The following is a 53,450-nucleotide window of genomic DNA, read 5'->3' as shown; positions in this document are numbered from 1 at the left end:
TTGATCACGCCACGCTCGACACGGCCGGTCACAACTGTACCACGACCGGAAATCGAGAACACGTCCTCGACCGGCATCAGGAACGGCTGGTCAACAGCACGTGCAGGTGTCGGGATGTACTCGTCAACAGCCGCCATCAGTTTCTTGATCGCTTCTTCGCCGATTTCAGGATCGGTGCCGTTCATCGCTGCCAGCGCGGAGCCCTGAATGATCGGAATATCGTCGCCAGGGTATTCGTAGCTGGACAGCAGCTCGCGGATTTCCATTTCAACCAGTTCGAGCAGTTCTGCATCGTCAACCTGGTCTATTTTGTTCATGAAAACAACCATGTACGGGATGCCAACCTGACGGCCGAGCAGGATGTGCTCGCGTGTCTGGGGCATTGGGCCGTCTGCTGCGTTCACAACCAGGATCGCGCCGTCCATCTGCGCCGCACCGGTGATCATGTTCTTCACATANTGATCGCTTCTTCGCCGATTTCAGGATCGGTGCCGTTCATCGCTGCCAGCGCGGAGCCCTGAATGATCGGAATATCGTCGCCAGGGTATTCGTAGCTGGACAGCAGCTCGCGGATTTCCATTTCAACCAGTTCGAGCAGTTCTGCATCGTCAACCTGGTCTACTTTGTTCATGAAAACAACCATGTACGGGATGCCAACCTGACGGCCGAGCAGGATGTGCTCGCGTGTCTGCGGCATTGGGCCGTCTGCTGCGTTCACAACCAGGATCGCGCCGTCCATCTGCGCCGCACCGGTGATCATGTTCTTCACATAGTCCGCGTGGCCGGGGCAATCGACGTGCGCATAGTGACGCGACTCTGTTTCATACTCGACGTGCGCTGTGGAGATCGTGATACCACGGGCTTTTTCTTCTGGCGCACCATCAATCTGGTCATACGCTTTGAAGTCACCGAAATACTTGGTGATTGCTGCGGTCAGTGTCGTCTTACCGTGGTCAACGTGGCCAATTGTGCCGATGTTGACGTGCGGTTTATTACGTTCAAACTTTTCCTTTGCCATGGTGGGCGCCCTTCCAAAAGTCACGAGGCCCGAAGCGGACCTGTATTGCATATGGCGCGCGGCATATTTGGTCTGGCCGGTAAAATCAAGCTGCTCTTGTCACCGCTTCGCAGTTTCGCCGGCCAGAAGGCAAACCAGCCGCCGTTAACGTCCGATGCCAGCCTTGCCGCTGGCATCGCCAGCCTTCACAGTGGCGGCACCGTTGTTAAACCAACCCTCTTCCCCGTTCTTTTTGACAAGAAAGGTTTCGATTTGCTTTACCGCGTTCTGGCTGAGGTTTTTGAACTGCTCTTCGGCGGTTTTTGTATAGCCGGAACCAACGACCGGACCCTGATCAAGTGATTCTACTACCGTGATCTGGTGTGCTTTGGGTGTCAGCTTCTTGTTCTTTGCATCATCCCAGACGGTGATGCGGATAATCATCGCAGATTTCGGGGCCGCAACCACCGGCACGCCGGGAGGGGCTAGGAAATAACTCTCGATGGAAATGCCGAAGTGATAGAGGCGGTCGCCATCGTAACGGTCAAACCGCTCCGACACGGCATCCTGCAACATCTTCGTCATCAGGTCTTTGTCCAGCGCGCGACCAAGGGGAACCTTCTGCACCTTCGGCGCAACGACGATGTTGTGTTTAAGATTGAAATCACCCAGCGGCACGGCAGCCTTGTCCAGATCGGCAGCTCCGTTACAGGCGGCGAGGACACCTGCCACCAACATTGCGCATACCATCCGTATCATCGTGATCCGAGCCATCAATCAACCTCCCTTGGTTCATGCCCCGATACCGCAAGCGCATCCGTGGTGCAATGTGCCCTGTCCGATCCCTTCAATCGCAAACCGCCTGAAGTGACGCCCAATCCTCATCCGTCAGGATATCGCGGTAGCTACGATCCGGCTGCGCTGCGGCACGGGAGCGCTCTATCCGGCTGGTCAGGGTCGGGTGGCTGACAAAGTGGGAAACGATGCCATCCGTATCACCGTACTCGGCGCGCAGGCGATCAAACATATCACCCAATGCGGCGGGCGACACGCCGGCATCTTCCAGCGCGGCATAGGCAAATTCGTCGGCGCCGCTCTCAGCCCCTTGGGCATAGTTCGCGCTGATCAGTTGTTCGGTCAGAAACAACACCGCCGCACCGCCGGCAAAATCCCCCAGCAACAGGCCGAGGATACCGATAGGCCCCGCCGAGCGCAGGGCGTGGCGCGTCGGGTCACGGTTTTCCACGTGCCCGACTTCATGCGCCAGCACCGCGGCGATCTCGTTCGGGCTGAGTGCAGCATCTATCATGCCGCGAAAAAACACCACGTACCCCCCCGGAAGGGCGAAAGCGTTAACCATTTCATGGTCTAGCACAAAAACCTTGATCGCGGCGTCGGTTTCCCGTTCTACGCCCAGTGACACCAGCATTTTTTCGAGCGCAGCCAGACCTTGCGCGCCTTCGCAAACAGGCAGCGGCGGCAATCCGGTGCCGGCAAGCGCCTGCCGGATCTGCCCGAACGTCACCTCGCCCAGCGCACGCTCTCCTGCGGGGGGCACAAAGGTGGCAAGACGGTCGGCAAGCAGCGGCACCAGCACGCCGATTTGTACGGCCACTGCCGCAACCGCCGCGAATGCCCACGCAGCCAAGCGCCCCCGCCCCTTCGGCGGCGCGCGACGTGTCAGATGCGGCATATGCCGCAGTACCAGTGTATCGGCCAGATGCAACCGCGCCAGCGGATCACCCGTCCACCTCAGGATCACGCCTTGCTGCCCGGCCGTATCATCAAGCTGGCGAATTTCATCCAGCGGCCAGCGCACACCGGCCGCAACACTGTCCGGCAGGCCTATTTCCAGCACACCCGCCGCCGTATCAACCATCAGCGTCACGCTGCGCGGCACAGGCGCGTCACCGTCGAAATACCCACTATCGCGGCCATCAAAAATTCGCCCGTCCGGCGCATCTTGCATCGTTCCAACGGGAAGATCGGGTGGCTGGGTCATATCGCCGCCCCCAGATCGAGCGCTTCGGCAAAGCCTTCGGCCTCGGCAAACTCATCCCGCGCGCGCTGGCTGATCTGCGACAGGCCAGCCACATTATTCAGGCTGAGTGTGATGGCCATATGGCGCATCAGCGGGAAGGTTACAAAAACGTGGTGCAGAACGCTCCAGAACAGAAAAACCGACAGATAAAGCGCGGCAATAATCGCAATCGAAAGCCACTGGGGTAAATCGCCCAACGGATCGGCAGTGCCGATCTGCGCCTCGATCATCGCGTCAAACCCGAGCAGGGCCGCGGCAACGCCGAGAACTCCAAGAATTCCGAACAGGAGGATCGTATAGGCAATTGTCGTGCCCAGCACATAAATCACCGAAATCCGCAGACCATTCAGCCGGGAACGCATCTGCACCCCTTGTGCGTGCTTATGATCCGCAAGAATACGCTTGCTGACAAAGCGATAGTGAACGGCACCGTAAACCATCGCAATCATTGCAGGAATAAAGAGAAACAGACGCAATGGGCGCTCCCACGTGAAGGGAATGATGCCAACATCGGCTGCCAGGCCGATACCATTGAGGATTTCATCAAATTCAGCATCACCATCGGGCAGCAAGGGATCGATCCAGATAAGCCAAACCACCAGCCCCCCCGCGAACATCATCGCAACCGCGAAGGGTATCGCCGCGCGGTACAACATTACCCAGCGTCCGCCCTGCTTCAGCCTGCCGGAGCCAAACAACGTCCGGTCGGTTTTGTATTTCTCCAGATAGAATGTCATGCGCGGCCACAGCAGACCAAGCGAGCAGATTGTCACAAGCCAATGCGTCAGCGCACGCCACGCATAGCCCCACGCGCCTTTCTCAAGGCCAAACCGAACACCGCGCCAGCGCGTGCGTGCGAGAACGTAGCGCCGCGCGCGGTATTGGGCATAAAACCAGATCGGGATCACGCCGACAACACTGGCCGAATAGCCCAGAACCGAACTTTGGAAGAGTGAAAAGCTGGCAAACATCAGCAGCAGGTTCACGATACCGATATAAAAGGTCAGAATCACCACCGCGATAAAAAACCCGAGCAGTTTTTCCCAAGGATCACCCACATACTCCAGCGGGTGACCTCCGGGGCGGATGGCAGACCAGTACCACCGCCGCAGGCGCGTTTTCATCCAGAAACGGTAAAAACCGAGGGTCAGCACGGTCCAGAATCCGGATTTCAGTGCAAGCCAGAACAGCGCCGAGCGGTTTCCGACAAACCAGACATCCATGCCCTGTTCGGGCACAGGCGGCGGCGCAATCGGATCAGGTAAACTTGTTATCACGCGGGAAGCCACGGGGCGCCATGCGGCCAGCGCTCGCGCGTTTGCCAGTCCATTCATCCAGCGCGGTTTCGGTGCGCGTGCGCCCTGCGGGGTCAAGCCAGCTTAGCCCGTCTGCGCGGTTGAATGTGATGGCATCGGACATACCGCCATCCTTGTATTTCTGCATCCGCACGCCTTTTCCGCGGCCCATCTCCGGCAATTCGTCCAGATCAAACACCAGCACTTTGCGGTTTTCGCCCACCGCCGCCACGCTATCGCCACTCACGGGCTTGCAGATCATGGCCTGCACATCCCCACGCACGTTCAGCACCTGTTTGCCCGAACGCGTCTGCGCCACCACTTCGGCCTCGGGCACGATAAATCCGTCACCGGCAGAGGATGCGACCAGCAATTTGCCATCAGGCCTATGGATAAACAGCTCGACGATCTGCGCCTCGTTGGGCAGATCAACGATCAGGCGCAGCGGTTCGCCCATGCCCCGCCCACCGGGCAGGTTGGCTGCCGAAACAGTGTAGAAACGCCCGTTGCTTGCAAAAACCAGCAACCGGTCTGTCGTTTCCGCATGGAAAACAAAGCGCGATGCGTCGCCATCCTTGAATTTCAATTCGCGGTTCAGATCGATGTGACCCGTCATCGCCCTGATCCAGCCCATTTCCGAGCAGACAACCGTGATCGGTTCACGATCGATCATCGCTTCCAGCGGTACGTCCTCTATTTCGCCTGCTTCGGCGAATGTTGTCCGCCGCGCGCCGCCTTCGTACATTTTGCCAAACTGCTTTTTCGTTTCGCGCAACTGGTCGGCAATAGTGCTCCATTGCAGGGCTTCGTTTTCCAGCAAATCCTCAAGACCTGCGCGTTCTTCCATCAGTTCCGATTGCTCGCGCAGCAGCTCCAGCTCCTCAAGGCGGCGCAAGCTGCGCAGGCGCATATTCAGGATCGCTTCAGCCTGCACTTCGGACAGCTCACCATCACCGGCGGCGGGCGATACATAGTCCTTTTCGTCCATCGCGCGCACGTGGGTCTTGCCCCAATCCTCGCGCATCAACGCTTCCTTGGGGGCGTCATCATAGCGGATGATGTCAATCACACGGTCAAGGTTCAGGAAAGCGACGATAAAGCCTTCCAAGACCTCCAGACGGTGGTCGATCTTTTCCAGACGGTGGCGCGACCGGCGCTCAAGCACTTCGCGACGGTGATCAAGGAACGCGCGCAGCACTTCCTTCATCGAGCAGACCTTTGGTGTCACACCATCAATCAGCACGTTCATGTTCAACGAAAACCGCACTTCGAGGTCCGAAGCCCGAAACATCATGCCCATCAACACTTCGGGATCGACGTTTTTACTGCGCGGTTCCAGCACCATCCGGACATCTTCAGCGCTTTCATCGCGCACATCGGCGAGCACCGGAATCTTCTTCGTCTGTATCGCCTCGGCGATCTTTTCGATCAGCTTCGATTTTTGCACCTGATAGGGAATTTCGGTGACAACAATCTGCCACTGCCCGCGCCCGAGGTCTTCGACATGCCACCGCGCGCGCAAGCGGAAGCCACCCTTGCCGGTACGGTAGGCGTTTGCAATATTCTCCGGCGGCTCGACGATCACCCCACCTGTGGGGAAATCGGGGCCGGGAACGAAATTAAGCAGCGTATCATCCCGCGCATCTGGCGTTTTGATCAGATGGATACAGGCATCACACAGCTCCGCGATGTTATGGGGCGGAATGTTGGTTGCCATACCGACGGCAATCCCGCTGGACCCGTTGGCCAACAGATTGGGAAACTGCGCAGGCAAAACCGATGGCTCCGTCAGGCGACCGTCATAGTTATCGCGAAAATCGACAACATTTTCTGAAAGCCCTTCCAGCATCGCCTCGGCAACGGCTGTCATGCGCGCCTCGGTATAGCGGCTGGCGGCAGGGTTATCGCCGTCGATATTGCCAAAGTTGCCCTGCCCGTCAACCAACGGATAGCGGACGTTGAAATCCTGCGCGAGACGCGCCATGGCGTCGTAAATCGCAGCGTCGCCGTGCGGGTGAAAATCACCCATCGTGTCGCCGCTGATCTTGGCCGATTTCAAAAACCCACCAGTCGAGTTCAGCCGCAGCCGGTTCATCGCATAGAGAATCCGGCGGTGGACAGGCTTCAGCCCGTCACGCGCATCTGGCAGAGCGCGGTGCATGATCGTGCTCAGCGCGTAGGTCAGGTAACGATCCCCGAGCGCGCGGCGCAGGGGTTCTGACGTTTCTTCGAAACGGGGGGGCACGGGTGGTTTGGTTTTCGACATGGCTGCTGTGTAGCGGCGCGCCCTCATGGCGACAAGCGCCTGCTTACGCAAAATGCACAGCAGCATTGATAACCGTGTTTTTCCGGTGACGACAAAATATTCTTAATTTTTCCCCTCAAAAAAAATCCCGATCAGTGATATTGGAACCTTCGGGGGAAGCCATTGGTTTGGTTTCTAGGAAATCTGCTGGGGCGTAACCATGAAAACATTTATTCTTTTGACATTCGGCTTTCTGGCCTTCGCATTTTATGAGCTGAGCGGCGGCGCGGATTTCGAACCTGCAAGCAAACGCATGGCACAGGCGGAGCCGCAGGCGATTGAGCCCGAGGCGACAGAAACTGTCGTAGTAGCCGCTGCAAACCCCCAGCCCGATAATACAGCGTCAATTACCAAGATCGACAGTAACCCCAGCGTGACCCGTGTTTCCTTGAATCTAACAAACGTGAACGATGCGATTGCCGAAGCCACCGAGCCCACAGTTACCGACAGCACAGAAACTCCGCAGATTATTTTGCCAAGTCTGATTGCCAACACAAACGCATCTGACGCGGCCGAGACAGAGCGCGATATCCGCACGGTTTCCGGTAGCCGCGTAAATGTGCGCGGTGGTCCGTCCACCGATTATGGTATCGTCAGCAAACTGACACGTGGTGAGGCTGTCCAGATTCTGGAAGACAACGGCGACGGTTGGGTTCGCATGAAACCAGTGGATGGCGGCGAAACAGGCTGGATGGCCGATTTCCTGCTCACTTCGGGCTGATCGCAGCAAGGGCGATTGCAATACTTTGAAAAACGGCGCATTTCAGACTTCGTTCATTTGCGAGGCCTGTTATGTCTAAGAAGCGTACCATTCTGATCACCGGCTGCTCTTCGGGCATCGGGTATGCGGCGGCCCGCGGCTTGCGTGATCGCGGCTGGCATGTTTATGCCGCCTGCCGACAGGAACTTGATTGCGCGCGTTTGCGGGACGAAGGATTTGACAGTCCGCGCGTTGATTACACCGATCCCGACAGCATCATCACAGCGCTTGCGGATGTTCTGGAAGATACCGGCGGCACGCTGGACGCCGTGTTCAACAATGGCGCCCACGCGACCCCCGGCGCCGTAGAAGACCTGCCTACCGAAGCGCTACGCGAGATTTTCGAGGCAAATTTCTTTGGTTGGCACACCCTTACGCGCGCGGTCATACCCGTGATGCGCGCCCAGGGACACGGGCGCATTGTTCAATGCTCGTCGGTTCTGGGTCTGGTCGCGCTGCCGTGGCGCGGAGCCTATATCGCCACAAAATACGCACTCGAGGGGCTTACGGATACACTGCGCCTTGAGATGCGCGGCACAGGCGTCCATCCCATCCTGATAGAACCCGGTCCGGTGACGTCTAAAATCCGCAGCAATTCGATCCCGCATTTCGAGCGGTGGATAGATTGGGAAAACTCGGCCCGTGCAGAGCAATATGAAACCAAGCTCGCGCAACGTCTCTATGTTGATAACGGCCCAGACAAATTCGAACTGCCCCCAGAAGCAGTCATGAAAAAGCTGGTCCGCGCGCTGGACTCGCGCAATCCAAAGCCGCGGTATTATGTCACAACCCCTACCCATCTGGCGGGATTTATGCGCCGTATTTTACCAGCACGCACGCTGGACCGCATCCTGAGCCGCTAAGAAGGGTTGCAGAGCCGACAACGCCAGCTACATCGCAAACCAGTACCAAAAGGAACACCCTATGGCCGATCCGTTTTTCATCCTCATCGTCATTGCGATCATCGCGGTGGTCATTGTCCTGATGCTGGGGCTGGGCGGGTTTGCTGGCGGTGGGAAATTCAATAAGGCCAATTCAAACAAACTGATGCGATACCGCATTATCGCGCAATTTATCGCGGTGGTGCTGATTGTAATCTATGTCTATTTCTTCAGAGGATAAGTGAAATGGTTGTTCTGAACAAAATCTACACGCGCACCGGCGACAAGGGTGATACCGCCTTGGGCAATGGCGCGCGGGTGGCGAAGCATGATGTGCGCGTAGAGGCATACGGCACTTCGGATGAACTTAACTGTTTTGTCGGTGTCGCGCGCCTGCACGCAAAGGACGAAACAGACACCGCCCTGTCACGCATCCAGAATGATCTGTTTGATCTTGGCGCTGATCTGTGTCGCCCCGACATGGAAAAAGACGCGGACGCTGAATACCCTCCCTTGCGAATCGCTGGCACACAGGTGGACCGCCTAGAATCAGAGATTGACCTGATGAACGCCGCGCTTGAACCGCTGCGCAGTTTCATCCTGCCGGGGGGATCGGAACTGGCTGCACATCTACACGTTTGCCGCACTGTCGCACGACGGGCAGAGCGCCTCGCCACAGAGCTCGCAACGCAGCAATCCATAAACGAAGCAGCTGTACGTTACCTCAATCGTCTAAGTGACTGGTTCTTCGTTGCCGCGCGAATCGCTAATAACAGCGGCAAGGATGATGTGCTGTGGGTTCCTGGTGCAAACAGATGAAACCATCCACCAGACCACGGCTTACCCTCACCGACGGCACCGAGGCGCAACAAAATTGCGCGCGGTGCGGTGAAATCGAAATAACGTGACGTACCTCTTTGCATTATGCGGCGATTTTACGCTGTTTTGCTGTGGCATGCTTCGTTAAACATGAAACTGATTTATTGACTTGCCCACACGGGGCTGAGTCGCAACCCAAGGAGATAATCGCTCATGAAGGTGCTTGTACCTGTCAAACGCGTGATCGACTATAACGTAAAAGTGCGCGTAAAAGCGGACGGTTCCGGTGTCGATCTTGCCAACGTCAAAATGTCCATGAACCCGTTCGACGAAATCGCTGTCGAACAGGCTATCCGTCTGAAAGAGGCCGGTCAGGCGGAAGAGATCGTCGCTGTATCCATCGGCGTCAAGCAGGCGCAGGAAACGCTGCGCACCGCGCTTGCCATGGGCGCAGACCGCGCGATTCTTGTGATTGCATCGGAAGACGTACATCATGACATCGAGCCGCTGACAGTTGCCAAAATCCTCAAAGGGATCATCGACGAAGAGCAGCCCGGTCTGGTGCTGTGCGGTAAACAGGCGATCGATAACGACATGAACGCAACCGGCCAGATGCTGTCAGCGCTGATGGGCTGGTCACAGGCTACATTCGCCTCCGAATTGTCCATTGATGGCGACAAAGCAGTGGTCACACGCGAAGTTGACGGCGGCTTGCAGACGATCAAGGTCAACATGCCAACTGTTGTAACAGTTGATTTGCGCCTGAACGAGCCGCGCTATGCGTCGCTGCCCAACATCATGAAAGCAAAGAAAAAGCCGCTGGATGAAAAGACACCTGCCGACTACGGTGTCGAAGTATCCAACCGCCTTGAAATCGTAAAAACGGTAGAGCCTGCCGCGCGCGCCGCAGGGATCAAGGTCGGGTCGGTTGACGAGCTTGTGGCGAAACTCAAAGAAGCGGGGGCCGTGTAATGGCTGTTCTACTCCTTGCAGAAGTAAACAATGGCGAACTGGCGATGGATGCCACGGCAAAGGCCGTGACAGCCGCCAAGCAACTGGGTGATGTGGTTGTGCTGGCCGCAGGTGGTTCTGCCGCCGCAGCGGGCGAAGCGGCATCCAAGATTGACGGTGTTTCCAAGGTTCTTGTGGCCGAGGATGACTCGCTGGGTCACCGCATGGCAGAAACCACTGCCGCGCTTATCGTGTCGCTGGCGGGTGACTATGATCACATCGTAGCCCCCTCAACCACCGATGCGAAAAACGTCATGGCGCGCGTTGCGGGCCTGTTGGACGTGATGATCATCTCTGACGCGACCGCCGTGGTTGACGCGGACACATTCGAGCGTCCGATCTATGCTGGTAACGCCATGCAGACCGTCAAATCTTCTGACGCGAAAAAGGTTATCACTTTCCGCACGTCAACGTTCGATGCGGCTGGCGAGGGCGGCTCGGCGGGTGTCGAAACGGTTTCCGCCGCAGACAACCCCGGCCTGTCCGAGTGGGTTGAAGACAAAGTCGCCGAAAGCGATCGTCCCGAGCTCACATCGGCTGGCGTTGTCGTTTCCGGTGGTCGCGGTGTTGGGTCTGAAGAGCAGTTCAAACTGATCGAGGATCTGGCTGACAAGCTGGGCGCTGCTGTTGGTGCGTCGCGCGCCGCCGTGGACTCAGGCTATGCACCAAACGACTGGCAGGTGGGCCAGACGGGCAAGGTGGTTGCACCTGATCTGTATGTCGCGGTCGGTATTTCTGGTGCGATCCAGCACCTTGCCGGTATGAAAGACAGCAAGATCATCGTTGCGATCAACAAAGATGAAGAAGCGCCGATCTTTCAAGTTGCCGATTACGGGCTTGTCGCGGACCTTTTCGAAGCTGTACCGGAACTGATCGAAAAGCTCTAAGCGTTTCAGGTCGTACGAAATTCAAAAGGCCCACCTGTTTGGTGGGCCTTTTGCGTTAGTGCCACTCTACATCAACCGGTCAAGAACCGGACTGAGCGTTTCAGCTGTGTCGCTATGGAACTCCGGCCCGGGCAGCTGTTTAGCTGCATCTTCTTCAAGCAAATTATACACCATGCCTTGCATGTGCCCGCTGCCTGATCCTGCATTGTCCGGCATTTCAACGCAGGCAGAGAAGACCGGTCCTAGGGCATCAATCATATTGTCGGTGACCGGAGCGATACCGCCGCAACGCAAGTTGCCGCTGCGATCCGCGCCCAGCCTTAGCAACACCACAGGTCCGCCCAGTTTTTTCAAAAGTTGCCTCATTCTGCGAATCCATCCGCGCTGCAACATACGCCGCACAAGCAAAAAACGGTCTGCGTCTATGCGCTGTAGGTGGCTCACTAGATGCTGCGTAAAATGGAACTGCGTAAAATCCACTTCGGGATACAACTGTTTCAGCTGCCTGGACGCGCGCAAGAACCTGTCATTGCGACGTGGATGCACCGCGTAAAATAGATTGCTGGCATTAACGGCCCCCAAAACCTCGACCACAGTCACACGCGCGCCTTGCGCAATTTCATGCACGACTGCCTCCTGTTCATAAACCTCGACGCCGGCATTCACCTGGCCGAGATTTACCGAAGTCACACCCGTCAAATGTTCAACCTTCAGCGGATAGGGTTGTTCGATAAATTTGCCGAATGTCTGCGTACCCCCCAGGAAGGCCACATAGGGTGCCCCCAGATCACGCCTTGGTCCTCTGAATACAAGTTTCGACGCGCCATAATGGCACGGCAGATAGTCAAGGGCCCCCGCCCCCAGTACATCATAGGTCATTGAACCCACCTTTTTTCTCACCCGCTACGTTTATGATCGGCTGGTTCTTACGATTCGCTTAAAGGGTGCCTTTGTATCAGATTTTCAGCAGTCGCAGCCCTTGCAGGGGGGCATCACTCCGCCGTAAGCTTGCGCCAAACAACAAAGGACTACAGCCATGCATATCCAGACAATCGGCATCGTTGGCGCGGGACAGATGGGCAATGGCATTGCGCATGTGATGTCACTGGCAGGGTATGACGTGATGCTCAACGACATCAGCGAAGACGCCCTGAGCAAAGCCATGGACCTGATGCGCGGGAATATGTCCCGTCAGGTGGGACGCGGCAAGATTACAGAAGCTGATATGGACGCAGCACTTGCCCGTATCAAAACCACGGTAACCCTCAGTGATCTTGGCCCATCCGATCTGATCATCGAGGCGGCGACCGAACGCGAGACGGTCAAGCAAGCGATTTTCGAAGATTTGCTGCCGCACCTCAAGCCGGAGACAATTCTGACATCAAACACCTCGTCAATATCCATCACCCGTCTGGCGAGCCGCACAGACCGGCCCGAACGGTTTATGGGTTTCCACTTTATGAACCCTGTGCCCGTGATGCAGCTGGTCGAATTGATCAGGGGTATCGCCACCAACGAAGAAACATTCGCGGCCTGCAAAGAAGTTGTGGACCGTCTGGAAAAAACAGCCGCATCTGCCGAAGATTTTCCCGCATTTATCGTGAACCGTATCCTGATGCCGATGATTAACGAGGCGGTTTATACGCTGTACGAAGGTGTCGGCAGTGTTCAATCAATCGACAGCTCCCTCAAGCTGGGCGCAAATCACCCGATGGGGCCGCTGGAACTAGCTGATTTTATCGGCCTTGATACCTGTCTGGCAATTATGAACGTCCTGCATGACGGGCTGGCGGATACCAAATATCGCCCCTGCCCCCTGCTTACCAAATATGTCGAAGCAGGCTGGCTGGGACGCAAAAGCCAGCGCGGATTTTACGACTACCGAGGTGACGTTCCTGTTCCCACACGCTAGCTTTTAGTCCTTCAAGGCCAATGTATGGGCGCGCAGCCACTCCATAAAGCTGCGAGGATCATCCACGCGGGCGTCAATCTCGGATTGCGGGATTGGCGCACCGACAATGGGCTTTTGGGGTTTGTTGCAACTATGCGCGATTTCGTGCAGCAGCAAACCCTGCCGCAACATCGGAGAAAGCTGGTTCGCGATCTGGTAGGCGCGGCTGTTCTGACCCGGAAATTTCATCGGAACAACCTGCGCGCCGGAACGGCGGATCATCTTGGCGGTGAATACATTCCACTCTGCCTCTACTGCCGGGCCCCACCACGTCTGCGAGGCGGCAACAACGCCCGATGGAAACAGCGCAACAACGCCACCTTCCTTGAGGTGCTTCATCGCCTTTGCGCGCATCTCGACACCCTTGCGCTGCGCGTCCGGGTCATGGGGAAACGGCACCGGAATCATGTAACTTCCAGCGACTTCGTCAATCGAGGTCAGCAAAGACCGTGTCAGGATACGGTAATCGGGGCGCACACGGCCAATAAGGTCGGCAAATATCATGCCATCAACCATTCCGTGCGGATGATTGGCCACCACTATTACCGGCCCCTCCTTGGGGATCAGATCAAGCTGCGCCGGCGGAGTCATCAGATCTATGCCCATCGTATCCAGCGCCTGACGCCAGAAAGCTTGCCCGCTGGGCGCGCCGCGCTTTTCAAACTTCTGGATCATCCGAAGAATCTTTAGCTTGCCGGTGAGCAATTCCATTACCGAAATGAACCGCGCCTTCCACGGATCATCGAATGTAGACGCATACGAAAGGCTTCGACGGTCGTATTTTTGAAAGCTTACCTGCTCTTTGCCCGCGCTTGCGGCACGATGCGAACCAACAGATTGGGTTTCTTCTGCCACTTGGGCAACCTCACTTAACCTTGGGGATTGGTAGGCGCGCTACATACCCTCGCCAAATTTGTCTGCGACCAGCGCGGTTAATGCGGCGGCCAGTGCCTCCTCGTCCGCACCGGACGTTTCGACGTCAATAAAGCTTCCCTTTGCCGCTGCCAACATCAAAAGCCCCATAATGCTGTCGCCAGACGCGCTCATCCCGTCCTTACTTACTTCGGCAGAGGCGTCGAACCCTTCGACAACCTCGACAAATTTGGCGGAGGCGCGCGCGTGCAGGCCTTTTTCATTTACAATCTCAAGGGTGATGTTGGTCATTTGATAGCCTTGCTATTCTGTGCTGACGTTCTGGGCGTCGATGTATTTTCTACCGGCTTCCACGGCTGTGCGAACTGCCTCGGCTACGGGTTTGTGACGGTTTTTTGCAAGTTTGATCAACATGGGCAAGTTCACCCCGTAAACAATCCTGCGCCCCGCGGGCCTACATGCCATCAAGCTGAGATTTGACGGCGATGCGCCATAAAGATCGGTAACGACAACAACACCCTGTCCTTTGTCAACGGCATCGGCAGCATCACAAATTTCCGCCTGCTTTGCCGTGCGATCATGTTCCGCAGGGATCTCGATTGCACGGACGCCCTGTTGCGCGCCAATGATATGCTCCATCGCGGCAAGATATTCCCGCGCCAGTCCACCATGTGCAACAATCACAACACCAATCACGTCTTTTGCATCCCTTCCTGCTGGCGCGCGTTTATTTCCCGATGCCTGATCGACACCTGCCAGCCTTCATCGGCAAGCTGTGACGCGTGGCTTTCCGCAAGGGTTACCGATCTGTGCTGTCCGCCGGTACAACCGAACGCGATGGAAAAGTGGCTCTTACCCTCTTCCCGACACGCTGGCAAAATCAACCTGCTCATGTCCAGCACCTTTTGCGAAAACTCGTCGTACCGCGGATCGGTTGCGACATGTGCAGCCACGCGCGGATCAGTTCCGTTGAGGGCGCGCAACGAAGGCTCCCAATACGGGTTTTTCAGGAACCGGCAATCATACACCATATCAACCGATCGCGGCAGACCCCGCTTGTAAGAGAACGACTGTACCGCAACCGACAAGTGGCGTTTACCTCCGGGCGCGAACCAGTGTTCAACTTCCGCACGCAATTCATGCACATTCAGCGTCGACGTATCGATCAACATGTCAGCCCGCACACGCAACGGCATGAGAAGCTCTTGCTCAGCCCCTATTCCCTCGGCAGGTCTGTTAGCAGGTGCCATCGGGTGACGGCGCCGTGTCTCGGAAAAGCGGTGCAACAATACTTCGGTGCTGCAATCCAGAAAAAGAAGTTCAGCCAGAACACCGGGCTTCAGCGCCAATCTGCCCAGAAAATCAATGACGGTATTTGTCGAGAAGTCCCGATTTCGGGCATCAATCCCCAGCGCCAGCGGGCGTGACTGATCCGGGTCGTCAAGCAATACCGGCATCAGCCGCAGCGGCAGGTTATCTATCACCTCGTACCCAGCATCCTCCAGCACATTCAATGTCGTCGAACGCCCCGCACCGGAGGGACCGGTAACAACCACAATACGACGGAGATTTTGATCAGGAGGGGTCATCATTTCTCATTTCAGCTACCCTTCAGATAGGCATAGATCGCGGCAGGAAAATAGGGTGCGTCAACCTTGTGCAGGCAAGGCAGCGTTATGTCCAGCACTGTCATGCTATGCCGCAGGGGCAAGCGCTCGCGCTCGAGCCGGTCCATGTCTATCGCAAGCGCCACAGGTGCCGTTTCCAGATAGGGAACAGTTATGATACCAACGCCGCGCGCTTCGATCATGCCGGCGATTGTGTTTGGCGGAGCCGCGAACAATGTGTTTGCATCACAGGTGATATGTGTCCGGTCATCCGCCACCAGAACAGCGCCCAACGGAATCAATTGCAGCGCCAATGCCGATTTGCCGCTTCCAGATGGTCCGGTGATCAGAATCCCTTTGCCTGCGATAGCAACGCAGGTGGCATGCAAAGTCGCGCTGCGCTTGCTCATAGGTTAGATTGGCAGACCGACGACAAACCGTGCGCCAAGCGGATCGGAGGTGATATCTGCTTCTGTCGGACGGATATTCTCCGCCCAAATCACACCGCCATGCGCCTCAACGATCTGTTTGGAAATCGCAAGCCCGAGGCCGGAGTTATTGCCAAAATGCTCTTCGGGACGTTCGGAGTAGAAGCGTTTAAAAATCTTTGACAACGCCTGATCGGGAATACCCGGACCGGTATCTTCGACGACAATCAAGACGCGATTTTCCCGCTTGCGCGCCCAAACCCGTATCGCATCACCGTCTTCGCAAAAAGAGATAGCATTGGTGATCAAGTTTACAAAAACCTGCGCCAGACGGGCTTCTAGCCCCTGCACGATAATGGGATCTTTCGGAAGGTCGATAATAAAATCGATACCGCGGTTTTTCGCGTCTTCACCCAGATACTGACCCAGATTGCCCAGCATCTTCATCAGGTTAAACGGCTCTTCCTCTTCCTTGACAAGTTCGCTGTCCAAACGGGACGCATTTGAAATATCGCTGACCAGACGGTCGAGACGGCGTACATCATGGTCGATCACATCCAGCAGCTTTTCACGCTGGTCGTCACGTTTTACCATCCGCAATGTGCCCACTGCGGAGCGGAGCGACGCAAGCGGGTTCTTGATTTCATGCGCCACATCGGCGGCAAATTGTTCGTTTCCATCAATACGGTTGTAAAGCGCCGAGATCATGCCGCGCAAAGCACCGGACAAGCGACCAATTTCATCCGGTCGCGCTGTAAGATCGGGAATACGGATACGGCCCGGGTTCATCTTGCGCGCATCCTTGTCCCGGCCCAGTTCGGCCGCGGCGGCAAGATCGGCCAACGGGTTGGCGATTGTAGATGCTAGGACAAGGCTGAGCCCGATGGAAACAAGGGTTGCGATAATAAACATCTGCAACACACGCTCGCGTTCTCCACGGACAAGACGGTCAATTTCGCCACTGGCACTGGCAATCGCCACCACGCCGACTGCGACGCCGTCCTGTTCGATAGGTGTCGCGACAGCAACCAGCGTTGCACCTGCTTCGTCGCGGTCTTCCTTGATCTGTGCGCCGTCTGTCAGCGTCGCGGCAACAACTGGCCCTAGCCTGTCTTCTATCGATAGAATGGGGCCGTCTGAGCGGAAGGGCGACGAGACCGCCCCCCAAAGCCAGTTCAAACCATCTGTCAGGATTGTTTTCGTCTCGGTGCCGTCAGATCGACCTTGAGCCAATGCATCACTGGCACCTTCGAAGCTGGAAATCAGCGCGCCATCGGTGTCAAAAACAAACACCTGAATACCGCTGCGCAGATCGAGACCCGCCAGCGTTTTTTCTATATCCACACCTTCGCCGACAGAAAGGTCAACAGTGTCCCCTTCGGGCAACTGCGCCTCGACAACATCGGCAATCAGTTCCGCTTCGGAGACAAGTGATGCCGCGCGCTGCACCGCAAGGCTTTCGCGGGATGAATTGAGGTAGAGAATACCCGCAACCAGCACGTTCAACGCGATCAGGTTAAACGTGATGATTTTGCGGGTCAGCGGCGATGCGCGCAGCGAGAAGAGGCCGCGCCGTTCACGACGGGCCCTGATTTCATTTGGCGCAGCACTGTCCGGCGCAACCCAATCGTCACCCAGAACAACATCACCATCGCGTTTTGCGGGTGTCAGGTCGCGCACGAAATCCCTCTCAACAATCGCCATTTAGCGGATTACTCTTCGTTATATCTATAACCGATCCCGTAGAGTGTCTCAATCGCGGAGAATTCGTCGTCTGCCGAGCGCATCTTCTTGCGCAAGCGCTTGATGTGGCTGTCGATGGTCCGGTCGTCCACATACACCTGATCGTCATACGCGACATCCATAAGCTGGTCGCGCGACTTAACAAAGCCGGGGCGCTGGGCCAAAGCCTGCAACAGCAGGAATTCTGTGACGGTCAAGGAAACGTCCTTGCCCTTCCAGCTAACCGCATGGCGCAGCGGGTCCATCCGCAGATCACCGCGTTCCATCACCTTGGTTTCTTCGGTATCGCCCACCTCGTCAGTCGCAACCGCATCCTGACGGCGCAACAATGCGCGAATACGCTCGACCAACAGGCGCTGGGAAAACGGCTTTTTCACATAGTCATCCGCGCCCATGCGCAACCCGAGGACTTCGTCAATCTCGTCGTCTTTGGACGTCAGAAAAATAACAGGCATCGCGGTTTTCTGACGAAGGCGCTGCAGCAGGTCCATCCCGTCCATCCGCGGCATTTTGATATCCAGAACAGCCATATCGGGCATTCGCTTGTTAAAAGCGTCCAATGCGGCCTGACCATCATTATATGTTTCCACCTCGAAACCTTCGGCTTCGAGAGTCATCGACACTGACGTCAGGATATTCCTGTCGTCATCTACCAATGCAATTTTTGACATTGCCTGCTTCCTTGTGCTGCTCAATATTGTTTTATTTTTTCAAGCATTGATCACTCCTTTTGCTGTCGAATCAATCCCAAACTGCGAATCATGCACTCCCCTAGCCACATTTAGGCCATAATTTGTTTCGGAATGGCTAAATTGCCTCACATTCAATCGGTTCAGCTGATATTTCTTGCCGGCGAGCCGGTCCGCGCTGACGGCAAAACAAGCGGGAACGCGCCATTCCGGCACCGGCTACAGCATTTGGCAATCTGGTGGCGCTAACTATGCAAACGCGCCTGTTCAACGCGTAAATCATCGTGCTAAGAGGCCGTTATTCCTCAGACGCCCGTGCGCATTTGGTCCGGGCATTTCCCAATACGCTGCGCAAAGCGCGCAGTTTCCAAAGGAGACATTGCATGCAAACCGGACGGGTCAACCCGAACTTCAGCCTCGACGATCAAGGGATCAAAGGGCTGGGCAATGTGTATTACAACCAGATGGAGCCTGCCCTGATCGAAGCTGCGCTGAAGCGGGACGAAGGTGCATTGGGCAAAGGCGGCGCATTCCTCGTTACCACCGGAAAATTCACAGGCCGCTCTCCGAAAGACAAGCACGTCGTGATGAGCGACAGTGTGAAAGACACGATCTGGTGGGAAAACAACGCCGAAATGTCGGAAGCCGGATTTGACGCACTGTACACAGATATGCTGTCCCACATGAAAGGCGGCGATTATTTTGTGCAGGATCTTGTTGGCGGCGCCGACCCCAAGCACGCGATAAACGTGCGCTTCGTAACCGAGCTTGCGTGGCATGGATTGTTCATCCGCAACATGATGCGCCGCCCCGACCGTGACCAGCTGAACGATTATGTGGCGGACTTTACCGTTGTTAACTGCCCCAGCTTCAAGGCAGACCCGAAAAAGCACGACTGTCGCTCTGACACCGTGATTGCAATGAACTTCGATCGCAAGCTGATCCTGATCGGCGGTACAGAGTATGCAGGCGAAAACAAGAAATCCGTATTCTCGCTGCTGAACTATCTGCTGCCAGAGAAAGGCGTGATGCCGATGCACTGCTCGGCCAACCATGCAGTTGGAAATCCGGTTGATACCGCGATTTTCTTTGGCCTGTCCGGCACCGGCAAAACCACCCTGTCAGCCGATCCCGAGCGGACGCTGATCGGCGATGACGAGCATGGCTGGTCAGACACCGGCACCTTCAACTTTGAAGGTGGGTGCTATGCCAAGACAATCAACCTCAGCCCCGAGGCGGAGCCGGAAATCTATGCCACAACAGAGAAGTTTGGCACGGTCATCGAGAACATGGTTTATGACGAGGAAACAAAAGACCTCGATTTTGACGATGACAGCCTGACAGCCAACATGCGCTGCGCCTATCCGCTGCACTACATCGCAAATGCGTCGAAAAAGGCAGTTGGCGGCCACCCCAAAAACATCATCATGCTGACCTGTGATGCGTTCGGTACGCTACCCCCTATTGCACGCCTGACACCTGCTCAGGCGATGTACCACTTCCTGTCGGGCTTCACCTCAAAGGTAGCAGGCACCGAGCGGGGCGTGACCGAACCGGAACCGACGTTCTCAACTTGCTTTGGCGCACCGTTCATGCCGCGCCGCCCCGAAGTTTACGGCAACCTGCTGCGCGAAAAGATCGCACAGCATGGCGCGACCTGTTGGTTGGTTAACACCGGCTGGACAGGCGGCGCTTACGGAACGGGATCCCGTATGCCGATCCGCGCAACCCGCGCCTTGCTAACCGCAGCACTTGACGGGTCACTGGTGACAGGCAAATTCCGCACCGATGAAAACTTCGGTTTTGAAGTGCCTGTATCGGTTGAAGGCGTCGCGGACATCCTGCTGGATCCACGCCGGACATGGGACAACCCAGAATCATACGACCGTCAGGTGAGCAAGCTGGTTGCGATGTTTGCAGAAAACTTCGAACAATACCTGCCCCACATCGACGATGATGTGAAAGCAGTCGTTATCGGATGATCCGAATTGGATAAAAAAACAGGGAAGGCCGGTGCAGAAAATGCAGCGGCCTTTTTCTTTGTCTATGCCGCCAATGCGACCAGATCGTTCAACGGCAGTTCCAGAACATAATGCATATCTTCACGATCCATAAAGACCATGAAACCTTCTACTGGTGCATCACGCCCGTCAAAGAACCACCGCAAGGCGCCTGGTTGCGAATTCATCCAGCCAAGGCGCTGAGGGAAACCTTTGCAGGCGACCGGTTTTGCCATCAGCCCGATCATGTGATCGGGATTCCAGTGTTGAAGCGCCTGACAAAATGCGTACCGGCCCAATACACAAGAAAACCCCTGCCCGCGCAGCGAATCATCACCCGGCTTGATCCAGAATTCACCGTTATAGCAAACGCTGCCAAACATCCGCTTCGATTTCGGACTGGCGCGATACCTTGACCGCGCGAGGTCAAGGTTGGGGGCAGCGGGTGGAAAATCTCTGAAGTTATGGGTGAAGTACTCGGCGATGCTCTGGTTTTTCATCTCAAGCATCCGCAAAGCCTGCGTATGAACAATTTCACCATCGGCGTTCCGGCCGATCACCCAAAGAGCGTTCTGCGGTGTCAGTTTGTGAACATCGGGGTCAAACGGCGCGCCCAGCGTTTGATCCGGTCGCGCATATTTCAAGATTTCCCGATAGGCTTCAAAGTCGTACCCGACCTCCAATTGAACGCCATATTGATGAAAAATCTCGGTACTGTTGGCAACAAATCTGTCGCCGGATTGGAGGGTTACCATTGTCATCGGGAATCGCCTTTTGCTGCCGCTACCCCATCAGTGTAGCGAATTACGCAACAAACTCCCCAAATTTTTCTGCTAGTTTATAAAATCAATCCTCGCCTCTTCTGGCATGTTGTCCAAAATTGTCGAATCTACATCGCTAATGCGCACCTCACAGGCGCGATCCACCACCGACATAATGGCGGGTGATCCGTCCGGCAGGCTGACACCCATCAGCAGACGGTCAAAAGCGGCAAATCTCAGCGGGCCGTCTTCGCCGCCCATCGGCAGCTTTGTCAGCACCTGATCCAGCCTGACGCCACGCCCCGTAGAAATGTCCTGAAAAGGCGCATCCGCAAGGCTGGCCAGCACGTCACCCCCCGGAAATTTGTTCAGATTTCGCCCAACACTGCTGCGCGCTTGCGCCCAACCGAACCAGTTTGAATAAAAGGAACTTTCGCCCACTTCGACACAAATCCAGCCCTCGGCATTTTCCCGGTACGCCACGATATAAGGGCGAATCGTCGCCATATGGCCGCTTTCCAACATCGCCTCCGACAGGGTCCACGCTTTCAACGCGGCGCGCAAAAGTTCGGAGCGGCAGGACCAGATCGTACTTAGAGGTTGCTGTTGTTGATGATAAACCCAACCGTTTTCACCCTCGAACGAAAACCTGAGCATTCCGGCGACGTATTCAAACTGTCCCTGATACCAGATTACACCTTGGTTCAGAAGCGCCTGCGCAGGGGCAAGCGCGCGCATCCCCTTCTCAGTCAACACATAGCGGCGTTGCTCTACTTCGAACAGCTTGACGCCCATCGCCTCTTCGAGCTGGGCAATGTGGCGACGCACGGTCTGGCGTGTACTTCCCAATTCGGCGACAGCGACGCTTAGGTTCAGGGTGCGCGCCAACGCGGTGAATGAGCGCATCATTTCGTGTAGAAGTGCCGGCGAATGCCGCTGCAACTCTGCTTGTGTAGGGGTACTTGATAAATCGTTCATAAAGGACGAATGTACATAAATCACCCATTAAGGCAACAATTATCATCCATTAAGGTTAAATCCCTATCACCACATGAGTTCATGGATTTGACAAAAAAGTCTAAATCTATCCAGTTGATTGAATGGAAAAATTCTCGGAAGAATGTAACAGTTACAATTTAAGGTTTAGTGATGGCTCATCCAGTTGATGTACACGTAGGGCGCAAGCTCAAGCAGATCCGCACATTACGGCGGTTTTCCCAGACAGACGTCGCCCACAGGCTCGACCTCTCTTTTCAACAAATACAGAAATACGAAATCGGCTCGAACCGCATTGCAGCGAGCCGCTTGTTTGATCTGGCTCAGATGTTTGACGTATCTCCAGCGTATTTTTTCGAAGGCCTTCAAGATTCGGGTCAGACTCCTACTCCTCGCGACTCGGGTCTCGAGATCGCCAATGCGCTCGCTTCTATTCAGGACGAAACCGTTAAAAAGAGGATCGTGAGCTTTATTGAGGATATCTCGGGTACAGCCGTTGCGCCAAAACGGAGGATGGTCAGGTAAACCACGCCCGCCTGATCAGATTCAGCCCCGCCAGAAAAAGCACAAACAATGTGGCGCGGCGAAATGCTGACTGATCAATCCGGTCCATTACCAACATACCAATGCGCATGCCCAGATACGCGGCCGGCACCATAGCGATCGAAAATCCGATTGTCTCCGCCCGCAGCACACCTGAAACAAGATGCGCGACGAGCAGTGCAACCGCCCCCAGTCCGTAAATCACCCCCTGCACCCGCATCTGGTCCTGCTTTGGTGTGTCTAACGCGGTAAGGTAGGCTACGGTCGGTGGGCCCCAAATCCCCGAAACGCCGCCCAACCCGCCAGCAATCACGCCCGCAACAAATTCAGCCGGCTTACTCTGCCCTGCAAGCCTGACCTTATATCCGGCCAGTTGCAGAATCGCAAAGAAGGTGACCGGCACACCGATAACCGTCATCATTGCCTGCTCGGGAAAAACGCGGACAAATTGCGCACTTATCATTAGGGCCAGTCCACCGACCATCAAAAACAGTTTGAATTTGATCGTCGAGACGACGGCGGCTTCAACGCCCTGTCGCAATGCCTGATGTCCGTTTGCCACCAACGTCGGCACGATCAATCCGGCAAGTGCCAGTTCGGGGGCCATAAATGTGGTCAAACCTGATATAAAGACCAGAGGCATGGCGAATCCCACCACGCCTTTGACAAAGCCTGCGATAATCGCAATCAATGCAGCAAGCCCAAGTTCATAGGGGGATAAAAGTGGGAAAACCGTTTCCATGCCCCTACATAACAAACAGTTGATCCGGTGCATCGAAATTCGAATGCCGACGATATAAATTCTTGGTGCGAAATTTTCGACCAAATTGCCGCAGCGAAACGTATTTTTATTGTGCTGCATCTGCGAAATGATTATGCCAAGGGCTAAGAAAAAAGGATACTGATAGATGGCACACGATGGACAGTTGAATGTGGAGGCACCGATCCTCCTTGACGATTTACTTGCCTTAACGGCCGCAGCTGTTGCGCCTGTTGATGCAATTCTGGCACGCGCCACCGATACTGTCCGCGCGATGGTCAGCGACGGCGACCGTGTCTCGAACGATCTGGTCGAACAGCAACAGACCGCGGCACATGGCCTTGCGTGGCTGGCCACCTATGCGCAGGCGTTGCGTCAGATGCAGTCATGGGCCGAACGGATGCAATCCGAAGGCAAATTCGGCGAAACCGAAGCCTTGATTCACCAGATCGCTTTTGGTGAATACCTCTGGCAGATTTACGGTGGCATCCAGATGAATCAGGGTGAAGTCGTCCGTTTGCAAGACCTAGGTCTAAGCCAGGATGACCAGCGCGGCCTTATGGACCCTGCAATCATGGCACTGACCCAAGGCGGCAATACCCAAGCGGCGCGCACCCGCCTTGTTGAATTGATGCAGGAACACTCCGCCAATGTCACGGTCGGCGCTACCGGCCTTGATGAAGAGTTGGAAATGATTCGCGAGCAGTTCCGCCGCTACGCTGTCGAAAAGGTAGAGCCGTTTGCCCACGAGTGGCACCTCAAGGACGAGCTGATCCCGCTGGAGATCATTAACGAGCTCGCCGAAATGGGTGTGTTCGGCCTTACAATTCCCGAGGAATATGGCGGTCTGGGGCTGTCCAAAGCCTCCATGTGTGTCGTCTCGGAAGAGCTTTCGCGTGGTTATATCGGTGTCGGCTCACTCGGCACCCGCTCGGAAATCGCTGCCGAATTGATTATCGCTGGTGGTACCGATGCGCAGAAAGAAAAGTGGCTGCCGCAGATTGCCTCTGCTGAGACGCTGCCCACCGCTGTGTTTACAGAGCCTAACACCGGCTCCGATCTGGGCAGCCTGCGCACCCGGGCCGTAAAGGAAGGCGAGACATACAAGGTCACTGGCAACAAAACATGGATCACCCACGCCGCCCGCACTCATGTCATGACGCTGCTGGCACGCACAGACTCCGCGACAGACAACTACAAAGGTCTGTCCATGTTTCTGGCCGAAAAGACCCCCGGCACCGATGAAAATCCCTTCCCGACCGACGGCATGACCGGCGGCGAGATCGAAGTGCTCGGCTATCGTGGCATGAAGGAATACGAGCTGGCTTTTGACGGCTTCGAAGTCAAAGCCGAAAACCTGCTTGGCGGCGAAGAAGGCAAGGGCTTCAAGCAATTGATGGAAACATTCGAAAGCGCGCGCATCCAGACAGCCGCCCGTGCTATAGGTGTCGCTCAGTCTGCACTGGATATTTCCATGCAATACGCGCAAGAGCGCAAACAGTTCGGCAAAGCCCTGATCAACTTTCCCCGTGTCTCCAGCAAGCTGGCGATGATGGCGGTCGAGATCATGATTGCCCGTCAGCTCACGTATTTCTCTGCTTTCGAAAAGGATCAGGGCCGCCGCTGCGACGTTGAGGCAGGCATGGCAAAGTTGCTGGGCGCACGTGTGGCATGGGCCGCAGCGGACAACGGCTTGCAAATTCACGGCGGCAACGGTTTCGCACTTGAATACAAGATCAGCCGCGTGCTTTGTGATGCCCGCATCCTCAACATCTTTGAAGGCGCGGCAGAAATTCAGGCACAGGTCATCGCCCGCCGCCTTTTGGGCTAAACCCCGCCGATCCTCACGGGGGCGCGCACTTGCGGCGCGCCCCCGCTGCGCATACCTGTGCGCCTATGAACAGCACCAGACTTTCCCCCGAAAAATGGATCGACGCAGGTTTCACTGCGCTCTGTGCCCAGGGCCCTCAGGCATTGGCAGCAGAACCTTTGGCGCGCCAGCTTGGCACGACCAAAGGCTCGTTCTACTGGCACTTCAAAGATGTGCCTGCTTACCACACTGCCTTGCTGCGTCATTGGCATTCAAAAGCACTTGCCGACGTCGTCGCGCGGTTGGGCGAAGAAGGCCCTGCCGATATCCGCTTGCGTAATTTCGGTCATGGCATCCTTGCAGATCAGACCGAAGCGGCCTTGCGCGTTTGGGCCCTCAACAACAGCATGGTTGCGGCCAGTATGGCCGAAGTGGATGCGGAACGGTCACAGTATCTGAACCATCTGTTGCGTCAGTTTGGCCTGCGCAACCCGGCATTCGGGCAGGCCATCCTTGGTGCTTTGATCGGCTTGCCGCACTTACAAATCGAAACTGATACCCCCGATGCTTTTGATGCGTTGGTCGATACAATTGTAGCACTGGCATGAAGACATTTCTCTTTGCAGTTGTCCTGCTGACCGCCCTTTCCGCCTGCAAAGGCGACGAGACAGTTCGCGCTTATGGCGGTGCTGATCACGTTTGGACACTCAAAGAACTCGGCGGCGCCACCTTTCCGGCCAAGGCAACACTAACATTTCCCAAAGCCGGCGAAATCGCAGGCGAAGGTCCGTGCAACCGCTATTTCGGCGCGCTCAAGACCCCCTACCCATGGTTTGACGCAGGCCCCATTGGCAGCACTCGGGTAGCATGCCCCGAAATGACGGCAGAAACGGCATTTCTCGCTGCGTTAGAATCCGCGACACTCTCTGAGGTTGCAGGCGATACGCTGGTTTTATCCAACACCGAAGGTCTGGTTATGGTCTTCAAATCGAGCGATTGAACGCATCGATAAAGCGTGCCCGCGCTTCCGGTAACGGCTTTGATGCCGCATCGCCAGCAAGCCGGGTGTGCAGAAAATATCCTGTTGTCTTGAGGCCTTGTGCAATTTCGGCATCACCGGCGGGTCCAACCCCGCGCAACACATCCGGCAATGGCAATAGCCTGTCCGCCCACTCCCCCGCGCCTTCGCGCGAAACAGCGCGCCCGGATTTGGGAGAGACATAGATTAGCCCTTCAGTGGCGCCGGTCACCGCACAGGCACCCAAATCCAAACCATACCCCAATTCTTCCAGCAGGCTTAACTCCCACTTCAGATAGGCCAATGGCCAGATATCATCCTGCCCCAACAGATCCAACAAAGTCTCGGTGCGCCTGTAAAGCGGAAGATGCGCCTCCCGCTCGGGCAGGCAAAAGCGGATCAATCCGGTCACGGCATTCAGCCCTGCCAGCGTCAGCCGTCCCCCCATGGCAATAGCCGCACGGCTGCGCACAGGCTCCACTGTGAAAGCGCCGATGTGATCTTCCAGCCGCGCGCGCCATGACAGATCCAACTGCGCACCCGGTTGCAAGATCGGCGAAATTTTACGGCTGGTGCCGCCGCGTACAATACCGGCATGGCGTCCCCGACTGGGCGTAAACACCTCGATAATCGCGGAGGTTTCCCCGTGGCGGCGCGAACTCAGTAATATGCCCTGATCGCGCCACTCCATCAGGCTAGCCCTTCGTGATCCAGCAGATGCCGGCCCGCTCGGTCTTCTACCTCGATCACCCAAAGGTCGGGATCAAAGGAAAGCTGCCGCGCCACCGCCTCATCAACCTCCGTCTCCGCGCCCGATGTCAATTCCGCCCAAACCCGCTCCCCGCTCGCCAGATCGAACGATCGTTGGTAAACCACCGCGTTTCCGTCCAGCGTCGCAAGCTTCACCAGTACCGCGCCCCCCGTGTCGTCCCCGTGCGCAACCACAAACGCAGAGATATCAAACACCCTTAGTCGCGCGAGATAGGCATCAACCCAGAACCGTGCAGTTAGACGGGACACAACGCCCCCGACATCATTAGTCCTGCAAACTCGATCCGGCGCCGGCCACATGCGGCCCCGCCGGTCATTGGTTGCCGTCCTTGAACTCCAGCCCCATCTCGGAATAGCGCTCGGATTCTTCCAGCCAGTTGGGCCGTACTTTTACTTGCAAAAACAGATGTATCTTGCGTCCCAGAAACTCTTCCATCTCTTCACGCGCCGCTTTGCCCACCGCTTTGATCGTCTCGCCCTTGTGACCGAGCACAATTCCCTTGTGCCCGTCTCGCACAACGTAAATCAACTGATCTATCCGCGCAGAGCCGTCTTTGCGCTCTTCCCACTTTTCGGTCTCAACTGTCATCTGGTAGGGCAATTCCTGATGCAGGCGCAGGGTCAGCTTCTCGCGGGTCATCTCTGCCGCAATCATCCGCATCGGCAGATCGGCAATCTGGTCCTCTGGGTACAGCCAGGGCCCTTCCGGCACCTGACCGGCAAGCCATGTGCGCAAAACGTCCACGCCGTGCCCCCGCTCCGCCGAGATCATAAATGTCTCGACGAAGGGATAAGCGTTGTTCAGCTTCTCGCTCAAGCCCAGGAGTACGGGCGCTTCCACCCGGTCGATCTTGTTGATTGCCAAAGCAACGCGCGCGCCTTCGCCGATCTCGTTCAACCGTTCGAGAATACGCTGCACCCCCTCTGTCAGGCCACGCTGCGCCTCGACGAGTAGCACCACAACATCCGCATCAGCAGCACCGCCCCACGCGGCGGCGACCATCGCCCGGTCCAGCCTGCGGCGCGGCTCGAACAGACCAGGAGTATCGACAAACACGATCTGGCTCTGCCCCTCCATGGCCACACCGCGTATGCGCGCCCGTGTTGTTTGCACTTTATGTGTCACGATCGAGACTTTGGCCCCGACCATCCGGTTCAGCAGCGTTGACTTGCCTGCGTTCGGCTCTCCGATCAGGGCGACAAACCCCGCACGCGTCGAAGCCGTATCTGCAGCGCTTGTCGGTTCGGTGTTCATGTCTCTTGCTCCAGTTGAGCCAGCAGCATCGCTGCGGCATCTTGTTCAGCGGCGCGTTTCGCACTGCCAGTCGCATGGGCCGTCTGGCCCGTGGACAAACGCGCAGCGATTGTAAACACCGGCGCGTGGTCCGGTCCGCTGCGCTTGGTCAGCACGTATTCAGGCGGCTCCAGCCCCCGCGCCTGCGCCCATTCCTGCAACGACGTTTTTGCATCCCGTGCATCGTCTTTAACAGAGGTTGTCCGCGCACCCCAGAGCCGCAAGATCAGTGCGCGCGCCGCATCAAAGCCGCCATCAATATACACAGCGGCAATCACCGCTTCCATGGCATCGCCCAGCAGCGCCTGCTTGCGCCGCCCGCCTGATAACATCTCCGAACGTCCAAGCCGCAGCACAGCACCGATATCGATTTCACGCGCTACATCGGCACAGGCTTCCTTGCGCACCAGCGCATTGAAACGCGGCGCCAACTGCCCCTCCGATGCTTTGGTGTCCAGCTGCAAAAGCGCCTCGGCCATAACCAGCCCCAGCACGCGGTCTCCCAAAAACTCCAGCCGCTGGTTATCATCGCGGTTGGGCGTCGACATGGAGGCATGAGTAACCGCCTCGTTCAGCAGTTTAGGCGTCTGGAATTTATACCCGAGACGCTCTTCAAATGCTCTGAGTTCGGAAGACAGTTTCACTTGATCCCTTTGAAAAAGCGGTCGCCGCGCCACGTCCAGAAAAACAACATGGACCGACCACCCGAACTGAAAACAATCCGGTCCGCGCGCCCGATCAGGTTTTCGTAAGGGACAAACCCCACCCCACCCGCTGCCTGAGCCAGACGGCTATCGGCGGAGTTATCGCGGTTGTCACCCATAAAGAAATAATGCCCCTCGGGCACAGAATAGACACCCGTACGATCTGATGCCTGCGGCCCGATGTTCAGCACCGCATAGCTTGCGCCATTTGGCATGGTTTCGATACTGCGCTCTTTTATGCAAATCCCGCCCTGACCAACGGCACCATTGGCACAGCGGGGGCGCAATCCTTGCGGTCCCTGAAGCTCCATCAGTTCTTCGAATTGCCCGTCGGGGGTTTGCTCGATCGATTCACCGTTGATCTGCACAATCCCGTCGGTGATCTGCAACTTGTCACCGGGCAGGCCGATCAGGCGCTTGATATAGTCGCGACCCGTTATCGGGTGGCGAAAAACCACAACATCACCGCGTTCGGGTGTGCCGCCGAACAAGCGTTTGTTATCGCCGTCAAACACGCCGCAAAGCTTTTTCGCATCCAGATTGATGCCGACACTCGGCAGGATGATGCTGGGACAGGAGGCGTAGGAGTAGCCATACGCCATCTTGTTCACGAAAAGGAAATCACCGATCAGCAGGGTCTGCTTCATTGAGCCGGAAGGGATCCAGAACGGTTGAAAAAACAGCGTGCGAAACACGCCAGCAATCAGCAGGGCATAGACAACCGTCTTGATTGTCTCGACGATGGCACCGCCCTTTTTTTCCGTCTTGGCCATGCGGCGCTCCTGTTGATTTAATCTTCGGGTTACATGCGCAGGGCGGCGCGCAGTGTCAAGGTGCGCGCACGCTCCTAGACTATAGGCCGCGCTTCTATCACCACAAATGCCTGCGCCCAGGGATGATCATCGGTCAGGGTGACGTGGATGATCGCTTCGTGGCCTTCCGGTGTCATGGCCGCCAGCCGCTCTGCTGCCCAGCCGGTAACTGCCATTACGGGTTGCCCTGTCTTTAGGTTGCTGACCGCCATATCACGCCAGCTGATACCCATCCGCAATCCTGTTCCCAACGCCTTTGAACATGCTTCTTTTGCCGCCCAGCGTTTTGCATAAGTGCCAGCCACATCTCTGCGACGCTCAGCCTTTGCTTGCTCGATCTCGGTGAATACCCGATTGCGAAAGCGGTCACCAAAGCGGTCCAACGTGCCTTGAATGCGTTCAATATTCGCCAGATCTGTGCCGATGCCCAAAATCATTCGGTCACCTGATCGAACGCTGTGGCAGCCACGTTACAGCAGACACTCAAACGCCCCGCGCTTCGTCCATCAGGCGGCGCATTTCATGGATTGCAGGTTCCAGCCCCAGAAATATCGCCTCGCCAATCAGAAAATGACCAATATTCAACTCGACCACTTCGGGAAAGGCGGCGACGGGTGAAACGGTATCATAGGTCAGCCCATGACCAACGTGAATTTCCAGCCCCAGCGCATGGCCGAAACTTGCCATCTCGCGCAGCTTGGCCAATTCGGCCTCTGCCTGTTCGAATCGACCCTCATGGTAGGCGTCGCAATACGCGCCCGAGTGCAATTCGACCACTTGCGCCCCGATCCGGTGCGCGGCTTCAAGCTGGCGCTGTTCTGCGGCGATGAAAATCGAAACGCGGCATCCCGCTTCGCGCAGCGGCGCGATAAAATGCGCCAGACGGTTTTCTTCGCGCGCAACCTCAAGCCCACCTTCGGTTGTCCGCTCTTCGCGTTTTTCGGGCACAATACAAACCGCATGCGGTTTGTGGCGCAGCGCAATCGATTGCATCTCGGCTGTTGCTGCCATTTCGAAATTCAGCGGTACGCTCAGCATTTCCATCAGCCCCTCGATATCGGCATCTGAAATATGGCGACGATCCTCACGCAGGTGTGCCGTGATCCCGTCCGCGCCCGCATCCTGCGCTATACGTGCTGCGCGCAACGGATCAGGCGTGTCGCCTCCACGCGCATTGCGCACTGTCGCAACATGATCGATATTCACACCCAAACGCAGCTTAGCCATTTGCCTTTTCCTTCTTGTCCTTCGCAGCCAGCTTTTTTTCTTCTGCTTTCGCAGCCGTCTTGGCTTTGAGCGCTTCAAACTTGGCCTTAATCGCACCTTTGCGCCGTCTCTGGTAGGCGTGCAGCACAGGCACAGCCAGATAGTAACTGATCGTCGCAAAGAAGATACCGGGCAAAATACCCCCGATCAGATAGGGATAGAATACATCCCGCGAAAAGATCGCAAGACCGGACCAGTCCATCTGGTCGGCAGTAAAAATCGAAACAAAGTTGTGCCACAAATCGCTTCCCGCATCCGAAAACTTGCGGCTAAGCGCGCGTAACTCGCCCTCTTCCAGTTCGGTGCCCAAAATCCAGTGACCAGATTTCAATGAGGCAAGCGCGATGAACACAAACGTCAGCGGGTTGCCCACAAACGTCGCCATCAGCGAGGCAAGAATGTTACCTTTCATCAGCTTCGCAATCAGCATGGCTGCAAAAAAGTGCATTCCGAACAGCGGCGAAAACGTGACGAAAACGCCTGCCCAAATCCCCCGTGCAATCCGTTCGGGGCTGTCAGGCAAGCGGCGCATCCGGTGTTTCACGTAATGAAATGCGCGCGCCCAACCGCCGCGCGGCCACAACATTTCCGTCACCGAACGAAACAAAGGTTTGGGATCACGCCGTTTGAAAATCACAGCACTTTCTCCACCACATCGCTGATGTCTGCTTCGACATCCCGGAAACGGCTGATCGCGGCCACGTTATTTTCCGCCTCAAGCGTCAGCATCAACGAATGCAACTGCATCACATCCCGCAATTCGGCGTTTATAAGAACCCTGAAATAGTCCGGCTTTCGTTCGACAAACCGCAGATCTGCGATATTAGCACCGGCTTCTCCGATAAGACTGCAAATACGGCCCAGAACCCCTTTGTCGTTTGCGACCGTGATATCAATAGTCACACCGTATACAGCAGGGTGACTGCCATCGTGCCAGCGCAGGTCTAGCCAGCGCTCGGGCTGATCTTCGTAGGCGCTGAGACGGTCACAATCGATTGCATGCAGCGTGACGCCCCGGCCGCGAAACGTAATTCCGACAATACGTTCGCCGGGCAATGGCTCGCAGCAAGGGGCGCGGTCAAACGACTGCCCTAGCTCCAGACCGATCACCGCGCGCTTCTGGTCAACTTCATCGCCGGTGACTTTGGCAAGCCCTGGATAAACCGCGCTCACCACTTCGCGACCTGTTATCTCGGCGCTGCCCAGCTGTTCCAACAGATCATCAACATCACCGACGCGCATGGCGCGTGCGGCTGTTGCCAGAACCTTGTCGGTGGCTTTCTTGCCCACATGCTCGAATGCCGAACGCGCGAGCTCGCGGCCCAATTTTACAAACCGCGCGCGATCCACGCTTCGCAGCGCTCTGCGAATGGCCGTCTTGGCTTTACCTGTGGTTGCGATGTCCAGCCATGTCGCCTGCGGCGTCTGGCCTTCTGCCGTGATGATTTCAACCGACTGGCCATTTTTCACCCGCGTCCAAAGGGGAGCGCGAATTCCGTCCACCTTCGCCCCCACACAGGCGGACCCGATACGAGTGTGGATTGCATAGGCAAAATCAATCGGAGTCGCACCGCGGGGCAGCTTGATGACTTCGCCCTTGGGCGTGAAGCAGAACACCTTGTCGGCGTACATTTCCAGCTTTACTGCTTCGAGAAAGTTCTGGTGATCATCTTCACCATCAAATTGCTCGGTCAGTTGAGAGACCCATTTTACTGGATCAACCGCAAACGGGTTTTTTGACCGCACGCCGTCACGGTAGGACCAATGCGCCGCAACTCCGGTTTCGGCCACGTCATGCATCTGGCGCGTTCGTATCTGCACTTCTACCCGCTTGCCGTCGCGGCCCGACACAGTTGTATGGATAGATCGGTAACCGTTGATTTTCGGCTGGCTGATATAGTCCTTGAACCGCCCCGGAACGGCGCGCCAGCGACGGTGGATCACGCCCAGCGCGCGATAACAGTCTTCCTCGCTGTCGGTGATAATGCGGAAACCGAAAATATCAGACAACCGCGAGAAAGACTGCTCCTTCTCTTCCATTTTGCGCCAGATGGAATAGGGTTTTTTGGCACGCCCCAGAATCTCGGCGTTCAGACCTGCGGCGGCGAGTTCCTTGCGCATGTCGGCGGTGATCCGCTCCACAACGTCGCCGGTTTCTTTTTGTAGCCGGATAAAGCGGCGGATGATCGACTGGCGCGCCTCGGGATTGAGCACCCGAAAGGCCAGATCCTCCAGCTCTTCGCGCATCCACTGCATCCCCATACGCCCTGCCAGTGGCGCATAGATATCCATGGTTTCACGGGCTTTTTGCACCTGCTTGTCAGGACGCATGGCCTTGATCGTGCGCATATTATGCAAACGGTCCGACAGCTTGACCAGAATAACACGCAGGTCTTTGGACATCGCCATAAACAGCTTGCGGAAATTTTCGGCCTGTTTGGTCTCCGAGGAATTCAGCTGCAAATTGGTGAGCTTGGTCACACCATCCACCAACTCCGCCACGTCCTTGCCAAACAGTTCCAACACCTCGCCATATGACGCAGGTGTGTCCTCTATGGTGTCGTGCAGCAATGCGGTGATAATTGTGGCATCATCGAGCTGCTGCTCTGCCAGAATGGCAGCCACAGCAACAGGATGGGTGAAATAGGGCTCACCCGAATGACGGGTCTGCCCCTCGTGCATCCGCTCTCCATAGGAGTAGGCGGCGCGAATAAGCGCTTCGTTTGTTTTGGGGTTAAACCCGCGGACCAATGTAACAAGATCATCGGCAGTCGTTGTCATTATCTGCCTCGGTCTTCTGACAAGAAGATCATTCCTGCCCAGTGTTACCCCTGCCCTTGCGCCGCCATCAGTTGCCGCAAAAGCATTTCTTCGGACATGCTGTCTTCTTCCGGCTTGTCCTGCTCGGCGCCCATAAGAATCGCCATCGCGTCTTCTTCGGGTTCGTCCACTTCGATCTGGTGCTGGTTGCTTTCGATCAGACGCTCCCGCAGATCATCCGCATTCTGCGTTTCGTCCGCAATCTCACGCAGGGAAACAACGGGGTTCTTGTCATTGTCACGGTCAACAGTAACAGGTGATCCCGCAGAGATTTCGCGTGCGCGATGCGCCGCAAGCATGACCAGTTCAAACCGGTTCGGGACTTTATCAACACAATCTTCGACGGTTACGCGGGCCATTGGACGCTCCAAGTAAATTTTCAGCTAGAAAGAGCTACGTATGCGTGTTCTGCGCAATTTACAAGCAGGTATTATTGTGCCACGATCTCTGCGCGCTGCTGTGCAGGCAACGCGTCATGCATCTGCTGAACGGTCATTCCGGTGACCGGATGCTGCCATTGCGGCGCAACATCCAGCAGCGGAACCAGCACAAATGCCCGCTCTGCCAGACGCGGATGCGGCAGGATCAATTGAGTTGGCGCCGTGGTTTTTTGAACCTCCAGCGGCAATTGTCGCCAGTATTGATGGGTTTGTGCGTCCGGCAACACCTGTGCATCCACCGCTATCAAATCCAGATCAACTGTGCGCGCGCCCCAGCGGACTGCGCGCGCGCGCCCCATTTCAGCTTCGACCGCGTGCAGATGTGCGAGCACCTCATCGGCATCGAACGCAGTTTCCGCCATCACAGCAGCGTTCACAAAATCCGGACCGGCCCCCGCAGGAAAGGCAGGCGTTGTGAAATTGCGGCTCCGTTTGCGAATCACAAATCCACGCGCCTCAAGCTTTGCGAGCGCTCTATCCAGCACGATTGACGGGACGTCATCCTCAAAATCGAGATTTGATCCCAACGCGATCAGGCATGTATAGAAGGCGATGGGCGGAACTACGCTTTTTTTCCCCATGACCAGACCTTGTGACATTTGCCAATATACCTAAATAGAGGGTTGAAACGGTCTGGACCATCAGAACCGGAATTTGAATGTAAATTTCTTACGCTGCAAGCAGCGGGTATTTCAAGGAAACAAGATGTTTTATAAGGACGAGCGCCTAGCGCTGTTTATCGACGGATCGAATTTATACGCAGCCGCAAAGACTCTGGGCTTTGATATTGATTACAAACTTCTCCGGTCCGAGTTTATGCGCCGAGGCAAGCTGCTGCGCGCGTTTTATTATACCGCGCTTCTGGAGAACGATGAATACTCTCCCATTCGCCCCTTGGTAGACTGGCTTAACTACAACGGCTTTTCCATGGTGACCAAACCCGCCAAGGAATACACCGACAGCATGGGCCGCCGTAAGGTGAAGGGGAACATGGACATCGAACTGGCCGTGGATGCGATGGAACTAGCACCACGGGTAGATCACATTGTCATCTTCTCTGGTGACGGTGATTTCCGCCCCTTGGTGGAATCGCTCCAGCGGCAAGGCGTGCGCGTGTCTGTCGTCTCCACAATTCGCAGCCAGCCGCCGATGATTTCCGACGATCTGCGCAGGCAGGCCGACAATTTCATCGAACTGGACGATCTGCGCGATGTGATCGGCCGCCCGGCACGTGAACCCGCGACAGCACACGATTAAGCCCGCTGAGGCAAAAGGGGACTGGACCAGACTGCAATGCAAACGTACCTCTGTACACAGACACGGAGACATTGATGAGCAAGCCCCCCCTCACCCTATATCTTGCGGCGCCCCGCGGCTTTTGCGCAGGCGTAGACCGCGCGATCAAGATCGTTGAAATGGCGATCACCAAATGGGGTGCGCCCGTGTATGTCCGCCATGAAATCGTCCACAACAAGTTCGTTGTGGACGGATTGCGTGAAAAAGGGGCCGTGTTCGTAGAAGAACTTTCGGAGTGCCCCGACGACCGGCCAGTCATCTTCTCGGCGCACGGGGTTCCGAAATCTGTGCCCAGCGCGGCACAAGCCCGCAACATGGTCTATGTTGATGCCACCTGCCCTCTTGTCAGCAAGGTTCACATCGAGGCCCAGCGCCACGCCGATGCAGGCCTGCAAATGATCATGATCGGCCACGAAGGCCACCCCGAAACTGTCGGCACAATGGGGCAACTCCCCGAGGGGGAGGTATTGCTGGTCGAAACCCCTGACGATGTGGCTCACGTCGAGGTGCGCGACCCCGCCAAGCTGGCCTATGTGACACAAACCACACTTAGCATCGACGACACCGCCGATATTGTCACAGCCTTGAAGGCGCGGTTCCCCGACATTGTCGGCCCCCATAAGGAAGATATCTGCTACGCCACCACAAACCGCCAAGAAGCGGTCAAGGCCATGGCCCCGAAATGCGACGCCATGCTTGTGGTCGGCGCGCCCAACTCGTCGAACTCGAAACGTCTGGTGGAGGTCGGCTCCCGCGCAGGTTGCGCCTATGCGCAACTGGTACAACGCGCCGACGATATCGACTGGCGCGCGCTGGAGGGCATCACAAGCATCGGCATTACCGCAGGCGCATCCGCCCCCGAAGTTCTGATCAACGAGGTCATCGACGCCTTCAGAGCCCGTTACGACGTGAAAGAAGAACTTATCGAAACGGCAGTCGAGAGCGTCGAATTCAAAGTACCGCGGGTGTTGCGCGAGGCGGGCTGAAACTCTGCTCCGGCGGACAAAGTTGGGCGTCTAATGACCACTCAAATCCCAAAGCGTTGAATCCTGCGAAATTGATAAAGGTCTGCTTACGGCTCCTACGAAAACCAACGCTGTCATCGCGGCCGGGCCCGTTCGCAATGCGTGTACCTTCACCCCTGAATTTCAAAGCAATTAATCAGCAGGACCATTCCAGTCCTTCAGCGAAGAATTTCTCAAGCGACGGCCACATGAACCGCCGAACCGATTGCGGAGCGTGCGGTGCACCGGCAAGATCAGATCGCCTGCCGGTACGGATTTAGAAGACTGACGTATGGATTGTGCGCGTCAGGGTTTGATGTAGGTGTAACCCTGCATTTGCAGGTGTGAAAGTTCCGCTACACCGCTGGGCACAATGTCCTCCTCAAAAACGTCGAAAAGGTCATTTTCATAAGAAATCTTACGGCCCTTCAATGTGTTGTTGCAGACGTGAAAGTCCGCGTTCTGCCCTTTAAGTTCCAGAACCTGACCTTGGAGAAGTTCGTTTGTTTTTGCTTGCGACAGAAGCCCCAGACCATTTCCGTGCAAAACAATTTTGATATCCATGTTGTCGGCACCAACAGCATTGATATGGTTTTGGATATTGCGCATCGCGCCACGGTATTTTTTGTCATCTGGACCGCCATCATAGTTAATATGATAGACGACCTTCTGCTTTCCATAGCGTTCTTCGGCCTGCGCATCCGTCGCTTGCGCAAAAAATGCGATCACAACAAGTGCAGCTGTCAGGCACAAGGATAATAGATATTTCATTTGGCTCTCCCTAATGCCCGTTCCTTTTTGAACGGGTATAAGAAGTCTGACAGGGAAAGTGATCCCGCACACCTCAGCAGAACCCTAAGATTCCAGTAAAACAGTACTAGGGTTTACCCTAGGTTGCCAACGCAACTAGCTGGCTTGAAGTGCGTGCACCAAACTTGCGCAACAGATTTGCGCGATGAAATTCGACGGTCTTTGGGCTTATCCCAAGATCAATTGCAATTTCTTTTGTCGAATATCCTTTTGCAATAAACGCCAGTATTTCCTGCTCACGCTGGGTCAGATTGGCGGCTTCATCCGCCATACCGTCGTCCACTTTATCCAACTCTTTTGCTCCATGATTGGCGCGCCACCACCAAAGCAAAGCACCTGCTGATAACAAAACCAGCAACCCAACCCACACCGCTTTCGCAAACAAGGTGGACTGTCGCAAACTGGTCTGTTCCAAGCGCGCTTGGAAGGTTTCAGTCAAATCCTGCACACCGTGATACGGAAGGGGCGCAGACCACAAGTCAATCATTCCGTACTTGGCAGCAAGCGGGCTATTTCCGCTTTGCAGCAGTCCGACGGCGACATGGGTTTTGAGGTTCGAGTCAGTCGCGGCCAAAGCCGCAAATGGCCACTCTGGATAGAGAATTGTGCTGACCGTGTCCGGATGATCATAGATCCCGTTGGTGTTCAGAAATCTTATTTCATCTTTATCAATACGCCCTTCGTACAACATGTCTTCCATCAAGCCGCTTCGGACGATGCCAACGTCTGTTTCCTTTGCCAAAACTTGAGCAACGACCTGATCCATTGGAAAACCAACAAATGTCAGGCTGGATGTGTCGGAAAACAGATCTATCCCGCTACGATCAAACTCGTACCAAGCGGCTTGAAACCCCCCAAAAGCATTTGCACCGATTGCTGTAACGGACCTACCCGCGACATCGCTCAATGATTGGATGCCGCTGTCTCTGCGGGTAATGATAGCACTGCCGAATTCGGTGGAGTGCCGCCCGTCAGATTTTTCCTGTGATCGCGACGCAAGCACACTCAAGCGGTGTTCTCGGTTGAGCGTCACAAAGTGGCCAGGGTTTGTCACGACAAAATCCAGCTGGCCTGACTTGATCTGCTCCGTCGCCGAAGAAAGCGTCATAGGAACAATCTGAAAGGACCATCCGGGAATTACGGCCATCAAATATTCACTGAGAGGCATCCATTTCTGCTTTAGTTCGGCTGAACCACGATATGCCAAAACACCTATCGTCGCCTCGTTTGTGATTGTCTCTGCCCTGCCGATACCCGATGTAATGCAGCAGGCGCATAAACCAAACGTCAAAAAAATTCGCATTCTATCCTCCCCTTTTAGGCTACTTCGGGACGAGCGGTTTGCGCAAGAAACTACGCGCAACTGTCCTGTCTGCTCGCAAGAACGCATTAACATACGCCAGAAAGTTCACCGCATTGACTGGCAACAGCAGCCATTGGCTCAGTTGCAGAAAAGACTCACTTCGTTTCGTATAGCAGCCGTTGAGCTTGGCGACACAATCTCCGTCTCTCCAACCATTCCACCCTTCACAACTGACATCACTCTGGCGTAGCCTCAAGCATTCCAAATCAAAGGTCCGTCCGATGATCTCACTCCAGTTTTTGCTCACTGCCCTTGTCGTCGTCATCGTCCCCGGCACTGGCGTGATCTACACTCTTGCGCTCGGCCTTGGTCAGGGGCGCAGCGCCGCACTTTGGGCAGCATTCGGATGTACCTTCGGAATTCTCCCGCACCTCGCGGCTGCAACACTTGGGCTGTCGGCAGTACTGCACACCTCGGCACTGCTGTTTACTGCCGTTAAATGGGCTGGCGTTGCCTACCTGCTCTACCTCGCATGGCAAGCCCTGAAAGACGGCGGCGCGCTGAGTGTAAATGCGACAGCCAGCCGTGAAAGTGGCTGGCAGATTGCGCGGCGCGCTTATCAATATCCTCAATCCCAAGCTTTCGATCTTCTTCCTCGCCCTTCTGCCGCCTTTCCTGTCCGGCAACCCCGCCACAGCAACAATCGAAATGGCGCTGCTGGGGGTCGTTTTCATGGCCATGACATTCGCCGTTTTTGTAGTTTACGGCATGTTCGCCGCAAACGCGCGGCGCTGGCTGCTGGGGTCAGAGCGGATGATGACATGGCTCAGCCGCGCGTTTGCGGCGATATTTGTGGCCCTCGCAGGGCGGCTGGCTTTTGAACGTGCGTAAGGATTGAACAATGTTCCAGATTCCCCGCGCCCCACTCGCCCTCGGCTTGGCCGGCTTGCTACCGTTTCTCGTCGGTGCATTTTTCTCAACGCTTCCGGATTCAGGTGGTGACTCCCCGCTTGTCACCGCCGGAGACGGTATCAAGATGCTGGTCCTTTACGGCACGGTCATTCTATCCTTCATGTCCGGCGTTCTTTGGGGTTTCGCAACCAAAGCCAACGGGGCAAAAGCAACAACCGGCTATGTTCTTTCGGTGCTGCCCGCCCTGTGGGCCTTCCTCGCCAGAGGCACCACGGACTCCGGCACACTTCTTTTTCTGGCGATCGGATTCGCGGGCCTGCTGATGCTAGATTATTTCTTCCATCGCGAAGCCCTGACACCCTCTTGGTGGATGCGGTTACGCATCCTGCTTACCACCATTGTTGTGGCTTGTCTGGCTGTCGGAGCATTGGCGTGAGTGATGAGCAGACGATAAAAGTTTATAACGCGCAGGCAGACGCCTACGACACCATGATGCGCGACTACGCTGCCAACGATCCGCTGATCCACGAATTTATCGCCACCTGCCCTGCCAACGGCTTTGTCCTTGATCTCGGCTGTGGCCCTGGGGGTTATGCCGTTCTGATGGCGCAGGCGGGTCTGAAAATTGATGCGCTGGATGCGTCGGCGGAAATAATCTCGCGCATCCCCGACCTCGCGGACATCTATCCGCGCAAAGGCCGCTTTGACGACATCACCGGCGAAAACATCTATGACGGGATCTGGGCCAGCTTTAGCTTGCTCCACGCCCCGCGCAAGGATATGCCGCGCCATCTGGCAGCCTTACGACGCGCACTGAAACCCGACGGCAACCTGTTTATCGGAATGAAAATGGGCGTTGGCAACGAACGAGACGATCTGGGCCGTTATTATGAATACTATTCCAAGCCCGAACTGGAGACACTTTTGAAAAACGCTTGTTTCACCCCTACCCAGCACTGGACCGGACAGGCAAAAGGGCTGGATGAAACCTACCACGGCTGGATTGTGGTCTGCGCTAATGCCTGAACTTTTTGCATACACAGACGGGGCCTGTTCGGGCAATCCTGGTCCGGGCGGCTGGGGTGCCTTGATGCAGGCAATGGACGGTGGCAAAGTTGTCAAAGAGCGTGAACTTAAAGGCGGTGAAGCCAACACGACCAACAACCGCATGGAACTACTCGCCGCCATACACGCACTTGAAGCGCTTGAGCGGGACACCGAAATCACTGTGGTAACCGACAGCAACTATGTCAAAAACGGCATCACCGGCTGGATTTTCGGCTGGAAGAAGAACGGCTGGAAAAATGCCGCGAAGAAACCTGTGAAAAATGCGGAACTCTGGCAACGTCTTGATGCGGCAAACGCCCGCCACCGCGTCACGTGGAAATGGGTCAAAGGCCACGCAGGTCATCCGGAAAACGAGCGCGCAGACGCATTGGCCCGTGCCGGCATGGCTCCGTACAAGTCCAAATGAACCTTGTAGATTACCTTGATTATGCTTCCGTAATTGTATTTGCAATCACCGGCGCACTGGTGGCCAGCCGCGCTCAGCTTGATCTGGTCGGATTTGTCTTTATCGGCTGCCTCACTGCTGTGGGCGGCGGCACCATCCGCGATCTTCTGCTGCACCAAGACCCTATCTTCTGGGTCGAAGACCCCACCTATCTGGCCGCCGCAACCACAGCGGCGCTGCTCACCTTTTTCACAGCCCACCTTCTGGAAAGTCGCCAGCGCACCATCGTCTGGCTCGACAGTTTCGCACTTGCCGTCGCCATGGCTGCTGGCGCGGGCGTTGCTATCGATCTCGATCAGGGGCCGACAATCATCGTTCTGATGGGTATGGTTACGGGCTGTATGGGCGGCTTGATGCGTGATGTTGTTGTTGGCGATGTCCCCGTTGTGCTGAAAAAGGGCGAACTTTACGTGACCGCCGCTTTCGCAGGCGCCACAACAGCAGTCTTGCTGAAAATCTATCTACCGGACCTGTCGTATGGCCTTCTGGCCGGCGCTGCCGTCACATGGACCCTCAGAGCGGGCTCGATCCACTTCGGGTGGAACTTGCCGGTCTACAAAAGCACCCCCCCCAAATCCTGAGACTGCACTTTCTTTTGGCCATAAATATCCCGGGGGAGATGGCCGCAGGCCATCGGGGGCTGGCCCCCTTCATCATTTGCGCCAATGAAACGGCACAATAACCAGCGCTCCTATAGATGAGGCAATCGCATTCACTCCGGGCGAGGCAAACCCGAACCCGAACATCAGCCTCACAAAGTAGAATACAAAAGCACCGCCAACACAGATAATAATGCTCTGCAAAATTCCGTTGTGTGTAAATCCGGTCTTTTCCGCGAGATAGCCAACAATCCCCGCAATCACGACTGTACCGATCATGGTAGGAAACATAGCTTATCCTTTGTTCAAATCTGTACCAGCACGAATTTGCGCACCGCGCTGGAACACTTCGGCATCCTGCGCGCCTTTTCCCGCCTTTTGCAAGCGGGTCAGCGCGACTGCGTCTTCACCACAAGCAACATGCAAAGCGTCATCAAGAACCACGCCCGCCGTGCCCGATCCCTCAACCACTCGGGATCCAAGCACTTTTATCCGATCCCCTTCAAACTTAAACCATGCGCCGGGAAAGGGTGACAAGCCACGGATCAAGCGGTCCACTTCAACCGCAGGTTTGCTCCAGTCGATACGTCCTTCCGATTTGTCGATTTTGGCCGCATAGGTGACACCTTCTTCGGGCTGCACCTCAGGAACAAGCGTGTCGAGCTTCTTAAGCGCTTGCACAATCAGACGCGCGCCCAGATCGCCCAGCCGGTCATGCAATTGCGCGGTTGTTTCCTCGGCGCCGATGTCCAGCGCTTCCCGCAACAATACCGGGCCGGTATCAAGCCCGGCTTCCATCTGCATAATGCAGACACCGGTCTGTGCGTCACCCGCCATTATCGCGCGATGGATAGGCGCTGCACCGCGCCAGCGCGGCAACAGGCTGGCATGGATATTCAGACACCCGCGCACAGGCGCATCCAAAATCGCTTGCGGCAGGATCAATCCATACGCCACCACCACAGCCACATCCGCATTCAACGCCGCAAATGCGCTCTGCTCCTGCGGTGACTTCAAAGACGTCGGTGTTCTCACCTGCAGCCCCAGCGCCTCGGCACGCGCGTGCACAGGGCTTGGCCGGTCTTTTTTGCCCCGCCCCGCCGGACGCGGGGGCTGGGAATAGACCGCAACAATCTCGTGGCCAGCGTTGTGCAGGGCATCCAGCACCGTTACTGAAAAATCGGGAGTGCCCATAAAAACAATACGCATGACTAAACCTTCATCTTGCGCGCGCGGCGCAGCAGCATGTCACGTTTGACCTTGCTGAGGCGGTCAAAATACATCTTTCCTGCAAGGTGGTCGATCTGGTGCTGCACACTGGTTGCGTCCAACCCGACGAAATCCCGCTCGATCACCGCGCCACTTTCGTCCAAATAACGCACCCGCACACCACGCGGACGCGATACCTTAGCCGATACACCTGACAAACAGGGCGACGCTTCCTCATGCACATTCATAATGGCAGAGGCGTCAACGACTTCGGGGTTCGCCAACCTGATCCGCTTGTTACGCGCCTCCGAAGTATCGACAACCGCCAGCCGAAGCATCACGCCAATCTGCGGCGCGCCAAGCCCAACGCCGGGCATGGCGTCCATCGTGTCAATCATGTCCTGCCAGATCGCGCGGACATTATCGGTGATCTGGCGGACGTCTTGGGCTGCTGTGCGCAGGCGTTTGTCTGGCCATGCCAATATCGGGCGAACGGTCATGCTGCATACTCCGCTTCCAGCGCTGCGCGGGTTTCGGGATCAAGGTGGTCAAAAGTAACCACGCCGTCCAGATGATCCAGTTCATGCTGCACGCAGGCAGCTGAAAATCCGATAAAACTCTGCACGTAGCGCCCGCCGTTCAGCCCTGTCCAGACCATTTGCACCTGTGCGGGGCGCGAGATGTCGGCACTGACACCGGGAATACTCAGACATCCCTCGGCGTTGGTCACACGCTCTTCGCTGACTTCCTGCAGCATCGGATTGATACAGACCAGTGGATCGGGCTTGCCCTCTTTCCATCCGGTATCCATCACGAACATCCGCACCGTCGCGCCCACTTGCGGCGCTGCTAATCCACGTCCGGGGGCAGCATACATCGTTTCCAGCATATCCGCCGCCAGCGTTTCAATCTGTGGTGTTATCGCGTCAACCGGCGCGCAAATTTCCATCAGACGCGGATCGGGCCACTGCACGATGTCCAGCACACTCATCCGCGGGCCAGCTCGCGTTTGAACTTCACCATCTTGCGGGTGATCATCTGCCGCTTGAGCGGTTTGAGGTAGTCGATGAAAAGCTTGCCATCAAGGTGGTCGATCTCGTGCTGCACACAAGTGGCCCAAAGACCGTCCATGCCTTCGCGCTGCTCGTTACCGTCGCGATCAATCCACGTTACCTCCACCTCGGCAGGGCGGGTCACATCAGCGAACTGTTCGGGAATGCTCAGGCAGCCCTCTTCATAGGTATTCAGCTCTTCTGACGCGGCAACGATCTGCGGGTTGAACATGATCAGCGGGCGCGGCTTTTCACCTTCTTCCTTGACACAATCCAGCACAACAAGGCGGGACAGTACGCCAACCTGCGGCGCAGCCAGCCCCACACCGGGGGCATCATACATCGTGGCCAGCATATCATCCGCCAGCGCGCGCAAATCATCGGTCAGATCGGCAACGGCTGCACAGTTTTTTTTCAGGCGCGGGTCGGGGTGATATAAAATGGGGCGTTTCATGCAAGGTCATGTAGGCCATGCCCCCCGCCCCCGCAAGCAGCGCGTGCAGATTGTTGGGCTTGCACATACGCCACACGTCGCTAACCTTCCGCGAAATCTACAGGAGAAACTATATGAGCTTTGACACCCCGATCGAACGGCGCGGCACCCATTGCGTGAAATGGGACAGCATGGAGAGCATTTACGGCGTGCCCGCAGATACCGGCATATCAATGTGGGTGGCGGACATGGATTTCCAGACCGCGCCCGTTGTGCAGGACGCCGTCGAAGCAATGGCGCGGCACGGCGTATACGGGTATTTCGGGGACGACAGCAAGTACCGCGCGGCAATCCAGTGGTGGATGAAGACCCGCCACAACTGGGATCTGGACCCCGCGCATATCTTCACCACTCACGGTCTGGTTAACGGCACTGCCATGTGTGTCGATGCCTTTACCAAAGCGGGCGACGGGGTGGTGCTGTTCACCCCAGTTTATCACGCATTTGCAAGGGTGATCACCGCTGCTGACCGCCGCGTGGTCGAATGTGAAATGGTGCGTGAAAACGGTCGTTACCGGATGGATTTCGAAGCTTATGATGCGCAGATGACCGGCAACGAAAAAATGGTCATCCTCTGCTCGCCCCATAATCCGGGTGGCACGGTCTGGACCCGCGAAGAGCTGCAGGAGGTAGCCGATTTTGCCAAGCGGCACGATCTGGTGCTTGTGTCAGATGAAATTCATCATGATCTGGTCATGCCCGGTCATAGACACATCGCGATGAGCTTGATCGATGACATCGACGACCGCCTTGTAATGATGACCGCCACCACGAAAACCTTTAACATCGCAGGCAGCCATTCGGGCAATGTCATCATCTCCGATCCGGTTTTGCGCGAAAAGTTCGCCACACGTATGGCTGCACTTGGCCTGTCGCCCAACAGTTTTGGGTTGTTCATGGCCTCAGCGGCCTATTCCCCCGAAGGCGCGGCGTGGGTGGATGACCTGATTAAATATCTCGATGGCAACCGCCGTCTGTTTGACGATGCCGTCAATGCCATACCGGGCCTGCAGTCCATGCCGCTTGAGGCGACCTATCTGGCGTGGGTGGATTTTGAGGGAACAGGTATGACCCGTGAGGAATTTACCAAGCGCGTCGAAAAAGGCGCAGGCATCGCCGCCAACCATGGCCCAACCTTCGGAAAGGGTGGTGAAAGCTATCTGCGGTTCAACATCGCCACGCCGCGCGCGCGGGTAAAGGAAGCCTGTGATCGTCTGGCCGAAGCTTTCAAAGACCTGCAATAAAGACTATCGGGGGGCCCGCCTTAGGGTGCCCCGTTTCATCAATCGCCCCTGCCTCGCGACCTTCTACAAGTCGGACTCAGCAGAGTAGTCGACGCTGATCGCGCGCTTCACAGTGAATACCTGTTCATCATCCACAATTTCGTGACCTGTTATCAGGCACTGGTGCAAATGATCTGCCCCGTCATAAAGATCAACCACGCCACTAAGTACAGGCGTATCCTCAACCGCAGTTGCAAACCCTGTCGCCCAGTTCCGATGCACGGGATAATACACTCCCCCCGCATCCACACACAGCTTTCTCGCGCGCGAAGGGTGGCTGGTCGCGGGGCGGCTGTTACCCGCTGCAAAACCTTTCGGCAAAAATACGTCCATGATTCCTCTCCCGCTACACACTCAAGTTTGTGTCAAAAATTTTTTCTGGCAACACAATTTTGAAACTTTATTTGTCGTTGTGCATTTTCGCACCCCTCCTGCGCGACGGTATGCAATCGAATTCTATGCATTTCAGGTTACATATCCGTTAACCGACATCAAAGGAGACGCCCATGGGACTGTTGATCGAAGGCGAATGGCATGACAGCTGGTATGACACCAAGAAAAGCGGCGGCGCGTTTAAGCGCCAAGAGGCAAATTTCCGCAACTGGGTGACAGCAGACGGCAGCGCCGGCCCCAGCGGTGAAGGCGGGTTTGAAGCAGAAGCAGACCGCTATCACCTGTATGTCAGCTATGCCTGCCCGTGGGCACACCGCGCCCTTATATTTCGCGCACTGAAAGGGCTTGAAGCGCTGATCAGTGTATCGGTGGTACACCCCGACATGCTCGGCCAAGGGTGGACGTTTGACACCGATTTTGCCGGAGCAACGGGTGACAAGCTGTTCGATCTTCCCTTTGCGCGCGATATATATACCCGCGCCGTGCCTGATTTTACCGGTCGCGTGACGGTTCCCATTCTGTGGGACAAAAAGCGTAACACCATCGTTTCAAACGAATCTTCCGAAATCATTCGCATGATGAACAGCGCATTTGACGCGCTGACAGGCAATACAGATGATTACTGGCCAGAGGCGCTGCGCCCCGAAATAGAAGAGATTAACGCGCGGGTTTATGACACGGTGAACAATGGCGTATACAAAGCAGGCTTTGCGACCACACAATCCGCTTATGACGCCGCCGTTCATCCGCTGTTTGACTCTCTGGACTGGATCGAAAATATCCTGTCCAACAACCGCTATCTGACAGGTGACACAATTACCGAAGCCGACTGGCGCCTGTTCACCACGCTGGTGCGTTTTGATTGTGTTTACCACCAGCATTTCAAATGCAACCGCAGCCGGATTGTAGATTTTCCGAACCTGTGGGCCTACACCCGCGAGCTATTTCAATGGGATGGTGTGGCAGACACGGTGCATTTCGACCATATCGTGCGCCATTATCATTACAGTCATGATACGATTAATCCCAACCGGATCATTCCGATTAATCCGGTTATTGCCTGGCATCAGCCTCACGGACGCGGCTAGCCTACGCGCCGCTCAGCCCCGTAATGTGCTGCCATCGCCGCCAGATCTTCTGGCGGCGTATTCGTTGGCACAAACGCACGCGCGTTGGCGGAATGGGCAAAAATGGACCCGTCAGAGAAAAAGCTGGTGTTGGTCACAAAAATCACCCGCGCATCTGGATGGCGGTAATTTGCATAATCCGAAATCGCCAGTGCCGCTCCGTCAGTGATTACCAGATCCAGGATAATTATGTCAGTGTCGTTTTGTGACAGATGGTCAATCGCGGCATCCTGATTTGTCACATAAACCGCGCTCATCCCCTGACGTATCAGGTGCCTTTGCCACAGCTTGGCCAGCTCGGGCTTGCTTTCCACGATTAACACCCGTGTATTTTGTGCTTCGTTGTCGGTCATGTGTTCAGTATCCTCGGCCAACGGTAGGGGCTATATTCATTAGGAAAGCAATGAAAAAAGAAAATATATATCCGGAAGTATAGCGCTCTATTGATAGTTACACAAAACTCCGCTTTGTCGAACGGGGAAAACAGGCTGAATTCAGCCACCAACGGTTTCGCAGGTAGGGTACGTGATACAGCAAAAACGGGATCACGGCGGAGGTATTGACGCGGCGGCACAACAGTACGGCGGCACGCGCGATAGCTGGATCGATCTGTCCACGGGGATTAACCCGGTGGCCTATCCGGTTGGTGACATCTATCACAACTCATGGTGTGCCTTGCCGGACAAGGCAGCGCAATCCGCACTTGTCGAGGCTGCGCGAAGTTTTTGGCAAATCCCCCGAGAAGCTGCCGTCATCGCCACAAACGGCGCCTCCGCACCCATCGCAATGATCCCACGATTAGGCGCTGCGGGAAGGGTTCATATTGCAGCCCCAACGTATAACGAACACGCCGCAGCCTTCGATTTTGCCGGCTGGCAGCATACCGAAACTTTGTCGCAAGCGGACGCACAGGTCATTGTAAACCCCAACAACCCGGACGGGCGCACTTTCAAAGCTGGCGATCTGTGCGCTTCCCTGCGTGTCATCGACGAAAGCTTTTGCGATGTGAGGCCTGCTGCCACATTGATTGCGGAGGCAGACCGCCGCAATACACTGGTTCTTAAAAGCTTTGGAAAATTCTGGGGCTTGGCTGGTGTCCGGCTCGGCTTTGTGATCGGTGATCCCGCGCTGGTGGCGCGGCTCGAAACAATGCTCGGCCCTTGGCCTGTGGCAGGACCGGCACTGGAGATTGGCACACGTGCGCTGCGCGACCCGCTGTGGGCTGAACAAACCCGCAAACGGCTCAGCGCCGATGCTGTGCGCCTTGATGCACTGCTCGCCGGCGGCGGCGCCTCTCTGGTGGGCGGCACCAGTCTTTTCCGGCTTTATGATGTTGACGATGCGGCGGCGTGGCAAACCCGCCTTGCACACAATCAAGTCTGGAGCCGTATATTCCCCTACAATCCACGCTGGTTACGCCTTGGCCTGCCCGCCCCCGATCAGTGGGCGCGCCTGGAGGCCGCACTGCCATGAGCGCGCCTGTTATCCTTCTGCTGGCAATGATGCTGGACGCCGCGTTTGGCGAGCCGCGCTGGCTTTGGTCGCGGGTGCCGCACCCCGCTGTCTTGATGGGCCGTGCCGTTGCTCTGCTGGATCGAAAATTAAATACGAAGAATGGCGGGATAATCGCCGGAGGTGCAGCGCTGGCGATCCTGATAGGTGGCGCTTGGTTCATCGGCTGGGCGCTTGCACACTTGGGGGGCATCGCGCAAATTGTCATCGTCGCCATTTTGCTGGCGCAGCGCTCACTGGTACAACATGTGGCGGCGGTAGCGGACGGATTGCGCATCTCGCTGGGGGACGGACGCCGCGCCGTCGCCATGATCGTCAGCCGCGACACCGCGCAGATGGATCAATCGGCGGTCGCACGGTCTGCAATCGAAAGCGCGGCGGAAAACCTCTCGGACGGGGTGATTGCCCCCATCTTTTGGTTTCTGCTGGGTGGACTTCCGGGGTTGATAGTGTACAAGGCGGTAAATACAGCCGACAGCATGATCGGCTATCGCACGCCGCGTTATGAACGTTTTGGTAAGACGACTGCCCGTATGGATGATGTGATGAACTTTGTTCCCGCCCGCCTCACCTGTCTGCTGATCGCATTACCTGCCGGCGTGATCGGCATGCTGGATGAAATCAGAAAGGACGCCGCGCAGCACCGCTCTCCCAATGCTGGCTGGCCCGAAGCTGCAATGGCGCGTGCCATAGGTGTGGCATTGGCGGGGCCGCGCGCTTATGATGGCAAAATGCAGCAGTTTCCATGGGTCGGCGGCGCTGGCGCACGCACCATCGGCGCGGGCGAAATTGAAGCATCCATACGCAAGCTGTGGCAGGCGTGGGGCATGATGCTGGGGCTAACGATATTGCTGGCCTCTCTGGGTTGAATTTAGAACAAAGGTCTTTAATGCGCTCTACAATTTTTGCGGCCCTCTTGGCCCTCACCCCGCTCTCGGCACTGGCCAACGTGCCATGCGGCGGCAATTTCAATACGTTTCTCAACGGCCTGAAGGCCGAGGCGCCCAAACATGGCGTAAACGCAAAGGTCGCGGCCAGCTTTCTCGCCCCGGTGCGGCTCGACCCTGCGGTATTGCGCGCAGACCGCTCGCAAGGGGTGTTCCAGCGGCCTTTCGTTGATTTCTCACGCCGGCTGATCTCGAATGACCGTATCAATCGCGGACGCAGCAACGGCCAGCGCTATGACAAGGTTTTTGACAGGATCGACAGCCGATATGGCGTTGACCGGGGTGTTCTGCTGGCCTTCTGGGCTTTTGAAACGGACTTTGGCGCAATTCAGGGCAATTTCAACACTGCGAACGCGCTCGTCACCCTCGCCCATGACTGCCGCCGCCCCGAACTGTTCCGCCCACAGATTTTCGCGGCGATGAAGCTGTTTGCCCGTGGTGATTTCAATCCCGCGAAAACGACAGGGGCCTGGGCCGGAGAGATCGGCATGGTCCAGATGCTACCCCGCGACATTCTGGAGAATGGCACCGACGGAGATGGTGACGGTCGTGTCTCGCTGAAAACCTCTGCGCCTGATGCGTTAATGTCAGGGGGCAAGATGCTGTCCTCTCTCGGCTGGCGGGCAAACCAGCCGTGGATTGACGAGGTAATTGTGCCGCAGAATTTCGACTGGTCGCTCAGCGGATTAAACACCACCAAACGCGCCCGCGACTGGGCCGCACTTGGCATTCGCCCCCGTGATGGCGCGCTGGCCAACAACTTGCGCGCATCGTTAATCCTGCCCCAAGGCCGACGCGGCCCTGCTTTTCTTGCTTACCCGAACTTCAACGTATTTTTTGAATGGAATCAAAGCTTTACCTACGTTCTGACGGCGGCGTATTTTGCCACCCGCCTGAAAGGTGCCAAAGTGTATAATGCAGGAAACCCGGAAAAAGGGCTTAGCGGCAGCCAGATGAAACGTCTGCAACGCGCTTTGAAAGCGCGCGGCTACAATGTCGGGAATGTTGATGGCATTTTGGGGGCCAAAACCCGTGACGCCGTCCAGGCAGAACAGGAACGCATGAACCTGCCCGCAGATGCATGGCCGACCCCTGCCCTTCTGTCAAAGCTTGAGGGGAGAACGCGATGAATTTGACAACCACCGCTGCCGAGATGGTTGCGCGTGCCCGCGCGCGCATCGAGGAAATTGAAACCGATGCGGCTATCACCATGCTCAACGACCCGTCTGTGCAGATCGTCGATATCCGCGATCCGCGTGAACGTGCGCGCAACGGGTTCATTCCCGGTGCGTTTCATTGCCCCCGCGGCATGCTGGAATTCTGGGTAGATCCCGACAGCCCATATTTCAAAGATGTCTTTGCACAGGACAAAAAGTTTGTCTTTTACTGCGCGTCCGGCTGGCGCTCCGCCTTATCTGTCGCGACATTGCAAGACATGGGGTTCACAGCAGCGCACCTGAAAGACGGCTTTACCGGTTGGGAAAAGACGGGTGGGCCGATCGCGCAAATTGAACCTAAGGCCTGATCGCAAAGCGCTGACCGCCCTGGGTCAGCATCACAAGACGCCCGTGACTGCGGACTAATCTATCGCAGCGGCTGCGCCCGTTGCGATATGAGATACAGATCGTCCCATCCGAATTCACCGTAAAGCTGCCATATGCCGTACCACCACTGGCGTAAGTAAAACTGTACGCTCCACCGGCGGAATATCGCGATTGGCCACCTTCATAAAATTCGATCAGATGCCTTTCCGTCACCTGCATGACCTCGGCACGGCTCAATGCTGCATCGCCATCCAGCAGATGGAATTCGCCAGCCCAGAGGGCCGATGGTAACAGGAACAGAGCAATCAAATACCGCACACCACCAGCCTAAAGCGTACGCAAGGCCAAGGCCACACACGTTCACGCGACCAGCTTTTCCGCCTTTTTCAGATCGACCGAGACAAGCTGGCTCACGCCCTGCTCTGCCATTGTCACGCCAAACAGGCGGTCCATCCGCGCCATAGTCACCGCGTGGTGTGTAATAATCAGAAAACGCGTATCGGTCTGCCGGCACATTTCGTCCAGCAGATCACAAAATCGCGTGACGTTTGCGTCATCCAGCGGCGCGTCAACCTCGTCCAGCACACAGATCGGCGCAGGATTGGCAAGAAACACAGCGAAAATAAGCGCCATCGCGGTCAGGGTCTGTTCACCCCCCGACAACAGGCTAAGCGTGCTTAGTTTTTTTCCCGGTGGTTGGCACATAATCTCCAGACCCGCCTCAAGCGGATCATCGGATTCCACCATCATCAACTTTGCCTCGCCGCCGCCGAACAGATGCGTAAACAAAAGTGAGAAGTTTGCGTTCACCTGCTCGAACGCCGTCAGCAACCGCTCGCGCCCCTCACGGTTCAACCCTGCAATGCCTGCGCGCAGCGTCTTGATCGCCTCTTCCAGATCGGCCTTTTCGGTTACCAGCGTGTCGTGTTCTTCCTGCACGCCTTTGGCGTCTTCTTCGGCGCGCAAATTCACGGCACCCAGCGCGTCGCGCTGCCGCTTCAGACGGTTTACATCAGCCTCCAGCTTTTCTGCGCCGGGCATTGCATCGGGATTTACGTCAAGCTGGCTCAACAACTGGTTCGGAGTTAACTGCTGGTCTTCGGCGATCCGCTCGGCAGCGGCGGCAACGGTTTCCTTGGCTGCATCACAGCGCGCCTCGGACCGCGCACGCGCCTCACGCGCTTCGGAGGCCACCCGCTCGCCTTCGCGCTCCGCCAGCGTGGCATCGCGCAGTGTCGCCTCCGCCTCAGAAAGCTTATCCACTGCCGATGCGCGCCTGTCTTCTGCATGCGCGATCTCGTCGCCCAGTTCATCGCGCTTCAAGGCGATGTCTTCCGGCACTGCCAGCGCTTCTTTCAACTCGGCTTCGGACGCTTCTTTGCGCTCGATCAGTTCGGCACTCCGTTTTTCGGCTGTTTCAAGACGATGCCGCCAACCGCTAAGTTCTTTGGTCACCTCCTGCGCGCGTTTCAGACGCGCCTCACCCTCGCGGCGCAACTCGTCATGGCCCGAGCGCCGCGACATCATCGTAATACGCGCCGCCTCTACCGCCATGCGGATATCCTCCACCGCGGCCCGCGCATCCCCCAGATCCCCCAGATCAGCCAACGCACGCTCCGCCTCCAGAACACGCGCACGCGCGGCCATCGCCTCTTCCTCATGCCGCGCGACGGCAAGACCAAGCGATTCAAGCCGTCCGGCGGCGAGGTTACGGTCGGCCTCGGCACGGCTCAGCGCGCGGCCTGCATCGGCCACCATCCGGTCTGCATCACGACGCGCCTCGCGTGCGCGCTTGTCTGCTTCGGTCTGGGCCGTCAGCGCCACGGTCAGGTTTTCATGCGCCGCACGTGCGCCTTCGGCACGTTGGCTCGCCTGCTCCAGTGATTGTTTTAACACTTCCAACCGGTTCAGCTGTTGCAAACGCAACGCCGCAGCCGATGGCGCGTCTTCTGCCCATGCGCGAAACCCGTCCCAACGCCACAAATCACCCTCAAGCGATACCAGCCGCTGCCCCGGCAGCAATGCCGGTTGCAGGCGCGGACCATCATCCGCATCCACCAGACCGATCTGGCCCATACGGCGATTCAATACATCGGGACATGACACATGGTTCGTCAAGGGCGTGACCCCTGCGGGAAGGGCCTGGGCATCGCTGTAGGCCGCCAAAGCAG

The 53,450-nt window shown here is 56.4% G+C and carries 61 protein-coding genes and 3 pseudogenes (1 of these 64 cut by a window edge); 25 read left to right on the top strand and 39 right to left on the bottom strand.

Going from position 1 to position 53,450, the window contains the following annotated elements:
* Positions 1 to 2 precede the first annotated feature (2 nt).
* The 6 genes and pseudogenes from OS189_RS18710 to parC form a co-directional block, all read right to left on the bottom strand.
* Positions 3 to 458, bottom strand: a pseudogene (locus OS189_RS18710) (GTP-binding protein); the annotation flags it as partial.
* Positions 459 to 460: 2 nt separating this feature from the next.
* A pseudogene (locus OS189_RS10645) lies at positions 461 to 1,018 on the bottom strand (GTP-binding protein); the annotation flags it as partial.
* A gap of 144 nt (positions 1,019 to 1,162) precedes the next feature.
* A complete protein-coding gene (locus tag OS189_RS10640) occupies positions 1,163 to 1,771 on the bottom strand; it encodes a hypothetical protein (RefSeq protein ID WP_267167292.1) in 609 nt (202 codons plus the stop codon).
* 73 nt (positions 1,772 to 1,844) lie between these two features.
* Positions 1,845 to 2,999: a M48 family metallopeptidase gene (locus OS189_RS10635; RefSeq protein WP_267167291.1), complete on the bottom strand. Its 1,155-nt coding sequence runs from the start codon at positions 2,997 to 2,999 to the stop codon at positions 1,845 to 1,847.
* Complete coding sequence (locus tag OS189_RS10630) at positions 2,996 to 4,261, bottom strand: DUF898 family protein (protein ID WP_416237480.1); 1,266 nt, start codon at positions 4,259 to 4,261, stop codon at positions 2,996 to 2,998. The genes OS189_RS10635 and OS189_RS10630 overlap by 4 nt, the downstream gene beginning before the upstream one ends.
* A 34-nt stretch (positions 4,262 to 4,295) precedes the next feature.
* Entirely contained in the window at positions 4,296 to 6,599 is a 2,304-nt protein-coding gene (gene parC / locus OS189_RS10625; protein WP_267167587.1) for a DNA topoisomerase IV subunit A, read from the bottom strand.
* A gap of 199 nt (positions 6,600 to 6,798) precedes the next feature.
* Here parC and OS189_RS10620 point away from each other — a divergent pair, with 199 nt between their 5' ends.
* The 6 genes from OS189_RS10620 to OS189_RS10595 all read left to right on the top strand — a co-directional run bounded on the left by OS189_RS10620 (position 6,799) and on the right by OS189_RS10595 (position 10,996).
* Positions 6,799 to 7,359: an SH3 domain-containing protein gene (locus tag OS189_RS10620; RefSeq protein WP_267167289.1), complete on the top strand. Its 561-nt coding sequence runs from the start codon at positions 6,799 to 6,801 to the stop codon at positions 7,357 to 7,359.
* A gap of 71 nt (positions 7,360 to 7,430) precedes the next feature.
* The gene (locus OS189_RS10615) at positions 7,431 to 8,261 is read left to right on the top strand and encodes an SDR family NAD(P)-dependent oxidoreductase (protein ID WP_267167288.1); all 831 of its coding nucleotides are present in this window, start codon (positions 7,431 to 7,433) and stop codon (positions 8,259 to 8,261) included.
* A gap of 61 nt (positions 8,262 to 8,322) precedes the next feature.
* Positions 8,323 to 8,520, top strand: coding sequence for a twin transmembrane helix small protein (locus tag OS189_RS10610; protein WP_267167287.1), 198 nt, complete (start codon positions 8,323 to 8,325; stop codon positions 8,518 to 8,520).
* Positions 8,521 to 8,525: 5 nt separating this feature from the next.
* The gene (locus tag OS189_RS10605) at positions 8,526 to 9,098 is read left to right on the top strand and encodes a cob(I)yrinic acid a,c-diamide adenosyltransferase (RefSeq protein ID WP_267167286.1); all 573 of its coding nucleotides are present in this window, start codon (positions 8,526 to 8,528) and stop codon (positions 9,096 to 9,098) included.
* A 213-nt stretch (positions 9,099 to 9,311) separates the two neighbouring features.
* A complete protein-coding gene (locus OS189_RS10600) occupies positions 9,312 to 10,070 on the top strand; it encodes an electron transfer flavoprotein subunit beta/FixA family protein (RefSeq protein ID WP_267167285.1) in 759 nt (252 codons plus the stop codon).
* Positions 10,070 to 10,996: an electron transfer flavoprotein subunit alpha/FixB family protein gene (locus OS189_RS10595; RefSeq protein ID WP_267167284.1), complete on the top strand. Its 927-nt coding sequence runs from the start codon at positions 10,070 to 10,072 to the stop codon at positions 10,994 to 10,996. Before OS189_RS10600 ends, OS189_RS10595 begins: the two co-directional genes overlap by 1 nt.
* Positions 10,997 to 11,062: 66 nt before the next feature.
* Here the strand turns inward: OS189_RS10595 and OS189_RS10590 are convergent, their stop codons facing one another.
* Entirely contained in the window at positions 11,063 to 11,875 is an 813-nt protein-coding gene (locus OS189_RS10590; protein ID WP_267167283.1) for a DUF6473 family protein, read from the bottom strand.
* Between the two features lie 157 nt (positions 11,876 to 12,032).
* Between OS189_RS10590 and OS189_RS10585 the strand changes: the two genes are divergently transcribed.
* Positions 12,033 to 12,908, top strand: a complete 876-nt coding sequence (locus tag OS189_RS10585; RefSeq protein ID WP_267167282.1) for a 3-hydroxybutyryl-CoA dehydrogenase — start codon at positions 12,033 to 12,035, stop codon at positions 12,906 to 12,908.
* A gap of 3 nt (positions 12,909 to 12,911) precedes the next feature.
* Here the strand turns inward: OS189_RS10585 and OS189_RS10580 are convergent, their stop codons facing one another.
* From OS189_RS10580 to OS189_RS10550, 7 genes are read right to left on the bottom strand one after another with little or no spacing between them, the layout of a single operon-like run.
* Complete coding sequence (locus tag OS189_RS10580) at positions 12,912 to 13,802, bottom strand: lysophospholipid acyltransferase family protein (protein ID WP_267167281.1); 891 nt, start codon at positions 13,800 to 13,802, stop codon at positions 12,912 to 12,914.
* A gap of 39 nt (positions 13,803 to 13,841) precedes the next feature.
* Entirely contained in the window at positions 13,842 to 14,111 is a 270-nt protein-coding gene (locus OS189_RS10575) for an HPr family phosphocarrier protein (RefSeq protein WP_267167280.1), read from the bottom strand.
* A 12-nt stretch (positions 14,112 to 14,123) separates the two neighbouring features.
* Positions 14,124 to 14,516 (bottom strand): PTS sugar transporter subunit IIA, encoded by a 393-nt coding sequence (locus OS189_RS10570; protein WP_267167279.1) that lies wholly within the window; start codon positions 14,514 to 14,516, stop codon positions 14,124 to 14,126.
* Positions 14,513 to 15,409 carry an RNase adapter RapZ gene (gene rapZ / locus OS189_RS10565; RefSeq protein ID WP_416237473.1) on the bottom strand — a complete coding sequence of 299 codons (897 nt, stop codon included), beginning with the start codon at positions 15,407 to 15,409 and terminating at the stop codon, positions 14,513 to 14,515. Before rapZ ends, OS189_RS10570 begins: the two co-directional genes overlap by 4 nt.
* A gap of 11 nt (positions 15,410 to 15,420) precedes the next feature.
* Positions 15,421 to 15,837 carry an HPr kinase/phosphorylase gene (locus OS189_RS10560; protein WP_267167277.1) on the bottom strand — a complete coding sequence of 139 codons (417 nt, stop codon included), beginning with the start codon at positions 15,835 to 15,837 and terminating at the stop codon, positions 15,421 to 15,423.
* A 3-nt stretch (positions 15,838 to 15,840) separates the two neighbouring features.
* Positions 15,841 to 17,559 (bottom strand): sensor histidine kinase, encoded by a 1,719-nt coding sequence (locus OS189_RS10555; RefSeq protein WP_267167276.1) that lies wholly within the window; start codon positions 17,557 to 17,559, stop codon positions 15,841 to 15,843.
* Between the two features lie 8 nt (positions 17,560 to 17,567).
* Positions 17,568 to 18,269, bottom strand: a complete 702-nt coding sequence (locus OS189_RS10550) for a response regulator transcription factor (RefSeq protein ID WP_267167275.1) — start codon at positions 18,267 to 18,269, stop codon at positions 17,568 to 17,570.
* A 401-nt stretch (positions 18,270 to 18,670) separates the two neighbouring features.
* On the opposite strand from OS189_RS10550, the gene OS189_RS10545 reads away from it, so the two are divergent.
* Positions 18,671 to 20,269 (top strand): phosphoenolpyruvate carboxykinase, encoded by a 1,599-nt coding sequence (locus tag OS189_RS10545; RefSeq protein WP_267167274.1) that lies wholly within the window; start codon positions 18,671 to 18,673, stop codon positions 20,267 to 20,269.
* A 62-nt stretch (positions 20,270 to 20,331) separates the two neighbouring features.
* On the opposite strand, the gene OS189_RS10540 is transcribed toward OS189_RS10545, so the two are convergent.
* Together OS189_RS10540 and OS189_RS10535 are read right to left on the bottom strand one after the other, a co-directional pair.
* Complete coding sequence (locus OS189_RS10540) at positions 20,332 to 21,048, bottom strand: hypothetical protein (protein ID WP_267167273.1); 717 nt, start codon at positions 21,046 to 21,048, stop codon at positions 20,332 to 20,334.
* A 72-nt stretch (positions 21,049 to 21,120) separates the two neighbouring features.
* Positions 21,121 to 21,954 carry a LysR family transcriptional regulator gene (locus OS189_RS10535; RefSeq protein ID WP_267167272.1) on the bottom strand — a complete coding sequence of 278 codons (834 nt, stop codon included), beginning with the start codon at positions 21,952 to 21,954 and terminating at the stop codon, positions 21,121 to 21,123.
* 243 nt (positions 21,955 to 22,197) lie between these two features.
* Between OS189_RS10535 and OS189_RS10530 the strand changes: the two genes are divergently transcribed.
* The gene (locus OS189_RS10530) at positions 22,198 to 22,569 is read left to right on the top strand and encodes a helix-turn-helix domain-containing protein (RefSeq protein ID WP_267167271.1); all 372 of its coding nucleotides are present in this window, start codon (positions 22,198 to 22,200) and stop codon (positions 22,567 to 22,569) included.
* Here the strand turns inward: OS189_RS10530 and OS189_RS10525 are convergent.
* Complete coding sequence (locus OS189_RS10525; RefSeq protein WP_267167270.1) at positions 22,562 to 23,329, bottom strand: sulfite exporter TauE/SafE family protein; 768 nt, start codon at positions 23,327 to 23,329, stop codon at positions 22,562 to 22,564. The genes OS189_RS10530 and OS189_RS10525 overlap by 8 nt on opposite strands.
* Positions 23,330 to 23,495: 166 nt before the next feature.
* Between OS189_RS10525 and OS189_RS10520 the strand changes: the two genes are divergently transcribed.
* The 3 genes from OS189_RS10520 to OS189_RS10510 all read left to right on the top strand — a co-directional run bounded on the left by OS189_RS10520 (position 23,496) and on the right by OS189_RS10510 (position 26,157).
* On the top strand, positions 23,496 to 25,178 hold the full coding sequence (locus tag OS189_RS10520; protein ID WP_267167269.1) for an acyl-CoA dehydrogenase family protein: 1,683 nt from the start codon (positions 23,496 to 23,498) through the stop codon (positions 25,176 to 25,178).
* Between the two features lie 65 nt (positions 25,179 to 25,243).
* Positions 25,244 to 25,765 (top strand): TetR/AcrR family transcriptional regulator, encoded by a 522-nt coding sequence (locus OS189_RS10515; protein ID WP_267167268.1) that lies wholly within the window; start codon positions 25,244 to 25,246, stop codon positions 25,763 to 25,765.
* Positions 25,762 to 26,157, top strand: a complete 396-nt coding sequence (locus OS189_RS10510; RefSeq protein ID WP_267167267.1) for an META domain-containing protein — start codon at positions 25,762 to 25,764, stop codon at positions 26,155 to 26,157. Before OS189_RS10515 ends, OS189_RS10510 begins: the two co-directional genes overlap by 4 nt.
* On the opposite strand, the gene recO is transcribed toward OS189_RS10510, so the two are convergent.
* The 11 genes from recO to folK form a co-directional block, all read right to left on the bottom strand.
* Entirely contained in the window at positions 26,141 to 26,866 is a 726-nt protein-coding gene (gene recO, locus OS189_RS10505; protein ID WP_267167266.1) for a DNA repair protein RecO, read from the bottom strand. The two genes, OS189_RS10510 and recO, sit on opposite strands and share 17 nt — an antisense overlap.
* Positions 26,866 to 27,195 (bottom strand): DUF1491 family protein, encoded by a 330-nt coding sequence (locus OS189_RS10500; protein WP_267167265.1) that lies wholly within the window; start codon positions 27,193 to 27,195, stop codon positions 26,866 to 26,868. Before OS189_RS10500 ends, recO begins: the two co-directional genes overlap by 1 nt.
* A gap of 64 nt (positions 27,196 to 27,259) precedes the next feature.
* Entirely contained in the window at positions 27,260 to 28,201 is a 942-nt protein-coding gene (gene era / locus OS189_RS10495) for a GTPase Era (RefSeq protein WP_267167264.1), read from the bottom strand.
* A complete protein-coding gene (gene rnc / locus OS189_RS10490) occupies positions 28,198 to 28,884 on the bottom strand; it encodes a ribonuclease III (RefSeq protein ID WP_267167263.1) in 687 nt (228 codons plus the stop codon). The genes era and rnc overlap by 4 nt, the downstream gene beginning before the upstream one ends.
* Complete coding sequence (gene lepB / locus OS189_RS10485) at positions 28,881 to 29,717, bottom strand: signal peptidase I (RefSeq protein WP_267167262.1); 837 nt, start codon at positions 29,715 to 29,717, stop codon at positions 28,881 to 28,883. Before lepB ends, rnc begins: the two co-directional genes overlap by 4 nt.
* Before the next feature lie 74 nt (positions 29,718 to 29,791).
* Entirely contained in the window at positions 29,792 to 30,193 is a 402-nt protein-coding gene (gene acpS, locus OS189_RS10480) for a holo-ACP synthase (RefSeq protein WP_267167261.1), read from the bottom strand.
* Positions 30,194 to 30,239: 46 nt separating this feature from the next.
* On the bottom strand, positions 30,240 to 30,983 hold the full coding sequence (locus OS189_RS10475) for a pyridoxine 5'-phosphate synthase (protein ID WP_267167260.1): 744 nt from the start codon (positions 30,981 to 30,983) through the stop codon (positions 30,240 to 30,242).
* Positions 30,976 to 31,659, bottom strand: a complete 684-nt coding sequence (locus OS189_RS10470; RefSeq protein ID WP_267167259.1) for a DUF2062 domain-containing protein — start codon at positions 31,657 to 31,659, stop codon at positions 30,976 to 30,978. Before OS189_RS10470 ends, OS189_RS10475 begins: the two co-directional genes overlap by 8 nt.
* Entirely contained in the window at positions 31,656 to 33,803 is a 2,148-nt protein-coding gene (locus tag OS189_RS10465) for a RelA/SpoT family protein (protein ID WP_267167258.1), read from the bottom strand. The genes OS189_RS10470 and OS189_RS10465 overlap by 4 nt, the downstream gene beginning before the upstream one ends.
* A gap of 44 nt (positions 33,804 to 33,847) precedes the next feature.
* Positions 33,848 to 34,201 carry a DNA-directed RNA polymerase subunit omega gene (gene rpoZ / locus OS189_RS10460; RefSeq protein ID WP_267167257.1) on the bottom strand — a complete coding sequence of 118 codons (354 nt, stop codon included), beginning with the start codon at positions 34,199 to 34,201 and terminating at the stop codon, positions 33,848 to 33,850.
* Between the two features lie 71 nt (positions 34,202 to 34,272).
* The gene (gene folK / locus OS189_RS10455) at positions 34,273 to 34,863 is read right to left on the bottom strand and encodes a 2-amino-4-hydroxy-6-hydroxymethyldihydropteridine diphosphokinase (RefSeq protein WP_267167256.1); all 591 of its coding nucleotides are present in this window, start codon (positions 34,861 to 34,863) and stop codon (positions 34,273 to 34,275) included.
* Between the two features lie 124 nt (positions 34,864 to 34,987).
* Here folK and OS189_RS10450 point away from each other — a divergent pair, with 124 nt between their 5' ends.
* Together OS189_RS10450 and ispH are read left to right on the top strand one after the other, a co-directional pair.
* Positions 34,988 to 35,539 (top strand): LabA-like NYN domain-containing protein, encoded by a 552-nt coding sequence (locus tag OS189_RS10450; RefSeq protein ID WP_267167255.1) that lies wholly within the window; start codon positions 34,988 to 34,990, stop codon positions 35,537 to 35,539.
* A 74-nt stretch (positions 35,540 to 35,613) separates the two neighbouring features.
* The gene (gene ispH, locus OS189_RS10445; protein WP_267167254.1) at positions 35,614 to 36,564 is read left to right on the top strand and encodes a 4-hydroxy-3-methylbut-2-enyl diphosphate reductase; all 951 of its coding nucleotides are present in this window, start codon (positions 35,614 to 35,616) and stop codon (positions 36,562 to 36,564) included.
* A 324-nt stretch (positions 36,565 to 36,888) separates the two neighbouring features.
* Here ispH and OS189_RS10440 read toward each other — a convergent pair whose 3' ends face one another.
* Positions 36,889 to 37,353 carry a DsrE family protein gene (locus OS189_RS10440; RefSeq protein ID WP_267167253.1) on the bottom strand — a complete coding sequence of 155 codons (465 nt, stop codon included), beginning with the start codon at positions 37,351 to 37,353 and terminating at the stop codon, positions 36,889 to 36,891.
* Between the two features lie 118 nt (positions 37,354 to 37,471).
* Positions 37,472 to 38,695: a PhnD/SsuA/transferrin family substrate-binding protein gene (locus OS189_RS10435; RefSeq protein WP_267167252.1), complete on the bottom strand. Its 1,224-nt coding sequence runs from the start codon at positions 38,693 to 38,695 to the stop codon at positions 37,472 to 37,474.
* 281 nt (positions 38,696 to 38,976) lie between these two features.
* On the opposite strand from OS189_RS10435, the pseudogene OS189_RS10430 reads away from it, so the two are divergent.
* The 5 genes and pseudogenes from OS189_RS10430 to OS189_RS10410 all read left to right on the top strand — a co-directional run bounded on the left by OS189_RS10430 (position 38,977) and on the right by OS189_RS10410 (position 41,701).
* Positions 38,977 to 39,586, top strand: a pseudogene (locus OS189_RS10430) (LysE family translocator).
* Positions 39,587 to 39,596: 10 nt separating this feature from the next.
* The gene (locus OS189_RS10425; protein ID WP_267167251.1) at positions 39,597 to 40,043 is read left to right on the top strand and encodes a DUF3429 domain-containing protein; all 447 of its coding nucleotides are present in this window, start codon (positions 39,597 to 39,599) and stop codon (positions 40,041 to 40,043) included.
* A complete protein-coding gene (locus OS189_RS10420; RefSeq protein ID WP_267167250.1) occupies positions 40,040 to 40,633 on the top strand; it encodes a class I SAM-dependent DNA methyltransferase in 594 nt (197 codons plus the stop codon). Before OS189_RS10425 ends, OS189_RS10420 begins: the two co-directional genes overlap by 4 nt.
* Positions 40,626 to 41,081 (top strand): ribonuclease HI, encoded by a 456-nt coding sequence (rnhA, locus tag OS189_RS10415; RefSeq protein WP_267167249.1) that lies wholly within the window; start codon positions 40,626 to 40,628, stop codon positions 41,079 to 41,081. The genes OS189_RS10420 and rnhA overlap by 8 nt, the downstream gene beginning before the upstream one ends.
* On the top strand, positions 41,078 to 41,701 hold the full coding sequence (locus OS189_RS10410; RefSeq protein ID WP_267167248.1) for a trimeric intracellular cation channel family protein: 624 nt from the start codon (positions 41,078 to 41,080) through the stop codon (positions 41,699 to 41,701). The genes rnhA and OS189_RS10410 overlap by 4 nt, the downstream gene beginning before the upstream one ends.
* A 72-nt stretch (positions 41,702 to 41,773) precedes the next feature.
* Here the strand turns inward: OS189_RS10410 and OS189_RS10405 are convergent, their stop codons facing one another.
* From OS189_RS10405 to def (OS189_RS10385), 5 genes are read right to left on the bottom strand one after another with little or no spacing between them, the layout of a single operon-like run.
* On the bottom strand, positions 41,774 to 42,010 hold the full coding sequence (locus OS189_RS10405; RefSeq protein WP_267167247.1) for a hypothetical protein: 237 nt from the start codon (positions 42,008 to 42,010) through the stop codon (positions 41,774 to 41,776).
* Between the two features lie 3 nt (positions 42,011 to 42,013).
* Positions 42,014 to 42,928, bottom strand: coding sequence for a methionyl-tRNA formyltransferase (gene fmt, locus OS189_RS10400; protein ID WP_267167246.1), 915 nt, complete (start codon positions 42,926 to 42,928; stop codon positions 42,014 to 42,016).
* Positions 42,929 to 42,930: 2 nt separating this feature from the next.
* A complete protein-coding gene (gene def, locus OS189_RS10395) occupies positions 42,931 to 43,428 on the bottom strand; it encodes a peptide deformylase (RefSeq protein WP_267167245.1) in 498 nt (165 codons plus the stop codon).
* Positions 43,425 to 43,919, bottom strand: coding sequence for a peptide deformylase (gene def / locus OS189_RS10390; RefSeq protein ID WP_267167244.1), 495 nt, complete (start codon positions 43,917 to 43,919; stop codon positions 43,425 to 43,427). The genes def (OS189_RS10395) and def (OS189_RS10390) overlap by 4 nt, the downstream gene beginning before the upstream one ends.
* Positions 43,916 to 44,434, bottom strand: a complete 519-nt coding sequence (def, locus tag OS189_RS10385; protein ID WP_267167243.1) for a peptide deformylase — start codon at positions 44,432 to 44,434, stop codon at positions 43,916 to 43,918. Before def (OS189_RS10385) ends, def (OS189_RS10390) begins: the two co-directional genes overlap by 4 nt.
* Positions 44,435 to 44,547: 113 nt before the next feature.
* On the opposite strand from def (OS189_RS10385), the gene OS189_RS10380 reads away from it, so the two are divergent.
* Positions 44,548 to 45,717, top strand: a complete 1,170-nt coding sequence (locus tag OS189_RS10380; protein ID WP_267167242.1) for a MalY/PatB family protein — start codon at positions 44,548 to 44,550, stop codon at positions 45,715 to 45,717.
* A gap of 63 nt (positions 45,718 to 45,780) precedes the next feature.
* On the opposite strand, the gene OS189_RS10375 is transcribed toward OS189_RS10380, so the two are convergent.
* On the bottom strand, positions 45,781 to 46,089 hold the full coding sequence (locus OS189_RS10375) for a hypothetical protein (RefSeq protein WP_267167241.1): 309 nt from the start codon (positions 46,087 to 46,089) through the stop codon (positions 45,781 to 45,783).
* 173 nt (positions 46,090 to 46,262) lie between these two features.
* Here OS189_RS10375 and OS189_RS10370 point away from each other — a divergent pair, with 173 nt between their 5' ends.
* Entirely contained in the window at positions 46,263 to 47,237 is a 975-nt protein-coding gene (locus tag OS189_RS10370; RefSeq protein WP_267167240.1) for a glutathione S-transferase family protein, read from the top strand.
* Here the strand turns inward: OS189_RS10370 and OS189_RS10365 are convergent.
* Positions 47,234 to 47,629, bottom strand: a complete 396-nt coding sequence (locus tag OS189_RS10365; RefSeq protein WP_267167239.1) for a response regulator — start codon at positions 47,627 to 47,629, stop codon at positions 47,234 to 47,236. The genes OS189_RS10370 and OS189_RS10365 overlap by 4 nt on opposite strands.
* Positions 47,630 to 47,804: 175 nt before the next feature.
* Here OS189_RS10365 and cobD point away from each other — a divergent pair, with 175 nt between their 5' ends.
* The 4 genes from cobD to OS189_RS10345 are packed head-to-tail and all read left to right on the top strand — an operon-like array spanning position 47,805 to position 51,260.
* On the top strand, positions 47,805 to 48,749 hold the full coding sequence (gene cobD, locus OS189_RS10360; protein ID WP_267167586.1) for a threonine-phosphate decarboxylase CobD: 945 nt from the start codon (positions 47,805 to 47,807) through the stop codon (positions 48,747 to 48,749).
* Entirely contained in the window at positions 48,746 to 49,657 is a 912-nt protein-coding gene (gene cbiB, locus OS189_RS10355; RefSeq protein ID WP_267167238.1) for an adenosylcobinamide-phosphate synthase CbiB, read from the top strand. Before cobD ends, cbiB begins: the two co-directional genes overlap by 4 nt.
* Positions 49,658 to 49,677: 20 nt before the next feature.
* Positions 49,678 to 50,865, top strand: a complete 1,188-nt coding sequence (locus tag OS189_RS10350; protein ID WP_267167237.1) for a lytic murein transglycosylase — start codon at positions 49,678 to 49,680, stop codon at positions 50,863 to 50,865.
* Positions 50,862 to 51,260, top strand: coding sequence for a rhodanese-like domain-containing protein (locus OS189_RS10345; protein WP_267167236.1), 399 nt, complete (start codon positions 50,862 to 50,864; stop codon positions 51,258 to 51,260). Before OS189_RS10350 ends, OS189_RS10345 begins: the two co-directional genes overlap by 4 nt.
* On the opposite strand, the gene OS189_RS10340 is transcribed toward OS189_RS10345, so the two are convergent.
* Together OS189_RS10340 and smc are read right to left on the bottom strand one after the other, a co-directional pair.
* A complete protein-coding gene (locus OS189_RS10340) occupies positions 51,250 to 51,597 on the bottom strand; it encodes a hypothetical protein (protein WP_267167235.1) in 348 nt (115 codons plus the stop codon). The genes OS189_RS10345 and OS189_RS10340 overlap by 11 nt on opposite strands.
* Before the next feature lie 42 nt (positions 51,598 to 51,639).
* On the bottom strand, positions 51,640 to 53,450 hold the 3' portion of the coding sequence (gene smc / locus OS189_RS10335) for a chromosome segregation protein SMC (protein WP_267167234.1). It continues 1,645 nt past the right edge of the window; only the last 1,811 of its 3,456 coding nucleotides appear in the window; its start codon lies beyond the right edge, outside the window — the gene reads right to left on this strand; it ends in the stop codon at positions 51,640 to 51,642.

The organism is Sulfitobacter sp. F26169L (genome assembly GCF_026410285.1).
Lineage (GTDB): Bacteria > Pseudomonadota > Alphaproteobacteria > Rhodobacterales > Rhodobacteraceae > Sulfitobacter.
Note: the sequence above shows the minus strand (reverse complement) of the source record. Positions and strands in the feature narration are given on the sequence as shown.

Bases quoted from the DNA above. Each gene is read 5' to 3' on its own strand.
- OS189_RS10595 (WP_267167284.1), top strand. From the start codon at position 10,070: ATGGCTGTTCTACTCCTTGCAGAAGTAAACAATGGCGAACTGGCGATG.
- OS189_RS10555 (WP_267167276.1), bottom strand. From the start codon at position 17,559: ATGGCGATTGTTGAGAGGGATTTCGTGCGCGACCTGACACCCGCAAAA.
- OS189_RS10610 (WP_267167287.1), top strand. From the start codon at position 8,323: ATGGCCGATCCGTTTTTCATCCTCATCGTCATTGCGATCATCGCGGTG.
- OS189_RS10585 (WP_267167282.1), top strand. From the start codon at position 12,033: ATGCATATCCAGACAATCGGCATCGTTGGCGCGGGACAGATGGGCAAT.
- def (WP_267167243.1), bottom strand. From the start codon at position 44,434: ATGAAACGCCCCATTTTATATCACCCCGACCCGCGCCTGAAAAAAAAC.
- acpS (WP_267167261.1), bottom strand. From the start codon at position 30,193: ATGATTTTGGGCATCGGCACAGATCTGGCGAATATTGAACGCATTCAA.
- OS189_RS10520 (WP_267167269.1), top strand. From the start codon at position 23,496: ATGGCACACGATGGACAGTTGAATGTGGAGGCACCGATCCTCCTTGAC.
- OS189_RS10450 (WP_267167255.1), top strand. From the start codon at position 34,988: ATGTTTTATAAGGACGAGCGCCTAGCGCTGTTTATCGACGGATCGAAT.
- OS189_RS10465 (WP_267167258.1), bottom strand. From the start codon at position 33,803: ATGACAACGACTGCCGATGATCTTGTTACATTGGTCCGCGGGTTTAAC.
- OS189_RS10605 (WP_267167286.1), top strand. From the start codon at position 8,526: ATGGTTGTTCTGAACAAAATCTACACGCGCACCGGCGACAAGGGTGAT.
- OS189_RS10540 (WP_267167273.1), bottom strand. From the start codon at position 21,048: ATGACAATGGTAACCCTCCAATCCGGCGACAGATTTGTTGCCAACAGT.
- OS189_RS10560 (WP_267167277.1), bottom strand. From the start codon at position 15,837: ATGAGCAAGCGCAGCGCGACTTTGCATGCCACCTGCGTTGCTATCGCA.
- OS189_RS10525 (WP_267167270.1), bottom strand. From the start codon at position 23,329: ATGGAAACGGTTTTCCCACTTTTATCCCCCTATGAACTTGGGCTTGCT.
- OS189_RS10590 (WP_267167283.1), bottom strand. From the start codon at position 11,875: ATGACCTATGATGTACTGGGGGCGGGGGCCCTTGACTATCTGCCGTGC.
- OS189_RS10575 (WP_267167280.1), bottom strand. From the start codon at position 14,111: ATGACCAACATCACCCTTGAGATTGTAAATGAAAAAGGCCTGCACGCG.
- cbiB (WP_267167238.1), top strand. From the start codon at position 48,746: ATGAGCGCGCCTGTTATCCTTCTGCTGGCAATGATGCTGGACGCCGCG.
- OS189_RS10620 (WP_267167289.1), top strand. From the start codon at position 6,799: ATGAAAACATTTATTCTTTTGACATTCGGCTTTCTGGCCTTCGCATTT.
- OS189_RS10375 (WP_267167241.1), bottom strand. From the start codon at position 46,089: ATGGACGTATTTTTGCCGAAAGGTTTTGCAGCGGGTAACAGCCGCCCC.
- recO (WP_267167266.1), bottom strand. From the start codon at position 26,866: ATGGAGTGGCGCGATCAGGGCATATTACTGAGTTCGCGCCGCCACGGG.
- OS189_RS10435 (WP_267167252.1), bottom strand. From the start codon at position 38,695: ATGCGAATTTTTTTGACGTTTGGTTTATGCGCCTGCTGCATTACATCG.
- OS189_RS10545 (WP_267167274.1), top strand. From the start codon at position 18,671: ATGCAAACCGGACGGGTCAACCCGAACTTCAGCCTCGACGATCAAGGG.
- OS189_RS10365 (WP_267167239.1), bottom strand. From the start codon at position 47,629: ATGACCGACAACGAAGCACAAAATACACGGGTGTTAATCGTGGAAAGC.
- folK (WP_267167256.1), bottom strand. From the start codon at position 34,863: ATGGGGAAAAAAAGCGTAGTTCCGCCCATCGCCTTCTATACATGCCTG.
- OS189_RS10350 (WP_267167237.1), top strand. From the start codon at position 49,678: ATGCGCTCTACAATTTTTGCGGCCCTCTTGGCCCTCACCCCGCTCTCG.
- OS189_RS10630 (WP_416237480.1), bottom strand. From the start codon at position 4,261: ATGGATGTCTGGTTTGTCGGAAACCGCTCGGCGCTGTTCTGGCTTGCA.
- OS189_RS10380 (WP_267167242.1), top strand. From the start codon at position 44,548: ATGAGCTTTGACACCCCGATCGAACGGCGCGGCACCCATTGCGTGAAA.
- era (WP_267167264.1), bottom strand. From the start codon at position 28,201: ATGAACACCGAACCGACAAGCGCTGCAGATACGGCTTCGACGCGTGCG.
- OS189_RS10640 (WP_267167292.1), bottom strand. From the start codon at position 1,771: ATGGCTCGGATCACGATGATACGGATGGTATGCGCAATGTTGGTGGCA.
- OS189_RS10550 (WP_267167275.1), bottom strand. From the start codon at position 18,269: ATGTCAAAAATTGCATTGGTAGATGACGACAGGAATATCCTGACGTCA.
- rnhA (WP_267167249.1), top strand. From the start codon at position 40,626: ATGCCTGAACTTTTTGCATACACAGACGGGGCCTGTTCGGGCAATCCT.
- OS189_RS10530 (WP_267167271.1), top strand. From the start codon at position 22,198: ATGGCTCATCCAGTTGATGTACACGTAGGGCGCAAGCTCAAGCAGATC.
- OS189_RS10475 (WP_267167260.1), bottom strand. From the start codon at position 30,983: ATGGCTAAGCTGCGTTTGGGTGTGAATATCGATCATGTTGCGACAGTG.
- OS189_RS10515 (WP_267167268.1), top strand. From the start codon at position 25,244: ATGAACAGCACCAGACTTTCCCCCGAAAAATGGATCGACGCAGGTTTC.
- rpoZ (WP_267167257.1), bottom strand. From the start codon at position 34,201: ATGGCCCGCGTAACCGTCGAAGATTGTGTTGATAAAGTCCCGAACCGG.
- OS189_RS10635 (WP_267167291.1), bottom strand. From the start codon at position 2,999: ATGACCCAGCCACCCGATCTTCCCGTTGGAACGATGCAAGATGCGCCG.
- fmt (WP_267167246.1), bottom strand. From the start codon at position 42,928: ATGCGTATTGTTTTTATGGGCACTCCCGATTTTTCAGTAACGGTGCTG.
- rapZ (WP_416237473.1), bottom strand. From the start codon at position 15,409: ATGACCCCTCCTGATCAAAATCTCCGTCGTATTGTGGTTGTTACCGGT.
- OS189_RS10600 (WP_267167285.1), top strand. From the start codon at position 9,312: ATGAAGGTGCTTGTACCTGTCAAACGCGTGATCGACTATAACGTAAAA.
- OS189_RS10425 (WP_267167251.1), top strand. From the start codon at position 39,597: ATGTTCCAGATTCCCCGCGCCCCACTCGCCCTCGGCTTGGCCGGCTTG.
- OS189_RS10405 (WP_267167247.1), bottom strand. From the start codon at position 42,010: ATGTTTCCTACCATGATCGGTACAGTCGTGATTGCGGGGATTGTTGGC.
- OS189_RS10370 (WP_267167240.1), top strand. From the start codon at position 46,263: ATGGGACTGTTGATCGAAGGCGAATGGCATGACAGCTGGTATGACACC.
- def (WP_267167244.1), bottom strand. From the start codon at position 43,919: ATGAGTGTGCTGGACATCGTGCAGTGGCCCGATCCGCGTCTGATGGAA.
- parC (WP_267167587.1), bottom strand. From the start codon at position 6,599: ATGTCGAAAACCAAACCACCCGTGCCCCCCCGTTTCGAAGAAACGTCA.
- def (WP_267167245.1), bottom strand. From the start codon at position 43,428: ATGACCGTTCGCCCGATATTGGCATGGCCAGACAAACGCCTGCGCACA.
- ispH (WP_267167254.1), top strand. From the start codon at position 35,614: ATGAGCAAGCCCCCCCTCACCCTATATCTTGCGGCGCCCCGCGGCTTT.
- OS189_RS10615 (WP_267167288.1), top strand. From the start codon at position 7,431: ATGTCTAAGAAGCGTACCATTCTGATCACCGGCTGCTCTTCGGGCATC.
- OS189_RS10410 (WP_267167248.1), top strand. From the start codon at position 41,078: ATGAACCTTGTAGATTACCTTGATTATGCTTCCGTAATTGTATTTGCA.
- lepB (WP_267167262.1), bottom strand. From the start codon at position 29,717: ATGGCCAAGACGGAAAAAAAGGGCGGTGCCATCGTCGAGACAATCAAG.
- OS189_RS10345 (WP_267167236.1), top strand. From the start codon at position 50,862: ATGAATTTGACAACCACCGCTGCCGAGATGGTTGCGCGTGCCCGCGCG.
- OS189_RS10510 (WP_267167267.1), top strand. From the start codon at position 25,762: ATGAAGACATTTCTCTTTGCAGTTGTCCTGCTGACCGCCCTTTCCGCC.
- OS189_RS10440 (WP_267167253.1), bottom strand. From the start codon at position 37,353: ATGAAATATCTATTATCCTTGTGCCTGACAGCTGCACTTGTTGTGATC.
- OS189_RS10535 (WP_267167272.1), bottom strand. From the start codon at position 21,954: ATGCGCTCATTCACCGCGTTGGCGCGCACCCTGAACCTAAGCGTCGCT.